Below are 54,763 nucleotides of genomic sequence, written 5' to 3' on the forward strand. Positions count from 1 at the left end.
GCTACCAGTTCTCCGACTACTGGCGGCTCGGCCTGCCGCTGGAGCTCCTGATCATCGCCGTCGGCGTGCCGACGATCCTGTTCTTCTGGCCGCTGTAAGGGCTCAGAACCTGTCGCGCAGCGCGTACCAGTTGAGCGCGAGGAACAGCAGCGGCGCGCGAAAACGCCGGCCGCCGGGGAAGGGCGGCACCTTCAGCTCCTCGAACAGCTTCAGCCTGTCGCGGTTGCCGGCGACCGTCTCGGCATAGAGCCGGCCGACGAAGTTCGACAGCATGACGCCGTGGCCGGAATAACCGCCGGCCGAGATGACGTTCGGCATCACCTCGCGCACGAAAGGCGTGCGCGGCAGCGTGATGCCGACATAGCCGCCCCAGGCATGGGTGATCTCGACGTCCTTCAGGGCCGGATAGATCTCGGTGATCTGCCGGCGGATGTGGATGTTGATGTCCCGCGGGTCGCCCGGCGCATAGATCTCGCGGCCGCCGAACAGCAGCCGCCCTTCGCGGTCGCGGCGGAAATAGCGCACGACGAAGCGCGAATCGTCGACCGATTCCAGCCCCGGCAGCACGGGGCTGTCCGTCCCCAGCGGCGGCGTCGCGCCGATGAACGAGCCGATCGGCATCACATGCGCGGCGCTGATGGGCTCCAAGTCGCCGCCATAGGCGTTGACGGCGATGAGCGCCTTGTCGGCATGAATCGTGCCGCGCGGCGTCGTCACCGTGACCTTGCCGTTCGCAGACGAGATGCCGGTCGCCTTGGTGGACTCGAAAAGCCGCGCCCCGGCCGCCGCCGCGACGCGGGCGGTGCCGACAACCAGCTTCAGCGGGTTGACGTGGCCGGTGCCGGTGTCGCGCACGCCGCCGAAGAATCGCGTCGAGCCGACGCGCTCCGCCGTCTCCTGCGCGTCCATGAACGCGATGTGGGGATAGCCGTAGCGCGTGGCCATGATCTCGGCATGGGCGCGATAGTCCTTCACGTAGCGCGCCTTGTGCGCGACCGACATGTGGCCGGGCATGTACTCGATGTCGATGCCGTGCTCCCCGGCGAAGCCGAGAAGGTGCGCCTTGGCGTCTTCGGCCAGGTCGAACAGCGCCCTGGCGCGGGCGAAGCCGAGCCCGGCCTCCATGTCCTCCGGCCAAGCGCGCTGGCCGGTGTTCAACTGGCCGCCATTGCGCCCCGACGCGCCGTCGCCGAAGCGGTGCGCCTCGATCAGCACAACGTCGACGCCGGCCCGCGCCAGATGCGCCGCCGCCGACAGCCCCGTGAACCCGCCGCCGATGACGACGACGTCGGCTTGGGCCTCGCCGTCGAGCGCCGGATAGTGCGGTCGCTCGCCAAGCGACGCCTCGTACCAGGATAAGCCGGGGGAGATGGGGTTCATGAGCGAATAGCGAATAGTTGGTAGCGAATAGGGAACAGCGAATAGCGAATAGTGAGTAGTGAGTAGTGAGTAGTGAGTAGTGAAGGACGCGGATAGCGAGGTGAAATTGCTTTTTCCCTATTCGCTATTCCCTACTCGCTATTCGCTCTCCTACACATTGAGAAGCAGATACTCCCGCTCCCACGGACTGATCACCTCCATGAAGGTCTCGAACTCGGCCTTCTTGATGGCGGCGTAGGTGGAGGCGAAGGAGGTGCCGAGCAGCTCGCACAGCGACTCGTCGCTCTCGAACAGCTCGACCGCCTCCAGCAGGCCGCGCGGCAGGTCGATGTCGTCCTCGTTGGCCGTGGTGCCGACCGGCGCGTCCGGCTCGATCGCGTTCGTCATGCCGATCAGCCCGCAGGCGAGCGAGGCGGCGAGCGCCAGATACGGGTTGGCGTCCGAGGAGGGGATACGGTTCTCCACCCGCCGCGCCGCCGGGTCCGAGCGCGGCACCCTGAAAGCGGTGGTGCGGTTGTCGTAACCCCATTTGGTGTTGACCGGGGCCGACGCCGCCTGCGTCAGCCGCCGGTAGGAATTGACGTAGGGCGCGAACATGACGAGCGCGTTGGGGATGTGGCGCTGCATGCCGCCGATGAAATGGCGGAAGGCCGGCGTCTCGCCGCCCTCGGCGTCGGTGAAGACGTTCTTGCCGGTCTTCCTGTCGAGGATCGACTGGTGGATGTGCATGGCCGAGCCGGGCTGGCCCTGGATGGGCTTGGCCATGAAGGTGGCGTAGGTGTCGTGCTTCAGCGCCGCCTCGCGGATGGTGCGCTTGAACATGAACACCTGATCGGCGAGCTCGACCGGATCGCCGTGGCGCAGATTGATCTCGAGCTGGCCCGCGCCCTCCTCGTGGATCAGCGTGTCGATCTCCAGTCCCTGCGCCTCGGAGAAATGGTAGATGTCGTCGATCAGCTCGTCGAACTCGTTGATGCCGGCGATGGAATAGCCCTGCCCGCCGCCGATGGCGCGCCCCGAGCGGCCGACCGGCGGGGTCAGCGGATAGTCGGGGTCGGGGTTCTTGTTGACGAGGTAGAACTCGATCTCCGGCGCGACCACGGGTCTGAGGCCGCGTTTGGCATAGGCATCCATGACGCGGCGCAGCACGTTGCGCGGCGTGAACTCGACCGTGCGGCCGTCTTGATGGACGAGATCGCAGATCACCTGCGCCGTCGGGTCGCTTTCCCACGGCACGATGGAGAGCGTCGACAGGTCCGGCTCCAGCTTGAGGTCGCCGTCGTCCTCCGGGTAGACGAAGCCGTGGCCGTCCTCCGGGTAGTCGCCGGAGATGGTGGCCATGAACACCGCCGAGGGTAGCGCCAGCGAGGTGTCGGAGGTGAACTTCTTCGACGGCATCATCTTGCCGCGCGCCACGCCCGCCTGGTCGGGCGTGATGCATTCGATGTCCTCGATGCCGCGCCATTCGAGCCAGGCGCCCGCCTCTTTCCAGTTCTTCACGCCGCGGAATTTCTTGACGAATTCGGGCACGCGCGCACGCGTTCCGCGGCCGTTAGCGCGGATTTCCTTCTTCTGCACGGGAGGCATCAATCACCGGAAAGATCGTTCAGGATGGTCGAGTATAGCCGCCTCCCCCGGACGTTGGGAAGGGCCGGCCGCGCGGCCTATTCCTCGAAGCGGTTGGCGTCGTCGCGGTCGTGCTCGTACCGTCTTTTGAGCGGGAAGGGCGGCAGCCAGGATTCGCGGCGGACGGTCCACAGCTCGTAGGTCGGCGTCAACTGATCGGGGGCGTCGAGGGAGCCGAGATTCACCTCGACCTCGTCGCCGCTGCGCCCGAAGATGGAGGAGCCGCAGCGCGGGCAGAAGTGCCGCCCGGCATAGTCGCGCGTCTCGCCGGAGATCGTCACCGCGTCCTGCGGGAATATCGCCGAAGCGTGGAAAAGAGCGCCGTGATGCTTGCGGCAGTCGAGGCAGTGGCAAAGGCCGACCCGGTAGGGTCGTCCCGACGCCACGATCCGCACGTCGCCGCACAGGCATCCGCCGGTGAATCGCTCCATGCCCGTGTCTCCTTCGACGCCTTGCGGCCACCGATACGAAAAAGGGGCGGTCTCGCGACCGCCCCTTGTCTTGCCGTTCATCCGGCCCGCGCGGGCCGCGCCTGTCCGTTACTCGCGGTTGCCGAGGAACTGGAGCAGGAACATGAACATGTTGATGAAGTCGAGATAGAGGCGCAGCGCGCCCATGATCGCCTTGCGGCCGGCGACCAGCGCGCCGTCGCCCTCATAGTACATTTCCTTGATCTGCTGGGTGTCGTAGGCGGTCAGGCCCGCGAACACCAGCACGCCGATCGCCGAGATGGCGAACTGCAGCGCCGACGACTGCATGAAGATGTTGACCAGCATCGCCAGGATGAGGCCCCACACGCCCATGATCAGGAACGAGCCCATGCCCGACAGGTCGCGCTTGGTGGTGTAGCCGAACAGCGACAGCGCCAGGAACGCGGTGGCGGTGATGAAGAACGTCTGGACGATCGAGCCGCTGGTGTAGACCAGGAAGATCGACGACAGCGAGATGCCCATCACGGCGGCGAAGGCCCAGAACGTGGTCTGCGCGGCCGAAAGGCTCATCTTCTCGACGCGGAACGACAGGAAGAACACCATCGCCAGCGGCGCGAGCATCACGACCCAGCGCAGCGGCGAGCCGTAGAGCGCGGCGCCGAGCGAGGTCAGCATCTTGCCGTTGCCGAGCGTGGCGACGGCGGCGGAGGGGTCGTTGGTGGTGGCGAGCATCACCGTGCCGAGCGCGGCGAAGCCGGTGATCGCAAGACCGAGCGCCATCAGGTTGTAGACCTTGATCATGTAGGCGCGCAGGCCCTCATCGATCGCGGCGTCGGCATGCACGCCGGCGGGCGCGACGCGAGCCTGATAGTTGCGAAGGTCAGCCATGGAAAATCCTCTTATCTGCTCATGTCCCGTCGGGTGTCAGGCATGCGCACCTTGCGCAGACCCAGGCGCCGCTGGCGGGACTCCAGCATGCCTATCGGCAAATATGATGGTTCTTGTGCCCCGCGACAAGGGCCGTTGCAGGTTGAAATGCACTGTGATGGTGCCGCCGCCATCACTTTTTCTTCAAGGACGTTCTTAAAGACCGCCCCGTTTGCCGCTCAAAGATTGCGCAGCACCGGTGCCGCCTTGTGGCCGAGAACCCGCCATGTGCCGACGAGGCCGAAGCCGACGGTCAGCACCAGCGCCAGCAGCAGCGTCGACAGCGCCACCTCCGGCAGGAAGCTCGAGGGCAGGGTCATGATGCGCGCCACCACGAACCACGCCGCGATGCCGCCGGCGATGAGCGCGAAGATCGCCGTCGCCAGCCCGATCAGCGCGTATTCGAGCGAGAACGCCTTGATCAGCGTGCGCCGCGTCGCGCCGAGCGTCTTCAGCACCACCGCGTCGTGGATTCGGGCGCGGTTTCCGGCGGCGAGCGCCCCAGACAGCACCAGCACCGAGGCGACGAGCGCGATGGCCGCCGCCGCCCGGATGGCGACGGCGAGCTGGGCGACGATGCCGTTGATGATGTCGAGCGCGTCCTTGACGCGCACGCTGGTCACCGAGGGGAAGGCGCGGGTGATGGCGTTGAGCACCTGGGCCTCCTCGGCCGGCGTCGCCCCGGGGTCGGACAGCGTCGCCAGCCACGAATGCGGCGCGCCGGCGAAGGTGTTGGGCGAGAACACCATGACGAAATTGATGGCGAGCGATTCCCACTGCACCTCGCGGAAGCTGGATATCCGCGCGGTGATGTTGCGGCCGAGCACGTTGACCGTCACCGTGTCGCCGAGCTTCAGGCCGAGCTCGCGCCCTTCCTGCGCCGCGAAGGAGACGAGCGGCTCGCCGTCATAGCCGTCCGGCCACCATTCCCCCTGCGACAGGGTCGAGTTCTCCGGCACGTTGCGGGCATAGGTGATGCCGCGGTCGCCGCGCAGCACCCATGCGCCTTCGGGCGGCACGTCGAGCTCGCGCACGTCGGTGCCGTTCAGCGCCATGACGCGGCCGCGCAGCATCGGCACGCGCACCAGCTTGCCGTCCGGCGCCTCGGCCTCGACCAGATCGGCGAAGGCGTCGACCTCGCCGCTCTGGATGTCGACGAAGAAGAAGTTCGGCGCGTGCGCCGGCAGGCTGCCGGCGATCTGTCGCCTGAGGTTGCCGTCGATCAGCGCCAGCGTGACGACGAGGGTGAGGCCGAGCCCGAGCGACAGCACGACCGAGGGCGTCAGCGCCCCGGGGCGGTGGATGTTGCCGATGGCGAGGCGAAGCGCCGCCCCGCGCATGCGCGGGGCCCTGCGCGCCAGCCATTGCACGAGGACGCCGACGAGCCGCAGCACCACGAAGGCGGCGACCGCGGCGGTGACGAAGATCACCGCGATGCGCCGGTCGCCGGCGGTGAAGACGGCAAGCGCCGCGAGCACGGCGGCGATGGCCAGCACGGCGACGACATAGACCGGGCGCGGCAGGCCGCGCTGGTCGAAGCCCATCTCGCGGAAGAGGGCGGTCGCCGGCACGTCGCGCGCCCGGCCCAGCGGCAGCAGCGCGAAGGCGAGCGTGACGAGGATGCCGAACAGGGCGGCGAAGCCGAGCGCACCCCAATGGACGCCGCCCTCCATCGGCACCGGGAACACGGCGGCGAGGAACCCGGCCGCCACCGGCGGCATCAGCGCGGCGAGGACGAGGCCGATGGCGATGCCGATCCCCGCCACCATCAGGATCTGCACCAGATAGACGAGGAACACGAACCGGCCCGACGCGCCGAGGCTCTTGAAGGTGGCGATGACGCCGCGCTTGGCTTCCAGATAGGCGCGCACGGCGTTGGCGACGCCGACCCCGCCGACGACCAGCGCGGTCAGCCCGACCAGCGTCAGGAATTGCGAGAAGCGCTCGACATTCGACGACAGCGAGGGTGCTGCCCCGGTGCGGCCGCGCACGCTCCAGCCGGCCTCGGGGAACTCGGCGGTCGCCCTTTCGCGGACGGCCTGGATGTCGGCCTCGCTGGTGCCTGCCGGCATGCGGATCTTGTAGGCGTGCTCGACGAGGCTGCCGGGCTGGATCAGGCCGGATGCCTCCAGCGCATCGAGCGAGATCAGGAGGCGCGGCGCGAGGCCGAACCCGTCCGAGATCGCGTCCGGCTCGCTGACGATCCTGGCGCGCAGCTCGTAGTCGGCGTCGCCGAGGCGGATCGTGTCGCCGATCTCGAGGCCGAGCCGCGAGAACAGCATATCGGCCGCCGCCGCGCCGTGGATGCCGCCGCGCGCGGCGAAGATGTCGGCGAGCGGCAGGTTCGGTTCCGTGACGAGCTCGCCATAGAGCGGATAGAGCCCGTCGACGGCTTTCGCCTCGACCAGCGTCTGGTCCGAGCCGTCCGGCAGCCGCGCCATCGAGCGCAGATTGGCGCTGTGGGCCACCTCGCCAAGCTCATGCAGGAACGCCATTTCCCGCTGGTCGGCCTCGCGGTGGACGAGCTGGAAGCGCATGTCGCCGCCGAGGAGGTCCCGCCCCTGCGTCTCGATGCCGGTCGAGATGGCGCGGGCGAGCGAGTTGACCCCGCCGATGGCGGCGACGCCGAGCGCGATGCAGGCGATGAAGATCAGGAAGCCGGAGAGCCCGCCGCGCATCTCGCGCGCCGAGAAGCGGAAGGCGAGCCGCAAGGTGCGGCCGAAGCCGGCGGCGCCGGTGGCTGTCGCGCTGGTCATGGATCCCCCCTCCGCTCAGGCGCTGGCCGCGGCGAGCGCCGGCGGCTGCTCGATGCGGCCGGAGCGCATGGCGACCTGCCGCGTGCAGCGCGCGGCGAGCGCCGGATCGTGGGTGACGAGGACCAGCGTCATGCCGCGCTCCGCCGCCTTGGCGAACAGCATGTCGGCGATCTGCCGCCCCGTCGCCTGGTCGAGATTGCCGGTCGGCTCGTCGGCGATCAGCAGGGCTGGCTCGGGCGCAAGGGCACGGGCGATGGCGACGCGCTGCTGCTCGCCGCCGGAAAGCTCGCCCGGATAGTGCGTCAGCCGCTCGCCGAGGCCGACGGCTTCAAGCTCGCGCTGCGCCACCCCGAAAGGGTCGGCATGGCCGGCCAGCTCCAGCGGCACGGCGACGTTCTCCAGCGCCGTCATGTTGGGGATCAGGTGGAACGACTGGAAGACGATGCCGACGTTCCTGCCGCGAAAGGCGGCGACGTCGTCCTCGGAGCGGCCGTCGATGCGCGTGCCGGCGATCCAGACCTCGCCCTCGTCCACCCGCTCCAGCCCGGCCAGCACCATCAGGAGCGTCGACTTGCCCGAGCCGGACGGGCCGACGATGCCCGTCGCCTCACCGCGCGCCACCTCGAGGCTCACCCCCTTCAGAACATGCACCGAGGACGCTCCCTCGCCCAGTGTCAGGGAAACGTCCTTCATCCGGATTGCGGCTTCTGTCACGGGCGGTTCTTCCTATATGTGTTCGAGGGCGTCGGTGGGATATGGGTTGGATATGGTCGCTTTCAAACGCTTTTGTCAGCTTTTTTCGGGTGCGGCGCTTTGCCTTGCCGCCATGACGGCATGGGCCGCGGCCGAGCCGGTGAAGATCGTCGGATTCGGCGACAGCCTGATGGCCGGATACCAGCTTGCCCCCGGCGAGTCCTTCCCCGAGAAGCTCGAAGCGGCGCTTAAGGCGCGCCGTCACGATGTTTTGATCGCCAATGCCGGGGTCTCGGGCGACACGTCGAGCGGCGGGCTTTCGCGCCTCGACTGGTCGGTGCCGGACGAAACCGAGCTGGTGATCCTCGAGCTCGGCGCCAACGACATGCTGCGCGGCATCCGCCCGGACGTGACCGAGAAGAACCTCGTCGCGATGATCGAGCGGCTGAACGAGCGCGGCATCGGCATCGTGCTGGCGGGCATGCTGGCCGCGCCCAATCTCGGCGCCGGCTATGCCGAGGCGTTCGACCCGATCTATCCGCGCCTCGCCGAGACCTACGGCCTGCCGTTCTATCCGTTCTTCCTCGACGGCGTCGCCGCCGAGCGCGGCCTCTTGCTCGAGGACGGCATGCACCCGAACGCCGAGGGCGTCGACAGGATGGTCGAGGGCTTTCTGCCCGTCATCGAGCCGGTGATCGAGAAGGTTCTTTCCGCCCGCGCCGGCGCGCCGAACGACGGGTGAGGGCGGGTCGAGGAAAACAACTTGCCCCGGCGGGCGAAGAATGGTCCGCTGGACCCGAGCAGTCGATTCGAGGAGGCACCCCCATGCCGCGACTTTTCACCGCCCTCGAAATTCCGCGCGATGCCGCCCTTTCGCTCTCGCTCCTGCGCGGCGGTCTTCCCGGAGCGCGCTGGATCGATGTCGAGAACTATCATCTGACCCTGCGCTTCATCGGCGACGTGGAGGGCCATGTCGCCGACGAGATCGCCAACGCGCTCGACCGGGTGCGCCGGCCGTCCTTCACGCTCACGCTCTCGGGCGTCGGCGCGTTCGGCTCGAAGAAGCCGCATTCGATCTATGCCGGCGTCGCGCCGTCGCCCGACCTCGTCGCCTTGCAGGCCGAGATCGAGCGCATCTGCCAGCGGCTCGGCCTGCCGGCCGAAACGCGCAAGTTCGTGCCGCATGTCACGCTGGCGCGGCTGCGCAACGCCTCCGACGGCGATGTCGCGCTCTATCTCTCCGGCCGCGGCAACTTCTCGACCCTGCCGTTCCGCGTCGGCCGCTTCGTGCTGATGTCGTCGCGCGAATCGGTCGGGGGCGGGCCTTACGTCGTCGAGGAGGCGTGGCCGCTCCTTTCCGCCGATGCGCGGGAGGAGGAACCACACGCCCTGCCACAGAGGATGCTGCGGCCATGAAACCGGAGCGCCTTGACGCCGAAGCGGCGAAGGCCGCGCTTGCCGCTCTCGACGGCTGGGCGCTGGAGGAGGGCGGCGGCGCGATCCTCAAGAGCTTCGTCTTCGCCGATTTCTCCGCCGCCTTCGGCTTCATGGCCCGCGCCGCGCTCGCCGCCGAGAAGCTCGACCATCATCCCGAATGGTCGAACGTCTACAACCGCGTCGAGGTGCGGCTGACCACCCATTCGGCGCGCGGGCTGACCGCGCTCGACCTCGACCTCGCGCGGACGATGGATCGCCTCGCCGGCGGGTAAGATCACACCGGCGCTGCCCCGCCGAGGATGAAGCGCTCGATCTCGCCGAACAGCACCGGCCAGGCCTTCTCCTGCGGCAGCACCACATGGTTGCGGCCTTCGAGCAGCAGGAACTCGGCGTCCGGTATCCGCGCGGCGAGCGCGCGGCCCTCTTCCAGCGGCTGCACGCCGTCGTCGCGGGCGTGGATCACCAGCGTCGGCGTCGCGATCTCCCCGATGCGCCCGCTCACGTCGAAACGGTCGATGGCGGCGCGCAGCGCGGCCGCGTTCTCCGGCGAGGTCGTCAGACGCTGGAGATCGACCAGCGAGTCGATCTGCTCGCGGCTGCCTTCGGGGATGAACATCGTGGCGAAGGCGTCGATGAACGGGCTGCCGGGCCGCCCCCAGCCGTGGCGGATCAGCGTCAGGATCGCCTCGCCCTCGACCCGCTCGCGCTCGGAGAGGCGCAGCAGCCGGCCCTTCTCGAAGCCGCCATGCAGGACGAGGTGGCTGACCCGGTCGGGATGGCGATGGGCGTAGGCGACGGCGATCGGCGCGCCCTGCGACGTGCCGTAGAGCGCGAAGCGGCCGAGCCCGGCGGCATCGACCACCGCCTCCAGATCCTCGACGAAGCGGTCGAGCGAGAGATCGGCGATGTCCCAGTCTGAAAGGCCATTGCCGCGCTGGTCGTAGCGCACCAGCCGGAAGCGCCGTTCGAGCCGCTCGAGCAGCGGCCGCCAGATCGGGCTCTGCCGATCGTGCTCCAGATGGGTCAGCCAGTGGCCGGCCTTGACCAGCGGGTAGCCCGTTCCGCCCGTGGCGTAGGCGATGCGCGTGCCGTCGGCGGAGCGGCACAGTGCCACCCGCTGGCGCCCGCCGCTGGCCGGCGGGTGGGCGGCCGCTTCGGTCTCCTCGACCGCGCCGACGAAACGGAAGCCGCGCCGCCGGATCGTCCTGATCCATCTTTGCGCCGTGCCGTCGTCGCCGATCGCGGCGCGCGCCGCGCTGATGCGGGCGCTGGTCGCTGAATCGGAGACGATGCGGCCGTTCCACACCGCTTGGATCAGCTCATCGACGGAAATCACCCGTTCGCGCTCGCGCAGCAGGAAGACGAGAAGGTCGAACACCTGCGGCTCGACGAGGCACGGCCGCCCCGCGCTCGTGAGCTCGCGGGTTTCCGGCACCAGCGCATAGTCGCCGAAAAGATAGCGCATCGCCCTTTCTACCACGGCACCGGGGACGCCGGAACGCGGTTGCGGGCCCGGAGGGCAAAAGACAGGAAGAAGGCAGGCAAACGGCAAGGTGGCGCTCAAGCGGCAGCGCGGGGCCGGCGCTAGGGTCCGCTCTCGAAGCAGGGAGAGCCGCCATGACCGCAGCTGAGGACACCCCGATCCGCCGCCGCGCCGACGGGTCGATCGACGCCGGGTTCTATCTCGCCCGCGGCAGGACCTGCCGGGCCGTCGCCGTCACCGGGCGGACGGCGAAGCTCCTGCGGAGTCTGGCGCGGCTGGTCGCGATCCCGCGGCGGAAACCGGACGCGGCGCGCTGACGAAACCCCCTATCTTGCAATCGGGCATCCGCCCGCCCATCTTTTTGCCATGGAGCCCATCTTTTCCGTGGAGCCCATCTTTTCCGTGGAGCGCAGCGCGATGAACCACAGCAAGATCGACGATGTCCTGAAGCCGGCCGGCCAGCGCGAGGACGCACGCCGCGAGGCGGACGTGCGCGCGCGGTTCTGGCGTACGATGAGGCGCGCCGCGCGGCAGGTGCCGTTCATCGAGGACGTCGTCGCCGGCTACTACACCGCGCTCGACCGGCGGACGCCGCTCAGGGCGCGCGGCACGCTGCTCGCGGCGCTGGCCTATTTCGTCATGCCGGCCGACATGATCCCCGATTTCATCGTCGGCCTCGGCTTCACGGACGACGTCGCCGTGCTGACGGCGGCGCTCGCCGCGATCCGCGGCAACATCAGGCCCGCCCATCGCGAGATGGCCCGCGAGGCGCTGGAAGACGCCGAGCTTTAGGACGACAATCCCTTGCATGGAGCCCCGCGCCGCCGCTTCTGGCGGCGCTTGCGCTTTTCAGGTCAAACTCTCGCCGCTTTTGCCCTTTTCATGACGGGGGAAGGGATGTGGCTGCCATCGCACGGGCATGTAAGGACACGGGCGAGGGCAGGGGTTGCGAAGCGGCGGGGTCTTTCTTCGGTGAGGTTCACCCTTTCGTAACCCTGATTAATTCAAAATGAAGCGAATGGGATCCGGATGTCCGTCCCTCACCCGAACACGACCACGCACAGGGATAACGCTAAGACGATGCGCGGAATCATATCGACCATCTCCTGCCTCGCGCTGCTCGCGGCCGCCACGCCGGTTCTCGCCCAGGGGGCGACGAAAATCGGCCAGCATAACGCCTGGGGCACCTATTCGTATCAGGCCAACAACGGCAAGGTCTGCTATGTGCTGACCATCCCGACCGACAAGCAGCCGGCGAGCCTCAACCATGGCGACATCTTCTTCTTCGTCAGCCAGAAGCCGGGCCAGAACGTCTCCTACGAGCCGCAGTTCATCGCCTCCTACGACTTCCAGTCGAATTCGAAGGTCCAGGTGACGGTGGGCGACCGTTCGTTCTCGATGTTCACCCGCGGCAAGTCGGCCTGGATGGAGAACGCCGCCGAGGAGCCGCAGCTCATCGCTGCCATGCGCGCCGGCTCCGACATGAAGGTGCAGGCCACTTCCGGCCGCGGCAACCCGACCAACTACACCTTCTCGCTGCGCGGCATCACCGCGGCGCTGAACTCGATCCAGACCTGCCAGTAGGGCAGGGCGGGCCGAAAACAACGAATCGCGACGGGGCCGTGACGGAGCGGCCCCGTTCTGCTATCAGCGCGGCCTGACACTGGCGCGCGGCCGCGGCCGCCACTATCTTTGCCCGACCATGACGCTTTCGCTCGACCTGACCTCGCCTTCGACTCGCCCCGCCCCCAATGCCTCGGGTTTGGCAGCTTCCGCGCGCGCGGCCGAAAAGCCGTCGCTGATCGGCATGAGCCGCGAGGAGATGGCCGAGGCGCTTGGCGCGGCCGGCGTGCCGGAGCGCCAGCGCCGGATGCGTGTCCAGCAGCTCTGGCACTGGCTCTATGTGCGCGGCGTCAGCGACTTCTCGCAGATGTTCAACATCTCGAAGGATCTGCGCGCCGCGCTCGACTGCCATTTCACCATCGCCCGGCCGGAAGTGGTCGAGGAGCAGATCTCGCAGGACGGCACCCGCAAATGGCTGTTCCGCTTTCCGCCGCGCGGCGCCGGCCGCCCGGTCGAGATCGAGACCGTCTACATCCCCGAGGAAGGGCGCGGCACGCTGTGCATCTCCAGCCAGGTCGGCTGCACGCTCACCTGCTCGTTCTGCCACACCGGCACCCAGAAGCTGGTGCGCAACCTGACGGCCGAGGAGATCCTCGCCCAGCTGCTGACCGCGCGCGACCGTCTCGGCGATTTCCCGGATACGGACACGCCCGACGGCGCCATTGTCCCGGCCGAGGGGCGCAAGGTGTCGAACATCGTCATGATGGGCATGGGCGAGCCGCTCTACAATTTCGAGAACGTCAAGAAGGCGCTGCTCATCGCCTCCGACGGCGACGGGCTGTCCCTGTCGAAGCGCCGCATCACGCTCTCGACCTCCGGCGTGACTCCCGAGATCGCCCGCACCGGCGAGGAGATCGGCGTCATGCTGGCGATCTCGCTGCATGCCGTGCGCGACGACCTGCGCGACATGCTGGTGCCGATCAACAAAAAGTATCCGCTGAAGGCGCTGATGGATGCCTGCCGGCGCTATCCGGGCCTCTCCAACGCGCGGCGCATCACCTTCGAGTATGTGATGCTCAAGGACGTCAATGACAGCCTCGACGACGCCAAGGAGCTGGTGCGGCTGCTCCGGGGCATTCCGGCCAAGATCAACCTGATCCCGTTCAACCCCTGGCCGGGCACCAACTACCAGTGCTCGGACTGGGAGACGATCGAGAAGTTCGCCGACTACATCAACAATGCCGGCTACGCCTCGCCGATCCGCACCCCGCGCGGCCGCGACATCCTCGCCGCCTGCGGCCAGTTGAAGTCGGAATCGGAACGCATGCGCAAGACCGACCGGCTGGCGCTGGAAGCGATGATGATCGCCGGGCACGGCGAGGCGTGAGCGGCCAGCGCATCGCCACCATCCTTATCGTCGGCTTCGGTTATCTGGTCGCCGTCTGCGCCGCGGTCGTCGTCACCGTCGCGCTGATCTTCTCGCCCTCCGCCCTGCCGGATGACGGCGCGAACGGCTCGCTTTTCCCTCTTCTGGGCGATCTGCCCTTCATCCTGGCGGTCGGCTTCTTCTGGACGGTCTCCTGCGCCCTGCCGGGATTCATCGTCGCGATCCTGCTGGGAGAGAGCGAGCGATGGGAGCATTGGTGGGCCTATGCCGTCGCCGGCCTCGCCAACGCCGTGCCGTCGCTGGCGATCTTCGGCCTCTTCGTCGGTTCGCCCTTCGAGATGCCGTCGATGGTGATGGCGTCGTTTCCCGGCGGCTTCGCCGGCGGCGCGGCCTACTGGCTTTCGGCCGGCCGGCTGGTGGCGCGCCGGCGCGCGGTCGCTTCCACGGACGTCGCCTGACCCGGCTCCCTGTTTTGACGCAATTCCAGGAAAAGCGCTTCACACTTTTCCTGGAATTGCTCTATTTCGCCGATGCGGTCAGGATCCGGAAGGCGAAGGCCGAGAACACGCCGGCGAACAGGTAGTCGGTCAGGCGCATCAGGCGCGGGGCGCGCTTCAGCATCGACGAGAACGAATCCGCCGCCAGCACCATCGGCACCGTCACCGGCAACGACAGCGGGATGAAGAGCAGGCCGAGGAACAGCAGCTTCTGCGGCGCGTAGGGGTCACTCGCGGTGACGAACTGCGGCAGGAAGGTCATGAAGAACAGCACGATCTTCGGGTTGAGCAGGTTGATCATCAGCCCGAGCGCCCAGTTGCGGAAGAACGGGCGCTGCTTTTCCGGCCTCGCCTCCGGCGAGAAGGCCGAGCCGTGGCGGATCGCCTGGAAGGCGAGGAAGATCAGGTAGCCGGCGCCGGCCACCTTGAGCACGAAGAACGCCTGCGGCGAGGCGACGATCAGCGCCGAAAGGCCGAGCGAGACCAAGAGCGTGTGGATCATGATGCCAGTCATCGCGCCGGTCATGCAGGCAAGGCCCGCGGCCCTGCCCTGGCTCAGCGCCCGCCCGACGAACAGCGTCATGTCGGGGCCGGGAGTGATGGCGATGACGAACACCGCCACCGCGAACTGGAGGATGACGGAGAAGTCGGGCACGAAGTTCGCGAGTGTCATGACGATGCCGCCGTGGGTGGGAACCGAGGTTCTATACTCCATCGCCGGTGCGCGCGCGAGGGGGAGGGCGGCATGGCCGCCTCGTTTCAATCAAGGGCGGCGCAGCCTTTCGCCAGCCGGATCGCCTGCGCGCCCTCTATTCCTGCGCGGCGGTCTCCTCGCCGGCTTCCGCCTCCGGCTCCTCCGGCAGCTCGCCCTTGAGCGCGTAGGCGTTGCCGTCCCAGCGCCAGACGAGGCCGGGGCCCTGCGCGCGCGCCGGCAGGGTCACGATGTCGGGCCAGCCGTCCGTCACCGCCTTCGGGTCGGTGTGGAGATGGACGTTCTCGGTGTCGTAGACGGCGCGCCAGTTGTCGCCGTCGGGCGCGAAGCCGGTGATGTTGCAGCCCGATGCGCCGTAATACCACGACGAGCCGCACAGCCGGGTGAACAGCACCCGCCGGCCGCCGTCGAACTCGGCCATGGCCGCGACGAGCGTCGGCTCGGAGGCGGTCGAGAGCCGGAAGCCGGCGATGTCGTCCTTCCTGAGCTCCCGCGCCAGCGCCATGTAGGAGGAGAAGGGCGTGAACGTCACCGGCGTATAGGCCGACATGTCGCGCAGCGAGCAGCGCTCCTGCGCCGCCGTGATGGCGATGCGCGAGCCGCGCAGGGCGAAGGCGGCGTCGCCGACCGCCTCGTCGAGTGCGCCGGCGAAGTCGAGCCGCATGCGGATGCCGTCCTTCAGCGGTTCGATGGCCGCGCGCGGCAGCGCCAGCGTCAGCCCGCCGTCGGCGGCGGCAGCCACCTCCACCTCGAAGGCGCGCCTGTCGACCTCGATGACGGCGCCGCCCGCGGCCGGACGGGTTCCCTCGGAGAGCGCGAGGTCGAGCCGCCAGCGCTGGGCCTCGCAGGAGAGCGTCGCCCCCGTCACCTTCGTCTCGCCCTGCGCGGCGGGCAGGCTCGCCCGCGCCTCGGTCTCGTGCGCCGCCCATCGGTCGGCGCCCTGCGCGGCGGCCTGCGGGGTTGCGAACGGGAGGAGGGCTGCAAGGGCCGCTGAGAGCCGCAGCACGTTTCTGCCGGAAGGTGTCGCCAAGCGTCGTCCCCTTGGACATGTCGGTTCTGAATCGGTGCAGCGATCCTACCGCCCGCAAGCGGATCGGCAAGGCCGGCCGGCTTCACAAACCGGCGAGCGCGTTGCGCGCGGGCACACTCCCTTGTCCGGCGCGGCATTCCTGCTAAAAGGGCCGCCGATCCTTATGGGCCGCGCATGGCCCGGCAAGAAGCGGGGAAACCATGGCCAAGTGGAAAGACGTCAAGAAGGTGGTGCTTGCCTATTCGGGCGGGCTCGACACCTCGATCATCCTGAAGTGGCTCCAGACCGAGCTCGGCGCGGAGGTGGTGACCTTCACCGCCGATCTCGGCCAGGGCGGCGAGCTCGAGCCGGCGCGCCAGAAGGCCGAGATGCTCGGCATCAAGGAAATCTACATCGAGGACGTGCGCGAGGAGTTCGTCCGCGACTTCGTCTTCCCGATGTTCCGCGCCAACGCGCAATATGAGGGCATCTACCTGCTCGGCACCTCGATCGCCCGGCCGCTGATCTCCAAGCGCCTCGTCGAGATCGCCGCCGAGACCGGGGCCGACGCCGTCGCCCACGGCGCCACCGGCAAGGGCAACGACCAGGTCCGCTTCGAATTGTCGGCCTATGCGCTCAACCCCGATATCAAGGTGATCGCGCCGTGGCGCGACTGGGAGTTCAAGTCGCGCACCGACCTGCTCGACTTCGCCGAGAAGCACCAGATTCCCGTCGCCAAGGACAAGAAGGGCGAGGCCCCGTTCTCGGTCGACGCCAACCTCCTGCACTCGTCCTCCGAGGGCAAGGTGCTGGAGGATCCGTGGCAGGAGCCGCCGGAATATGTCCACATGCGCACCATCTCGCCGATGGAGGCGCCCGACGAGCCGACCGAGATCACGGTTCGCTTCAGGAAGGGCGACGCGGTCGCCATCGACGGCAAGGAGATGTCCCCGGCGACGCTGCTCGCCGCGCTCAACGATCTCGGCCGCGACAACGGCATCGGCCGCATCGATCTCGTCGAGAACCGCTTCGTCGGCATGAAATCGCGCGGGGTATATGAAACCCCCGGCGGCACGATCCTGCTCGCCGCGCACCGCGCCATCGAATCGATCACGCTCGACCGCGGCGCCGCGCATTTGAAGGACGAGCTGATGCCGCGCTATGCCGAGCTGATCTACAACGGCTTCTGGTTCTCGCCCGAGCGCGAGATGCTCCAGGCGCTGATCGACAAGAGCCAGGAGGAGGTCGAGGGCGAGGTGCGGCTGAAGCTCTACAAGGGCAACGTCATCGTCACCGGCCGCCGCTCGCCGAAGTCGCTCTATTCCGACGCGCTCGTCACCTTCGAGGACGACCGCGGCGCCTACGACCAGAAGGACGCCGAAGGCTTCATCCGCCTCAATGCGCTCAGGCTGCGCACGCTGGCCTCGCGCAAGCGCAACGCCTGATACAGCTTTCTTCTCCCCGTGAACGGGGAGAAGATGCCGGCAGGCAGATGAGGGGCAGCGCAAGCCTTTGCGAGGTGAGCGCCGCCCCTCATCCGGCCCTTCGGGCCACCTTCTCCCCGTGAACGGGGAGAAGGAATGCGGTCGTCGCGCCTACTTGTCGATCGCCTCTGCCATGATGGCGATGGCCTGCTGGTAAACCTTGGCCGCGTTCCAGCCGGCGATGGCGCCCATGTTGCCGCGGTAGCCCGCGCCCGGCTTCCAGCCGTGGCCGCGCAGGAAATTGGCGGTGGAGGCCAGCGCGATTTCGCGGTTGCGCAGGTCGCGGTTGCCGACGCCGTAGCGGATGACGTTCCCGGGCAGGAACTGGGTGTGCCCGATCTCGCCATGCATCGCGCCGACCGAGTTCGCCGACAGCGCGCCGCTGTCGATCAGCTTCAGCGCGGCGAGCGCATGCGGCCGGAAGAAGTCCGGGCGGCGGCAGTCATAGGCGAGCGTGACGATGGCCGAGACCGTGTTCTGCTTGCCCATATAGGAGCCGAACCCGGTTTCCATGCCCCATATGGCGAGGAGCACGCCCGCCGGCACGCCGTACTGGCGCTCGATCCTGTCGAACAGCGCCGCGTTCGACTTCTTTAGCGATCGGCCCTTGGAGATGATGGTCGACGCGCCGCGGCGCTGCATGAAGCTCTCCACCGAGCCGCTGAACGCCTTCTTGACGCCGCGGTCGGCCTTGATGGTCGCCGTGGCGTAGCGCGCGCCGGCAAGCGCCGAAAGTCCGCCCCGCTTGACGCCTGCGGCCTTCGCCTCCTCAGTGAAAGCGGCCTTCCAGGCCTCGAAGCCGCCGCCGTCATTGCCGCATTTCGCGGCGTGGGCCGCACCGCCCGAAGCAACGAGCGCCGCTAGCGCCACCGCGAGAAACCCGCCCCTGAAACCTGCTGCCATTCCTGTCTCCTCGTTCGCCCGAGTCGTTCCGCCGGCGAAATTGTGCCAAGAGCGGGCGCGCTTGTCATCCGCCTGACGAAAGGTTGATCCGATTTCGTCGCTTCACGGATAGCCCGTTTGCCTTGCCGTTGCGTTACCGCCATACCCCTTCGGCGACGAAAATGTCGATCTCGTGATCGCCGCCCATGCCGCTTGCCGGAACATTTTCCGCTCATTGCCCGTTCGGATGCCTGACGAAACCGTTCGGGAGAAGACCGATGACGATGAAGCTCGTAATGACGGCCGCGGCCTGCGCCATGCTGGCGGTGCCGGGAGCGACTCTCGCCCAGCAGGCGGTGATCGCCAATGCCGATCTCAACGTGCGCACCGGTCCCGGCGACGATTATCCGATCGTCGACAGGATAGCCCTGGACAGCGAGCTGCTGCTGCTCGGCTGCATGGAGGCCAGCGAATGGTGCCAGGTCAGCTACGGCGACCGCGAGGGCTGGGTGTCGTCCGATTATCTCCTCGCCGCGGCCGAGGAGGCGGACATACCGGTGGTGATCTACGAAGGCCCCGCCAACGGCACGATGGTGGGCAGCATATCCGGCGATTACGCGCCGACCCCGCAGGTGCGGGCCTATATCGAGGACAACCGCTACGAGCCGGTCTATCTGGAAGGCGAGTTCGGGGTCGGGACGAGCCTGCCCGAGACCGTCGAGGTCTACAAGATCCCCGATTACGAGTACCGCTACGTCTACATCAACGACCGGCCGGTGCTGGTCGAGCCGCAGACCCGGCGCATCGTCTACATCGTCCGCTAGGGCAATTCCAGGAAAAGTGTGAAGCACTTTTCCGTCCGGAATTGCAGAAAGAGTTGCGTTTCCCGCGCGACGATGGAGAGCTGCCGGCCCGCGCGGCCGGCAGCCGTCGTGCTTGACTCCGGGCGTTTTTTCCTGTCTAGAGCGGGCCGAGAATTCAGCGACGAGTGTCAACTCCGAGCCGCCGACCGGGGCGCGTCTTAACGATGAAGACGACGATCCCGGAGGTCAACACCCGGCAGCGCGATGCGCCCCCGGGTGCTTTTCGGTTTTGGGGTTTTGCATCCGGGCGCTGAGCCATTACCTCTCTGACGGGTCCAATGCGTCAGGGAACGGGAAAAGCGGATGTTTGAATCACTTCAGGAGCGTCCAAGAGGCGTGGAGGGCCGCAGGCCCGATAGGGACATGAAAAAAACCGAGGCGTGCTCGCGCCGCGGAGGCAAGCATGTTTGAGTCGCTTCAGGAACGCCTCGGCTCCATCCTCAATGGCCTGACCGGCCGCGGCGCGCTGTCGGAGGCCGATGTCTCGGCGGCGCTGCGCGAGGTGCGGCGCGCGTTGATCGAGGCCGACGTCGCGCTCGAGGTCGTCCGCTCCTTCGTCGACAAGGTGCGCGAGAAGGCCGTCGGCGCCGAGGTGCTGAAGTCGATCAAGCCCGGCCAGATGGTGGTCAAGATCGTCCATGACGAGCTCGTCGCCATGCTCGGCGCCGAGGGCGAGACCATCGACCTCAACGCGCCGGCCCCGGTCGTCGTCATGATGGTCGGCCTCCAGGGCTCGGGCAAGACCACCACCTCCGCCAAGATCGCCAAGCGGCTGACCGAGCGCCAGGGCAAGAAGGTCCTGATGGCCTCGCTCGACACGCGCCGGCCCGCCGCGCAGGAGCAGTTGCGCCAGCTCGGCGAGCAGACCGGCGTCGCCACGCTGCCCATCGTCGCCGGCCAGACGCCCGTCGAGATCGCGCGCCGCGCCGTGCAGGCCGGCAAGCTCGGCGGCCATGACGTCGTCATCCTCGACACCGCCGGCCGCACCCATATCGACGAGCCGCTGATGGCCGAGATGGCCGAGATCAAGGCCGCCTCGAATCCGCACGAGATCCTGCTCGTCGCCGATTCGCTGACCGGCCAGGACGCGGTCAACCTCGCGCGCAACTTCAACGAGCGCGTCGGCGTCACCGGCCTCGTGCTGACCCGCATGGACGGCGACGGGCGCGGCGGCGCGGCCCTTTCCATGCGCGCCGTCACCGGCCGGCCGGTCAAGCTGATCGGCACCGGCGAGAAGATGGACGCGCTGGAGGAGTTCCATCCCAAGCGCATCGCCGACCGCATCCTCGGCATGGGCGACATCGTCTCGCTCGTCGAGAAGGCCGCCGAAACCCTCGACGCGGAAAAGGCCGCGGCGATGGCGAAGAAGATGCAGTCGGGCAAGTTCGACCTGAACGACCTCGCCGACCAGCTTCGCCAGATGCAGAAGATGGGCGGCATGGGCGGCATCATGGGAATGATGCCCGGCATGGGCAAGATGAAGGACCAGCTCGCCGCCGCCGGCCTCGACGACAAGATGTTCGGCCGCCAGATCGCCATCATCCAGTCGATGACCAGGGCCGAGCGCGCCAATCCCGATCTTCTGAAGCATTCGCGCAAGAAGCGCATCGCCGCCGGCTCGGGCACCGACGCGGCGCAGATCAACAAGCTGCTCAAGATGCATCGCCAGATGGCCGACATGATGAAGGCCATGGGCGGCAAGGGCAAGGGCGGCGGCATGATGCGCGCGGCCATGGGCGGGCTGGCGTCGAAGATGGGCCTCGGCGGTGGGGGCATGGGCGGCATGCCCGATCTGTCGCGGATGGACCCCAGGCAGCTCGAGGCGCTGAGGAAGCAGGCCGAGGCCGCCGGCTTGGGCGGCGGCATGCCGCAGATGCCGAAGGGGCTTCCCGGTGGCATGCCGGGGCTGGGCGGCTTGCCTGGCATGCCCGGCGCACCGAAGCTGCCGGGCCTGCCCGGTTTCCCGAAGAAGAAGTGAGGGAGCGAAGATGACCAGCGAAAACGATGACGTCCGGCGCGCGCGCGTGCTTCTCGGCGACCTGCGCGCCTCGATCGACAATATCGACGCCGCCATCATCTACATGCTGGCCGAGCGGTTCCGCTGCACCGAGACGGTCAGCCGCCTCAAGGCCGAGCACAACCTGCCGCCGGCGGACCTGACGCGAGAGGCGGAGCAGATCGCGCGCCTGCGCCGGCTGGCCGAGGACGCGCGCTTCAATCCCGATTTCACCGAAAAATATCTCGGCTTCATCATCCCCCACGTCATCCGCCATCACGAGGCGGTGTCGGCCGGGGCGACGGACGCCGATCTCGTCACCCGCCGGTCCTGACCGGACGGCGGAAAACCCGACAAACCCGAAAACACCGAACGCTATAGTCCGACAGGAGAAAATCGAATGGCCCTGAAAATCCGCCTTGCCCGCGCCGGCTCCAAGAAGCGCCCCTACTACCACATCGTCGTCGCCGACGTGCGCAGCCCGCGCGACGGCCGCTTCATCGAGCAGCTCGGCGCGTGGAACCCGATGCTGCCCAAGGACGGCGAGCGCGTGAAGATCAATGAGGAGCGCGTCAAGCACTGGCTGTCGAACGGCGCGCTGCCGACCGACCGCGTCGCCCGCTTCCTCGCCGATGCCGGGCTGGTGACGCGCGAGGCGCGCTCGAACCCGACCAAGGCCGTTCCGGGCAAGAAGGCTCAGGAGCGCATCGCCGCCGCCAAGCAGGCCGAGGAAGCCGCCGCCGCCAAGGCCGCCGAAGCGGCTGCCGCCGCCGAGGCTCCGGCCGAAGCCCCCGCCGAGGCCGCGGCCGAGGAATAGACCGGACCGGGCACGACCCGTCCGTGAAAAAGGCCCGGCGCTCGATGGAGCGCCGGGCCTTCGTGCTTGTGGATATGCGTGCCGTGCTGGCGAGCCGGCCGGCCGTCTCAGGCCTCCGCCAGGCGCGCGCGGATGGCCGCGCGCCATTCCCGAAGAAGCATCCGGTCTTCCTTGGAGAACGCCGCCCGGCTTTTCAGCGCCTCGAACGTGTCGTCCGGGTGGCAGCGTTCATATTCCGTGCGCAACAGGTCGTCTTCCCGTTCCGCCATGTCCCCTTCCTCCGCCGATTTCGCCGCTCGCCGGAGGCGCGCCCTGCGGCGGCGCCTTCGGCGTGTCGGTTCCGCGCGGCTTACTGCTCGAGCTGCGCGAACAGGTCGGCGAAGACCTGCTTGGCCTTGCCCGGCTGCTTGACGGCCTTGGCCGCCTCGGCGTTGACCGGCTCGCCGGCCACCACCAGCATCACCATGCCCATCGCGTAGTGCGGCGTGCACTTGATGCCGTAGACGCCTTCCTTCTCGACGGTGAAGGTGACTTCCTGGTTGATCTTGCCCTTGAACTCCTCGACGCCCTCGGGGAACATGCCCTTGATCGCCTGGGCGTCATGGCCCTTGTCGACGACGAGGAACTTGACCGTGTCGCCCACCTCGACGTTGAGGAAGTCCGGCTCGAAGACCATCGCGCCCTTCTCGCCCTTGTTCAGCATCTTCACTTCGTGCTCCGCCGCACTCGCGGCGCCAGCCATGGCAACGACCGCAGCCGCGGCCAGCATCATCAGTTTCTTCATGGTCTTTCCTTCCGGTCCTGTGGACGGCCTTTGCCGTTGGGGTGAAGATAATCGCCGCAGCGCATCTAGGATTTGCGCTGGCGCAAACAAAGGCTAGAACGGGACGTGTGGCGTTGCGCCGCATGGGGAGCGGCGCCGGGACCCGCGCTGCGCGGGCCTTGATCTGGAGGGAAACGAGCGTGCCGACGCTGGACCGATCCGTGATAGCCGGCCTGCCGCCCTTCGAGGGACTTCAGCCGGACGATCTCGACCATATCCTCGAGCAGGCCCGCTCCTCGCGCTATCCGCGCGACGCCGCCATTTTCGAGCAGGACGAGCCGGCCGAGCACTTCTTCCTGCTGCTCGACGGCCATGTGCGCGTGGTGCGCATCACGCCGGAGGGCGAGCAGATCATCTCGCGCTACGTCAATGCCGGCGAGATGTTCGGCCTTGCCGTCGCCATGGGCCGCAACGCCTATCCGGCGAGGGCGGTCGCGGCCGTCGACTGCGTGGTGGTGGCCTGGCCCAACAGCGCCTTCGCCGGGCTCGCGCGCCGGTTCCCCAGCTTCGGCGCCAGCACCTACCGCACCATCGGCCGGTGGCTGCAGGATACCCATACCCGCATGCTGGAGCTGGTCACGGCGCAGGTCGAGCAGCGCGTCGCCCATGCGCTGCTGCGCCTTGCCCATCAGGCCGGGCGCAAGACGCCGGAGGGGATCGAGATCGACTTCCCCATCACCCGGCAGGACATCGCCGAGATGACCGCGACCACGCTGCACACGGTCAGCCGGCTGATGAGCGGCTGGGAGGAGAAGGGCATCGTCGTCAGCGGCCGCCAGAAGGTGGTGATCGCCGATCCGCACGGGCTGATGCTGATCGCCGAGCAGCGTCCGCGCCACTGAGACGGCGGGGGCCGCCCGCTGCTCTAGCTGTTGCGGTAGAGCAGCCAGTTCTTGCCGAAATTGCCGTCCTTGAGGGTCGAGAATCGGGTGGTGCGATTGCGCCCGGCGGTCTTGGACGCGTAGAGGGCGCGGTCGGCCTTGGCGTAGAGGTAGTCCGGGCTTTGCGCCTGCGTCGCCATGCACAGGCCGAGCGAGACGGTGATCGGCCCGTAATTGGTGCCCTTGGCGGTGTTGACGAACGGCGCGTCGAGGATCGTTTGACGCACCTCCTCGGCGACGCGGCAGGTGGCGTCCTCGCCGTGGCCTTCGAGGATGATGGCGAACTCCTCGCCGCCGGTGCGGGCGACGAACGCCTCGGCCTTGACGGTGCTGCGGATGAGGTTGGCGACGATCTGGAGGATGCGGTCGCCGACCGGGTGACCGAAGCGGTCGTTGATCGTCTTGAAGCGGTCGATGTCGGCGAGGATCAGCGCGCTGAACACGATGTTGCGGTTGCTGTCGTAGATCGTGCCCAGCGCCCGGTCGAAGGCCCGGCGGTTGGAGATCTGCGTCAGCGCGTCGGTGTCGGCGAGGCGCTTGTATTCCTCGAGCTGCATCTTCACCGATTGCAGCTCGTTCGACTTGTTGCCGATCGACGAGACGATCTCCCGCTGGCTGGCCAGCGAGGTCCGGGTCGCGGTGGCGGTGACGGAGATGATCTTCTCGAGGAACTCGCGCGACAGCGGCTGCGGCGCGGCGAGCCCGCTCGACGTCTCGCCCAGTATCTTGCCGTAGGTCTCCATCGACGTGCGCTCCTTGCGGAGCAGGGCGATGATCTCGCTGAGCTTGGTGACGATCTTGGAATGGGCTTCCTCGACGGCGGCCTCGTCGCCGCGTCCGAGGACGCGCGCGGCCACCTCGTCGAGCTGCTTCTGCGTCGGCCGGGCGCCGAGCTCGGAGAGCGCGTCGACGAGATCGCGCCGGCCCCCGGTCACCGCCTCGTAGAACAGCTCGTAATTGCGCGGCAAGCCGGCGACGCCGAGCTGGCGCATGGTCAGCACAACGGTCGCGGCGGCATCCGGCCTGTTGACCGGATGGTCGGGGCGTTCCACCTGTGTCGTCTCTTCAGCCGTGCTCACGCCAGCCACCCCCGTTCGCGCAAGACGAAACGCCCGGCGCCGGATACGCGACCCCGGCGGGAAATCGTCCTGCATGCGCCCTTCGCACGGCCTGCCTGAGCCGCCATGCATCCGGTTAAACTAACCTTGCGTCAATTAAACCCAGGTTAACCGCGTTTCCCCACCCGGGATTTGATAGAAAATTCCGGTGCGATTGGGAATGGCGGCATGCGCGGATGGACACTGCGTCGCACCCTTCGATCGCTTCTTGCACCGCCGGGGGGGGGGTGACGATGGGGTCACAATCGCGTGAGGCCATCCGTTTTGCGCCCGCCGCGCGTTAAACCTTGCCTGTTCCATGATCTCACGAGGATTCGCCATGTTCCGATCCGCATCCCTTCTCGGGGCGACCCTGCCCATGCTGCTTCTCGGCACGGCCTGCGCCCAGCCCGTGGACGGAGACCTGTCGAGCGAGGCGGGGACGATCCGCGTCGAGACGGTGGTCGGCGACCTCTCCCATCCCTGGGCCATCGCCGTCCTGCCAGACGGCGGCATGCTGGTGACGGAACGGGAGGGGCGGTTGCGCCACGTTTCCGCCGGGGGCGCGCTGTCGGCGCCGCTGTCCGGCGTGCCGGCGGTCGAGACCGCCGGTCAGGGCGGCCTGCTCGACGTGGCGCTCGATCCCGATTTCGCCGCGAACCGGCTGGTCTACCTGTCGTTCTCCGAAGGCGGCGACGGCGGCAACAGCACGGCGGTCGCGCGCGGCCGGCTCAGCGACGACCTGTCCGGGCTCGATGCGGTCGAAGTCATCTTCAGCCAGAGCCCCAAGGTCGACAGCAGCGGCCATTTCGGCTCGCGCCTCGTCTTCGGCCGCGACGGCAACCTGTTCGTGACCCTTGGCGACCGCCAGTCCGGCGCGTTCCGCGGCGAGGCGCAGAACCTCGGCTCGCATATCGGCAAGATCGTCCGCATCCGTCCCGACGGCTCCGTGCCGGATGACAATCCCTTCGTCGGCCGTGCCGGCGCGCTGCCGGAAATCTGGGCCTGGGGCATCCGCAATTCGCAGGCGGCCGCCCTCCACCCCGAGACCGGCCTGCTGTGGGAGATCGAGCACGGCCCGCGCGGCGGCGACGAGCTGAACGTGATCCGGCCGGGCGAGAACTACGGCTGGCCGTTGGTGACGCTCGGCGTCGAATATTCCGGGCTCACCATCGGCGACGGGCTGAAGACGGCGCCGGATATGGTCGACGCCATCTACAGCTGGACGCCGGTGATCGCGCCGTCGGGGATGCTGTTCTATTCCGGCGAGGCGTTCCCCGACTGGCAGGGCGACCTCTTCGTCGGCGGCCTCGCCTCCACCGCGCTGGTCCGGCTCGAGCTCGACGGCGAGCGGGTGGTGCACGAGGAGCGGCTTCTCGAGCCGCTGAAGCAGCGCATCCGCGACGTCGCCGAGGGACCGGACGGCGCGCTCTACGTCGCGACCGACGAGGCCGAGGGGCGCATCCTGCGCATCGTTCCCGCAAGATAAGCGGAGGGATCGGGCAGCCGCCTCAATGCACGGTGGCGGCGTCGTGCCTCGGCTCCAGCCGGCCGTCGCGCATGACCAGCGGGCCGGGCTTGCCGAAGAGATAGCCTTGCCCGACCTGGCACCCGGCCGCCTTGAGCAGCGTCGCCTGGCTTTCCGTCTCCACGCCTTCGGCGATGGTGCGCACGCCGAGCGCCCGCGACAGGCCGACAATGGTCGAGACCACCGCGCCGGAATTGTTGTCGCTTTCGAGCCGGCGCACGAAGGACTGGTCGATCTTCAGCTTCTTGAAAGGGAAGTCGACCAGATAGGACAGGTTCGAATAACCGGTCCCGAAATCGTCGACCGCGACCGAGATATCCATCTGCGACAGCGCGTCGAGAATGGCGGCCGCATGCGCGCGGTCCTGCATCATCGCGGTTTCCGTGACCTCGAGCTCCAGCCGCTTCGGGTCGATGCCGGTGCTGGCGATCACCCCGCTCACCATCGACAGGAAGTCGCGCGTCATGAATTGCACCGGCGAGATGTTGACCGCGACGAAGCAGTCCTGCGGCAGGAAGCGGGCGTCCTCGCATGCCTTGCGCAGCACCCATTCGCCGATCGGCACGATCATGCCGGTCTCCTCGGCCACCGGCACGAACTCGCCGGGCGGGACCATGCCGCGCTCGGGGTGCCGCCAGCGCACCAGCGCCTCGTAGCCGACGGTCCGGCCGGTCGAGAGATCGAATTGCGGCTGGTAGTGGAGCTCGAAATCGCCGCGCCGGAAGGCGACGTGCAGCTCGGATTCGATCCATTGGCGATAGTCGGCGACGCGGCCCATCTGCTCGTGGAACGCCGACCAGTTGCCGATCCCGCCGCCGCGCGCGTGCTGGAGCGCGAGGTTGGCCCGCCGCAGCAGCGTCACCGGCTCGGTGCCGTCCTTGGGGATGGCGACGAGCCCGACCGACATGTTGACCGATTGCAGGTGTGAGGGAAGCTGGTAGGGCTGCGTCAGCCTCTCGTATATGCGGCCGATGAACGCGTCCATCGAACCGAGGTCGGGCCGGTCGGGGATCAGCACCGCGAACTCGCCGGCGCTGATGCGGCCGATCTCGGCCTCGCGCGGCAAGATCTCCTTCAGCCGCTCGGCGAAGGCGTGCACGAGCCGGTCGCCGTCGCTGTAGCCGATCGTGTCGTTGATGTGCTTGAAGCGGTCGATGTCGATGTCGAGCAGGAAGACGGGCCTGCCGGTGCCGATCGCCGCTGCCGCCGCCTCGGCGATCCTGCCGACCATGGCGGCGCGCGTGGACAGGCCGGTGAGCTTGTCGAACTGCGTCTCCCGGTAGACCCACGAGGCGGATTCGTCGACGCCGGCGAAGAAGGACATGGCGGCGAAGGACGCCGCCAGCGCGCACAGCGCGGCGATCATGCCGGCCACGATGTTGGCCGGAATGCCGTCGATGCCGCCGACGCCGGATCGGACCGCCCACAGGGCGAGCGCGAAGCTGCCCAGTCCAGAGGCGGCAATGGTCGTCAGCCGGAAAACCCGGCTCCGCGTCGGAGACCTGTTGCTGTCGCCAGAGTGCCTATCGCTCATGCCCGGCCCCTCATCCGGGTAAAGAAATACAGAAGAAAACTTAATAAGCGTTTCTTTCCTTATTGCGATTTCCGGGGGCGGGCCGGGCGGTTGCTCTGCCTGTCTCAGCCCTCGTCGGTGCGCTTCAGCTCGTCCAGCGTCGGCATCGAGACGATGTGGTAACCGGAATCGACATAGTGGATCTCGCCGGTGACGCCGGAGGATAGGTCAGACAGGAGGTAGAGCGCCGAGCGCCCGACCTCGTCGGCCGTCACCGTGCGCCTGAGCGGCGAGTTGCGCTGCTGGAACGAATACATCAGCCGCGCGTCGGCGATGCCCGCGCCGGCCAGCGTGCGCACGGGGCCGGCGGAAAGGCCGTTCACCCTGATGCCGCGCGGGCCGTAATCGTTGGCGAGGTAGCGCACGCTCGCCTCCAGCCCGGCCTTGGCGACGCCCATCACGTTGTAGTTGGGCATGATGCGCACCGAGCCGGCATAGGTCAGCGTCACCATCGAGCCGCCTTCGCCCATCAGCCCGGCCGCGGCTCGCGCGACCTCGGTGAAGGAGAAGCACGAGATGACCATGGTGCGGATGAAGTTCTCGCGGCTGGTGTCGGCGTAGAGCCCCTTCAATTCGTTGCGGTCGGAGAAGCCGATGGCGTGGACGAGGAAATCCATCCCGCCCCATTCGCTCTTCAGCGTCTCGAAGGCGGCGTCCACGGTCGCGGCGTCCTCGACGTCGCAGGGCAGCACCAGCTTCGCGCCGACCTGGTCGGCCAGCGGCTTGACCCGGCGGCCGAACGCCTCGCCCTGATAGGTGAAGGCGAGTTCCGCCCCCTGCTCGGCGAGCTGCTTCGCGATGCCCCATGCAATGGAATGGTCGTTGGCGACGCCCATGACGAGGCCGCGCTTGCCCTTCATCAACCCGTCCATCGGCGTCGTCCTCAGCCCTGGTAGCGCTGGAACACCAGCGTCGCGTTGGTGCCGCCGAAGCCGAAGGAGTTGGAAAGCACCGTGTCGATCTTGGCGTTGTCGATGCGCTTGCGCACCACCGGCATGCCCTCGAATTCCGGGTCGAAATTCTCGATATGGGCGCTTTCGCCGATGAAGCCGCCCTTCATCATCAGGATCGAGTAGATCGATTCCTGCACGCCCGCCGCGCCCAGCGAATGGCCGGTCAGCGACTTGGTCGAGGAGATGTTGGGCAGCTTGTCGCCGAACACCTCGCGGATCGCGCCCATTTCCTTGGAGTCGCCCACCGGGGTCGAGGTGCCGTGGGTGTTGATGTAGTCGACGTCGCCCTTCACGGTCGACAGCGCCTGGCGCATGCAGCGGATCGCGCCCTCGCCGGAGGGGGCGACCATGTCGTAGCCGTCGGAGGTCGCGCCGTAGCCGGCCACCTCGGCATAGATCGTCGCGCCGCGCGCCTTCGCGTGCTCCAGCTCCTCCAGCACCAGCACGCCGGCGCCGCCGGCGATGACGAAGCCGTCGCGGTCGACGTCATAGGCGCGCGAGGCGACGGCCGGGCGGTCGTTGAACTTCGACGACATCGCGCCCATCGCGTCGAACAGGTTCGACATGGTCCAGTCGAGGTCCTCGTGGCCGCCGGCGAAGATGATGTCCTGCTTGCCCCACTGGATCAGCTCGTAGGCGTTGCCGATGCAGTGCGCCGAGGTCGAACAGGCCGAGGAGATCGAATAGTTGACGCCGTGGATCTTGAACCAGGTGGCGAGCGTCGCCGAGGCGGTGGACGACATCGCCTTCGGCACGGCGAACGGGCCGATGCGCTTGGGGCTGTTGTTCTTCTCGGTGATCTCGGCCGCTTCGACGATGGTCTTCGTCGACGGACCGCCCGAGCCCATGATGATGCCGGTGCGCTCGTTGGTGATGTCGCCTTCCTCGAGGCCGGCCGATGCGATCGCCTGCTGCATGGCGACGTGGTTCCACGCGCCGCCCTTGTGCAGGAAGCGCATGGCGCGGCGGTCGACCAGCTCGCTCGGGTCGAGCGTCGGCGCGCCCCAGACCTGGCAGCGGAAGCCGTGCTCGGCGAAATCCGGCGAGAAGGTGATGCCCGACTTTGCCTCGTAGAGCGATGCCCGCACCTCGTCGGCGTCGTTGCCGATCGAGGAGACGATGCCCAGCCCGGTGACCACTACCCGTCTCATATGCGCTCCCTTATCTTTTCTCGATGACGCGGCTCAGGCCGCGCTCTGCTTCGACAGGCCGACGCGCAGGTCGGACGCCGTGTAGATCTGCTCGCCATCGGCCTTGAGCCAGCCGTCGGCGGTGCCGAGCACGAGGCGGCCGCGCATGACGCGCTTGAAGTCGACGCCGTATTCGACCTTTTTCACCGAGGGCGTGACCATGCCCTTGAACTTTACCTCGCCGGTGGAGAGCGCCATGCCCTTACCCGGCTCGCCGAGCCAGCCGAGGAAGAAGCCCGTCATCTGCCACAGCGCGTCGAGACCGAGGCAGCCCGGCATGATCGGGTTGCCGATGAAGTGGCACGGGAAGAACCAGAGGTCCGGCTTGATGTCGAGTTCGGCGCGGATATAGCCCTTGTCGAACTCGCCGCCGGTCTCGCTGATCGCGGTGATGCGGTCGAACATCAGCATCGGCGGGGCCGGGAGCTGGGCGTTGCCCGGGCCGAACAGCTCGCCGCGCCCGCAGGCCAGAAGTTCCTCGTAATCGTAGCTCGACTTTCTCTCGAACATGCCTTTTCCGTTCCCCTGCGGCGCACCGCTACCCGACAATCGTTTGGCCGCAAGGGCCGCTCCTCGTCGTTTCCCCTATCACAGTCCGTTTCCCGCTGGAAACAGCCACGGCGCATATTGCATGCGTCCGTCCGGCGCATCGGCCCGCTATTGATCGCATATTCGCCAGAGAATATATGTTGAAAAGGTGGGCCCGGCGAAATTCCGTGTTTGCGCCCGAAAACGAGTGTCGAAACGGCAAGTGTCGAAACGGTAAGGGAAGCGCGGCGACCTGATGGAACTTGGGCTTAGGCAGGACGACGACCTGGAAATTCGCGTGCGCGAGGCGGGCCTGCGCCCGACGCGGCAGCGAATCGCGCTCGCCGAGCTGCTGTTCGCCAAGGGCGACCGGCACCTCTCGGCCGAGGAGCTGCACGAGGAGGCGCTCAATGCGGGCGTCACTGTTTCGCTCGCCACCGTCTACAACACGCTCCACCAGTTCACCGAGGTCGGCCTCCTGCGCATCCTCGCGCTCGAGGGCTCGCGCACCTATTTCGACACCAACACCTCGGACCATCACCATTTCTTCATCGAGGGCGAGAACCGCGTCGTCGACATCGAGGCCGCGCCGGTCAGCGTCCACAACCTGCCCGAGCCGCCCGAGGGGATGGAGATCGTCAACGTCGACATCATCGTCAGGCTGCGGCCGAAGGTCGTGCGCAAGGGCTGACCTGCGTTCCATTTCCGTTTCGAAGAATCCTGCGGATGAGCCGCGCGGCCTCAAGCGGCTGCGCCCCTGCCGGGCTCGTCCGCCGCGTCGCGGTCTCCTTCCGCCCACACCACCGCCTTGTAGTCGAAGCCGTAGACCAGCGTCGGCTTGACGATCTGGAAATAGGGCGACAGGTCGAAGTCGCGCGGCGTGTAGAGCGAGTGATGGCGGATATGCATGATCTCGGCGCGCGAGAAACGCGACTGCGCCGAGGCGCGGCCGGGCGCGCGGGTGATCTCGGGCAGGATCGGATAGCCGATCCGGCCATAGGCCTCCGCGATCAGCGACGAGCAGATCGCCCGCGTCGGGTCGCCCGAGCCGAAGGCGATCATGCGCCGGCGCCAGCGCACCGGCACCGGCGGCGTCGGCAGGAAGTAGCGCACCATGTCGACGATGTTCTTCATGTCGTATTTAAGCCCGAGCTTACCGAGCATGAACTCGACCACATGGCGGCGGTCGTCGGGCGTCAGGCCGGAGGCGCGGCAGATGCGGGTGTTGTAGGTGCGGTACTTGGACAGCGGCACCGCCACGCAACCCTCGCCGAGATTGACCTCGATGAGGCGCGGCCGCTCGCCGCCCTCGTCCGGCTCCGGCAGCGCGTCGCCGACATAAAGCGCCGCATGCGACCATGTCGACTGCGTCAGGTACTTGATCGCGGCCGAGATCTTCTGGTTGCCCTCGACCAGCAGGATGTCGCCCGGCTGGAGCGTGCGGTGCAGCGTTTCCGGGTCGGAGGGCGTGTAGGGCTCGTAGCCGGAGGATTCGCTTCGCAGGCGGCGCGCGATCATATGGCCGATGCGGTCGAGAAGCGTATCCGTCTGTTCGGTCATGGCGGTCTGTGATCGGCAAGCGTTGCGGGCGGTGGGCGGCAGGGCCGGCGCACGCTACCAAGCCCGGCGCGGAATGGCAAAAGGGATCGGCACGGCCGGCTTCGCGATAGACGCTTCGATCCTCATCGAAGCATCGGGCTTCCGATTCGGACATGCTGCCCGCGCCGCCGGGGTGGCGGATGGAGAACGACAGGCATGCGGCAACCGCCGGACATCGCAAGCTCGGCACGTGCTCAGCGCCAGAACGGCTTGCGCCGTTCCGCCTCGGCCTGCGTCCGCGTCAGGCCGATGTCGGCGAGCAGCCGGTCGTCGAGATGGCCGAGGGCGCGCCGCTGCCTGCGGCGGGCGCACCAGCGGCATAGCACGCGCGCGCCGGCCGCGATCGCCCGCCAGTGCCGGGCAAGGCGATGCGATGACATGCGCGGGGCGGGAAGGGCGGTCCGCATGGCGGGGTCTCCTGTTCCGGTCGTCCTGTTCCGTCGCGTGAAGACTAGCCATTGCCTGTCGATTATGCTTCGATTGCCATCGAATGATGCCTGATGGAGGGATGCGATGAAGGAAGGCCCGGACCTGTCGCGTATCGCGGCGCTGGTGGGCGACCCCGCGCGCGCCAACATGCTGTCGGCCCTGCTGGGCGGCGGCGCGCTGACGGCGAGCGAGCTGGCGCTGGAGGCCGGCGTCGGCCTGCCCACGGCCAGCTCGCATCTGGCGAAGCTGTCGCAGGGCGGCCTGGTGCGCGTGGCGAGCGAGGGCCGCCACCGCTATTTCGGGCTCGCCGGCCCGGAGGTGGCGGCGATGCTGGAGGCGATCGCCGGCGTGGCCGCGGCGTACGGCCCCCGCCGGACGCGGCCCGGTCCCCGCGACCGGGCGATGCGCGAGGCGCGCGTGTGCTACGACCATCTCGCCGGCGAGAAGGGTGTGGCGTTGTTCGATCATCTGGTGCGGCGCGATCTCGTCCGCCTCGACGGCGACGCCGTGGCGCTCACCCCGCAGGGGCGGGGCTGGTTCGAGGAGCTCGGCGTCGATTTCGCCGCCCTCGGCCGCTCGCGGAGGCCGCTGTGCCGCGCCTGCCTCGACTGGAGCGTGCGGCGCTCGCATCTGGCCGGCAGCCTCGGCGCGGCGGCGCTCGACATCGTCATCCGGCGCGGCTGGGCGCGGCGCGACGGCGGCGGCCGCGCGCTGGCCTTCACACCGCCGGGGCAGCGCGCCTTTTCGCGGCTGCTTGGAGAGTAGCCCTTACTGCTCCAGCACCAGCATGCCGTCCTCGACCGAATAGCGCTTCAGCCGCGACAGGAAGCTCATGCCGACGAGCGTGCCGGAAAGCGCCTGGTCGTCGAGGACCACCGCCTGCACGTCGTCGAGCTCGATCCGGCCGAGCGCGATCCGCTCGATAACGACGGGCGCGAAGCGGGCGCGGCCGTTCGCGGTCTCGGCCGAGCCGGTGAAGTCGGCCTCCGCGACGCTGAGGCCGATGCGTCGCGCCGTCGTCCGGTTGATGGCGATATGGGTCGCGCCGGTGTCGATCATCGCCGGAACCCTGCGTCCGTTGAGCCGGAACTCGGCGCTGAAATGGCCGCCGGCCGTGGCGGCGAGCTGCATCTTGCGCCCGCCCTGATGCGAGGTCGGCGCGGCGGTCGCGGGCTGCGCCTGCCCGGTCTCGGGGCGGGCGGCGGTCTCGCGCGAGGCAGGCTCCGTATCGCCGGCCGTCGGCGCCAGCTGCCGCTCCAGCATGGCCGGGACGGCGGAGAAGGCGGCGGCGAGGATGCCGGCCAGGATGAGAATGCGCAGCATGCGGCGTCCCCGGAGCGGTGTCGCGGGCAAGCCTCTGCCCAAATGCTCAGCGCCGGATTAATGCGCCACGGCTCGCGCGCCGCACGGTTAAGAAACGGTTTCCGCTGCGAGGGACATGCCTCAAAATCCGGCGGCGATCTCCGCCATCGGCCGGCGCGGCGCCGGCAGCCCCTCCATGCGCGATCCGGCCAGCCGCGCCAGCGCGGCCGGGTTCTCGATGCGAACCTCGCTGGGCGACAGATGGCAGATGATGCAGCGCCGCTTCAGTTCGCTGAACGAGCGGCTCGCCGTCTCCTGCGTGATGCCGAGATGGTCGGCGATCTCGCGCCGCGTCAGCGGCAGGTAGACCTCGTCGCCGTCCGGGTCGCAGATTTCCGCCAGCCGCTGGATCAGGCTGGCCACCCGCTCCAGCGCCGTCTTGCGGCCGAGCATGGCGGTGTGGCCCTGCACCCGGCGCAGCGAGGCGCGCAGCCGCCGCGACAGGTCGCGCTCCAGCGCCGGCGATTCGTCGACGCGCGCCATGTCGTAGCTGGTGATGGTGGCGAAGGTCAGCGTCTCGGCGGTGCAGCCGTGGATGGCGTCGCTTTCCCAGGCGCAGAGCTCGCCCGGCCCGACGAGATCGACGATGTGCCGGCGACCGTCGCAGAAGATGTGCGACAACATGACCAGCCCCTCGTCGACGACATAGACGCGGCTGGCGCGGTCATGCTCGCGGAAAACCAGCTCGCGCGGCGAGTGGAGCCTCGTGACGCACCCGCAATCGCCGCCCCGACCCGCGGTCCTGACGGGAAAAGTCTTTTGCAGTACGCCCATGCCCGGTCCTTCGCGCTCGATCCGATCTCCTCGTTGAAGACAATGCGCAAGGACGCGGGACGATACCTTGCGCCAGATCAAGTGGGGCCACGGGGCGCATGCGAAAGGCACGCCTGACATAAGACTCGGCATAAAAAAATGCGGGGGAAGCAATGCTTCCCCCGCAAGCCCCCGCGGTCACGGCCGTCTTTCCGGATGGCCGCGTCCCCTTGTGCGATGCCCCTTGTGCGATAACGGCCTAGTTGGCCGCCGGCACGATCAGCTCCGGCCGCGGCGTCGTCGACGAGTTGGGCGGCAGGATCGGATAGGTGACGTCGGGCTGCTCGCCGGTCAGCGTGTGCAGGAAGGCGACGATGGCCTCGACTTCCGTTCCCTCGAGCTCGGCGCCGAGCTGCGCGGTGGCCATGACGCCGACCGCCTGCGTGAGATCCCACACCTTGCCGCTGTGGAAGTAGGGCGCGGTGAGCGCCACGTTGCGCAGCGACGGCGCGCGGAAGACATATTCGTCGGTCGCCGTCTCGGTGACCGCGAAGCGGCCCTTGTCGTCGCGCGGCAGGATGTCGGCGCCCGGCTGCTCGACCACGCCGAAGGCGTAGTATTCGCCGCCGCCGACATTGACGCCGTTGTGGCAGGAGGCGCAGCCGCTGTCCATGAACAGCCTGAGACCCTGCTTCTCGGTCTCGTTCAGCACCGCGTTGTTGCCTTCGAGATACTGGTCGAAGCGCGCGCCGGGGGTGATCAGCGTCGCTTCGAACACCTCGATCGCCTTGGCGACGTTGTCGAACGTCACCGGATCGGCCTCGCCGGGGAAGGCGAGAGCGAAGCGCTGCTGGTACTGCGGCAGGCTGTTCAGCACGGACAGAACCCGGTCGGGCGTCGCGTTCATCTCGACCGCCGCCTGGATCGGTCCCTTGGCCTGCTCGGCGAGGTCCGCGGCGCGGCCGTCCCAGAACTGGGCGATGTTGAAGAAGGCGTTGAACACGGTCGGCGCGTTGCGCGGGCCGGTCTGCCAGCCGTGGCCGACCGAGACTTCCAGCCCGTCGACGCCGCCGATGCCGAGATTGTGGCAGGTGTTGCAGCTGAACAGGTGGCTGGACGACAGGCGCGGCTCGAAGAACAGCATCTTTCCGAGCTCGACCTTCTCGCGGGTGATCGGGTTGCCTTCCGGCGCCGGCTGCACCGTCGGGATCGGCTCGAACAGGAGCTGGGCGTCGGCGCGCAGTTCCTCGTCGTTGATCGGGGTGGCGTCCTGCGCGAGGGCGGGTGTCGCAAGCAGCAGGGCGACGGCGCTGACCGCGTATGCTAGCTTCGATTTCATGGTTCTCTCCATCGTGGCTGTGCAAACTGGATGAATCATAGCCGAGGGGGAAAAGTGTGCATTGCGATAGATCATGGCTCGGCGAAAATCGCTCCGGCGACTTGCACTATCTTCATTGGAGCACCGGAATCCGAGCTACGGGCGAGGTTCGAGGATTTCGCGCAAAGGTTTCGTGCGTGTTGTACGGTTGCGTTTGATCCAGATCATCGAAGAAATACGGTATTGATTTAAGCGGCGGGGTCATCTACTCGCGCTCATTGGGGCGCTACATGAAAATGCGTTCGTCAGCGGAGACCTCTCATGGTGGGAGCCGACCAGGAGCTTGACCCGATAAAGATAAGCCTGGCCGCGCGCCTGTTGGTCGAGGAGTATGGAGAGGAGGCTTTCGCCCGCGCGGCCGCGCTCGAAAGCGGATCGGCGGCGCCCCATTTCGCGAAGGCCGTCCTCAAGGAAGTGAAAAGGCTGCTGAAGCGTTGAGGGTCGCCGGGTATCGGCTTGACGCAACGTCAATCACCCCATCATAATGAATCTGAACGAAATATGGTTCATGGGTAGGGAATAGGGCATGGGGCCTTCCTCCGGTTCGTCAGGAATGCCGGATGTGTCCGATTGGGACCGTATCGCGTACATCCAGGAAGTGCTCGCGGAGTTGCGCGCGGTCAGCAAATGCATCGAAGGCAACGACGTGCTGACCTATTTCATCGAGATGGCGATGATGCAGGCTGCCGACAGGGCACGTGAAATCGGGCCGCGAAAGTAGGCCGGTCGCGGCCGCGGGCGTTGCTGCGTCGCGCTTGTGAAGCCACCCGCCCCCTGCTAAAGCGCGCGCCATGACCAGAACCCCGCTTTCCCATATCCGCAACTTCTCCATCGTCGCCCATATCGACCACGGGAAGTCGACGCTCGCCGACCGGCTCATCCAGGCGACCGGTTCGCTGGAGGAGCGCGAGATGAAGGACCAGGTGCTCGACGCGATGGACATCGAGCGCGAGCGCGGCATCACCATCAAGGCCAACACCGTCCGCCTCGAATACGACGCCGGGAACGGCGAGCACTATGTGCTCAACCTGATCGACACGCCCGGCCATGTCGACTTCGCCTACGAGGTGTCGCGCTCGCTTCGCGCCTGCGAGGGCTCGCTGCTGGTGGTGGACGCCAGCCAGGGCGTCGAGGCGCAGACGCTGGCCAACGTCTACCAGGCCATCGACGCCGACCACGAGATCGTCGTCGTGCTCAACAAGATCGACCTGCCGGCCGCCGAGCCGGAGCGCATCAAGGAGCAGGTCGAGGAGGTGATCGGCCTCGACGCCTCCGAGGCGGTGATGATCTCGGCCAAGACCGGGCTCGGCATCGGCGAGGTGCTGGAGGCCATCGTCAACAAGCTGCCGGCGCCCAAGCACGGCGATGCCGACGCGCCGCTCAAGGCCATGCTGGTCGATTCGTGGTACGACGCCTATCTCGGCGTCATCGTCCTGGTGCGCATCGTCGACGGTGTGCTGAAGAAGGGCCAGCAGATCCGCATGATCGGCACCGGCGCCAAATACCACGTCGACCGCGTCGGCGTGCTGACGCCCAAGATGGTGATGGTGGACGATCTCGGGCCGGGCGAGCTCGGATTCATCACCGCCTCGATCAAGGAAGTGGCCGACACCCGCGTCGGCGACACCATCACCGACGAGCGCCGCCCGACGGACGCGCCGCTGCCGGGCTTCAAGCCGGCGCAGCCGGTGGTGTTCTGCGGCCTGTTCCCCGTCGACGCCGCCGATTTCGAGGATCTGCGCGCGGCGATGGGCAAGCTCCGGCTCAACGACGCCTCGTTTTCGTTCGAGATGGAGACCTCGGCCGCGCTCGGCTTCGGCTTCCGCTGCGGCTTCCTCGGCCTGCTTCATCTCGAGATCATACAGGAGCGGCTGGAGCGCGAGTTCGACCTCGACCTGATCGCGACCGCGCCGTCCGTGGTCTACCGGCTCAATATGACTGATGGAAAGCAGATCGAGCTGCACAATCCGGCCGACATGCCCGACGTGGTCCGCATCGACACCATCGAGGAGCCGTGGATCAGGGCGACGATCCTGACGCCGGACGACTATCTCGGCGCGATCCTCAAGCTGTGCCAGGAGCGACGCGGCGTGCAGGTCGATCTCTCCTATGTCGGCAAGCGCGCCATGGCGACCTACGACCTGCCGCTGAACGAGGTGGTGTTCGATTTCTACGACCGGCTGAAGTCGATCTCCAAGGGTTACGCCTCGTTCGACTACCAGCTGACCGACTATCGCGAGGGCGATCTCGTCAAGATGTCGATCCTCGTCAACGAGGAGCCGGTCGACGCGCTCTCCATGCTCGTCCACCGCTCGGCGGCGGAAAAGCGCGGCCGCGCCATGTGCGAGAAGCTGAAGGACCTGATCCCCAAGCACATGTTCAAGATCCCGATCCAGGCGGCGATCGGCGGCAAGGTCATCGCCCGCGAGACCATCTCGGCCCTGCGCAAGGACGTGACCGCCAAGTGCTACGGCGGCGACGTCACCCGCAAGCGCAAGCTTCTGGAGAAGCAGAAGGAAGGCAAGAAGCGCATGCGGCAGTTCGGCAAGGTCGAGATTCCGCAGGCGGCCTTCATCGAGGCGCTGAAGATGGGGGATGGCTGAGCGTCTTGTCCAATTTGGACAAATTACCTATTGTCTGCGGATGAAGATTTTCTCCGCCTCCGACGCCAAGAACCGCTTCGGCCAGTTGCTCGACATGGCGCAGGCCGAGCCCGTGCGCGTGCAGCGGCAGGGGCGCGACGTTGCCGTCGTCCTGTCGCCTGAGGAGTTTCGCCGCATGGCGGAGGCGGCGCGCGGGCGGGTCAACCCCGCCGTCGAGCGGCTGCACGCCGAAAGCGCGACGCGCTGGGCGAGCGTCTACGAGGCGCTGGCGAAGTAAGTGGACTATCTCGCGCTCGATGACGTGCTCTATATCCACGCCGAGCAGTTGCGCCTGTTCGGCGGGGCGCACGGCGTGCGCGATCACGGCCTGATCGAATCCGCGCTGCTGCGCCCGCAGACCGGTTACTATGCCGACCTGATCGAGCAGGCGGCGGCGCTGTGGGAGAGCCTCGCCATGAACCACGGCTTCGTCGACGGCAACAAGCGCGTGGCGTTCGCCTCGATGGACATCTTCCTCAGGCTGAACGGCGCGCGGCTGGAAGCCGTGCCGGCCGAGGTCGTCGCCTTCATCTACCGGCATCTCGAGGCTGGCACCTTCCGCAAGCCGGTTCTCGACGAATGGCTGCGCCGACATGTGATAATGGGAAAATAGCCGATGCGCGCGCTCATCCAACGGGTTTCCTCCGCCTCCGTCACCGTCGACGGGAACGTCACCGGCGAGATTGGCCCCGGCCTGCTGGTTCTCGTCTGCGCCATGCAGGGCGACACGGAAAAGCAATCGCAATGGCTGGCGCAGAAGGTCACCAAGCTGCGCATCTTCCGCGACGAGGAGGGGCGCATGAACAGATCCGTCCTCGACGTCGGTGGCGCGGCGCTCGTCGTCAGCCAGTTCACGCTCGCCGCCGAGACCAGGGGCAACCGCCCCGGCTTCTCCACCGCCGCCGCGCCCGACGACGGCAAGCGCCTCTACGAGCATTTCTCGGCGCAAGTCGCCGCGCAGGGCGTCGCAGTCGCCAACGGCGTCTTCGGCGCCGACATGAAGGTCGCGCTCGTCAATGACGGGCCGGTGACGATCTGGCTCGACACGGAAGCCTGATCTTCCGCTGATGCTGCCGCAATCGGCGGCAGCACACGCATCGATCGCGGCAAACTGCCCGCGGCATGGGCATTTTTCCTGAAATCGCGCCCCGCCGCTTCGTTTGCCGGCGATTTTTCTTGATTTTGCGGCTTCCGCTCCCTGTTATGAAGGTGAGAGGGAGGTGCCGCTTGGTCGCTTTCGACGAGATGCGCCCGCACGGGAACGGGCCGAGACAACCCTATGCCGGCTATGACGCCTGGCTCGGCACGCAGGACCCGGCGCGCCTTTCGGAAAAGATGCAGGACGCCGAGCGCGTCTTTCGCCGCACCGGCATCACCTTCGCCGTCTATGGCGAGGCCGAGGCGGCCGAACGGCTGATCCCGTTCGACATCGTGCCGCGCATCATCTCCGGCGCCGAGTGGCGCAGGCTGACGCAAGGGATCGAGCAGCGCGTGCAGGCGCTGAACGCCTTCCTCGACGACATCTACCACCGGCAGGAGATCCTGCGCGCCGGCCGCATCCCCAAGCAGCTGATCGCCGCCAACGAGGCGTTCCTGCCGGAGATGATCGGCGTGCGCCCGCCGGCCGGCGTCTATACCCACATCATCGGCGTCGACATCGTCCGCACCGCCGAGAACGAGTTCTTCGTGCTGGAGGACAATGCGCGCACGCCCTCGGGCGTCTCCTACATGCTGGAGAACCGCGAGACGATGATGCAGCTCTTTCCCGAGCTGTTCCAGACGATCAAGGTCCGGCCGGTCGAGAACTATCCGCAATTGCTGCGCCAGTCGCTGGCGGCGGTGGCGCCGCGCAGCGCCGGAGCCGCGCCGACCATCGCGGTGCTGACGCCGGGTAGCTACAACTCCGCCTATTTCGAGCACGCCTTCCTCGCCGACCAGATGGGCGTCGAGCTGGTGGAGGGGCAGGATTTGCGCGTCGTCGACGGCCATGTCGCGATGCGCACCACGCAAGGCTTCAAGCGCATCGACGTGCTCTACCGGCGGGTCGACGACGCCTTCCTCGATCCGCTGACCTTCAACCCCGATTCCGCGCTCGGCGTGCCGGGCATCATGGACGTCTACCGCGTCGGCAACGTCACGCTCGCCAACGCGCCGGGAACCGGCATCGCCGACGACAAGGCGATCTATTCCTACATGCCCGAGATCGTCGAGTTCTATACCGGCCGCAAGGCGATCCTCGGCAACATCCCGACCTGGCGCTGCTCGGAGCCGGACAGCCTGAAATACGTGCTCGAGCATCTCGACGAGCTGGTGGTGAAGGAAGTCCACGGCTCGGGCGGCTACGGCATGCTCGTCGGTCCGGCGGCCTCGAAGAAAGAGCGCGAGGCGTTCGCCGCCAAGCTGAAGGCGAGACCCTCCAACTACATCGCCCAGCCGACGCTGGCGCTCTCCACCTGCCCGATCCTGACGGAAAAGGGGCTCGCGCCCCGCCACGTCGACCTGCGCCCCTTCGTCCTCGTCTCCGACCGCATCCGCATCGTCCCCGGCGGCCTGACGCGCGTGGCGCTGAAGGAGGGCTCGCTGGTGGTGAACTCGTCGCAGGGCGGGGGCACGAAGGATACGTGGGTGCTGGATGACTGAGAGTGAGTAGAGAGTAGGGAATAGTGAGTAGTGGGGGAGAGAGTGGAAGGGGGCGTCAATTCCTACAGGGATTTGCAGATCTGGAGAGCTGCGATGGATCTGGCGGTCGATTGCTACGATGTGACGAAGGCATTTCCCGCCAGCGAAACCTATGGAATGACCTCGCAGATGCGGCGGTCGTCGTCGTCCGTGGCCGCGAACATCGCCGAAGGTTACGGAAGGGAGCACACCAGTTCGTTTATCCAGTTCCTCCGCATCGCCCAGGGTTCCCTCAAGGAGCTCGAGACGCATGCGATCCTCTGCGAACGGGTAGGATTGATGTTCGAGGCCGATGCCAGCCGCCTGCTCGATCGGTCGAGCAATCTCGGCAAGATGCTGCGCGCGATGATCCGCAGCCTCCAGCGAAAGCATCAACAATGATCCTCCTTCACTACTCACTACTCACTATTCCCCACTCCCTCAGCGGCAGGAGCCGCTGATGCTCCTCGGCCGCACCGCCAACGGTCTCTATTGGATGAGCCGCTATATCGAGCGGGCCGAGAACATGGCGCGCATCGTCGATGCCGGGCTGCGGCTGGCGCTGACGCGCACCGATTCGTCGGCCGACGAATGGACTTCCGTCGTCGTCAGCGCCGGCGCCAAGGACGCCTTCGCGGCAAGGCATTCCGACTATTCGGCCGACACGGTTTCCGACTTCCTGCTGCGCGACACCTCGAATCCGTCGAGCGTGCTTTCCTCCATCGAGACGGCGCGGGCGAACGCGCGCATGGTGCGCACGGCGCTGACGCGCGAGACGTGGGAGAGCATCAACGAGGCGTGGATGTCGTTCCGCCGCATGCTGGCCGGCCCCATCGACCAGCGCGAGCTTCCCGCCATCCTCGACCGGATCAAGCGCGAGACGGCGCAGATACGCGGCGCGTTCTACGGCACCATGCTGCGCAACGAGATCTTCGACTTCGCCCAGCTCGGCTCCTATGTCGAGCGCGCCGACAACACCGCCCGCATCCTCGACGTCAAGTATTACGTGCTGTTGCCGTCGGTGTCGTGGGTCGGCTCCTCGCTCGACAACTACCAGTGGGAATCGATCCTGCGCTCGGTCTCGGCGCACCGCTCCTATCGCTGGGTCTACGAGGCCGACTACCGGCCGGCGCATATCGCCGATTTCCTGATCCTCAACCGGCGCATGCCGCGCTCGCTCGCCTTCTGCTACCGGATGATCGGCGAGAGCCTGAACTTCCTCGCCGACGAATATGGCGAGCGCCATGCCTGCCACGGCACGCTGGAGCTCATCGCCTCGCGGCTGAAGCCCGGCACCATCGACGCCATCTTCGACGGCGGGCTGCACGAGTTCCTCGGCGAGTTCATCCGCTGCAACAACAGGCTCGGCAACGAGGTGGCGCAGGATTACCGGTTCTTCTGATGCGGCTGAAGGTTTCCCACAAGACGCTCTATTCCTACGACGCGCCGGTGCCCTACGCGCTCCAGCGCCTGCGGCTGACGCCGCGCAGCGAGCACAACCAGACGGTACTGTCCTGGTCGCTCGACATCGAGGGCGCGAAGGAGGAGGTGCGCTTCACCGACCATTTCGGCAACGACACGCGCCTGCTCAGCGTCGCGGGCGAACCGCACGCCATCGCGATCTCGGCGCATGGCGAGGTCGACGTCCGTGACACGTCCGGCGTCACCGGCGCGCATTCGGGATTCGCGCCGCTGTGGCTGTTCGAGAGCGGCACGGCGCTGACGGCGGCCGGCCCGCGGGTGAAGGAAATCGCGCACGCGGCGTCCGGCGGCACCGATCTCGACCGGCTGCACGCGCTCTCGCACGCGATCAGGGACCGCGTCGCCTACCGCGTCGGCGCGACCGACGCGGGCACCAGCGCCGAGGACGCGGTGGCGGCGGGCGAGGGCGTCTGCCAGGACCATTCACATATCTTTCTCGCCGCGGCGCGGCTGCTCGGCTTTCCCGCCCGCTATGTCAGCGGCTATCTCCTGATAGACGGCACCAGCGAGCAGGTGGCCACCCATGCGTGGGCCGAGGCGCATGTCGCCGGGCTCGGCTGGGTCGGCTTCGACGTCTCCAACGGCATCTCGCCCGACGGACGCTACGTGCGGCTGGCGACAGGCCGCGACTATCGCGACGCCATGCCGGTTTCCGGCATCCGGCAGGGCGCGGCGCAGGAACGGCTTGAAGTCCACATCACAGTCGAGCAGTAGTAGTCGGCGTCCAAAAAAGCATGGCGACTGATTCATGACCTATTGCGTCGGCCTCAAGATCGATCGCGGCCTCGTCTTCATGTCCGACACCCGCACCAATGCGGGCGTGGATTCGATCTCGACCTTCCGCAAGATGCATATCTGGGAGGAGCCGGGCGAGCGCGTCCTGGTGATGCTGTCGGCGGGCAACCTCGCCACCACGCAGGCGGTGGTCAGCCTGCTCGACGAGCGCTCCAAGGCGCCGGCCGACCGCGCGCCCTCGATCCTCCAGACGCCGTCGATGTACCAGACGGCGCGCCTCGTCGGCGACACGGTCAAGGAGGTGATCTCCTCCTCGGCCCCGGCCGGCCAGAAGGCCGATTCCTTCGGCGCCTCTTTCATCCTCGGCGGGCAGATCAAGGGCACGGAGCCGCGCCTCTTCCTGATCTACCCGGAAGGCAATTTCATCGAGACCTGCGAGGACACGCCCTTCTTCCAGATCGGCGAGACGAAATACGGCAAGCCGATCCTCGTGCGCGCCTACGAGCCGTCGATGAGCTTCGCCGAGACGGCGAAGCTTCTGATGGTGTCGTTCGATTCCACCATCCGCTCGAACCTGTCGGTCGGGCTGCCGCTCGACATGCTGTTCTACGAGCGCGACACATGGCGCGTCGGCTACCGCAAGCGCATCGGCCAGGACGACCCCTACTACCGTGAGATATCCGACGGCTGGTCGCACGCGCTGAAGGCCGCGTTCCAGAGCCTGCCCGATTTTCAGGAATAGGTTCTCAGCCCGTACGCCGCAGCGCCGCGCGCATCATCGCCCGCACGCGCTCCTCGGCCTCGCGCGCCATCCGCTTGCGGTCCGTGCCGGGGCCGAACGCGACCGGCTCGCCGAAATGGATTTCGACGTCGATGCCGCCCTCGCGCATCAAGCGCGCCAGATGCGGGACCAGCGTCTGGTCGCCGATCCATGCCGCGCGCATGCGCTCGCGCCGGCTCATCGGCATGCCGTGCAGCCGCGTGTAGACGATGGCCACCGGCTGGATCGCCGCGCCGCGTTCCTCGCCCATCGCCATCTGCGCCGCCGCGAACAGGGTGGACTTGAACGGCAGCACCGAATTGCCGTCCGAGGTCGTGCCCTCGGGAAACAGCACCATCGGCTCGCCTCGCGCCAGCCGCGCCGCGATCTCGCCCGCCTGCTCGCCGGCGCGGCGCGGCCGTGCGCGGTCGATGAAGACGGTGCGCTGGAGCTTGGCCAGCCGGCCGAACAGCGGCCAGCCGGCGACTTCCGCCTTGGCGATGAAATGAACGTCCGCCGCCGCGCCGAGCGCCATGATGTCGGTCCACGAGACATGGTTGGCGGCGATCAGCAGCGGCCGCGCTTCGGCCGGACTGCCATGGACATGGACGCGCAGGCCGAGCAGGCGCGTCACCATGCGGTGCCACAGGCGCGGCACGCGGCGCTCGTCCAGGAACGGCGCGCGCAGGGCCAGCGCCTGCCACGCCATCAGCGGCGGTGTGGCGGCGGCGAAGGCGAGGAGCCCCAGCGCCAGCCGCGCATTGCCCGTGACGGTCCTTGCCCGCTTCGCCATCGTCCGTTCCGTTCGCGCAGGCCTGTTTTCCCGACCCTGCTCTAGCGCAGCGGGCGTTCTGACGAACGCTGCTTCCGCTGCTCCAGCTTCTTTTCCTGGCCGCATTTATGCGACGTCAGACGATTCCGTCTGACTGCAAAATGCTCTAGCGCAGGTCGCGGCGCATGACGAGCGCGGCGGTCTTCGCCGCGCCGGGCTTGTCGTAATAGGCGGGGCGGCGGGCGACTTCCTCGAAGCCGAGCCGGCGGTAGAGCACGATGGCCGGCAGGTTGGTCTCGTCGACCTCGAGGAACAGCGCCTCGGCGCGCTCGCCGTGGAGGTGCCGCAGCACCGCCTCCATCAGCTCGCGGCCGATCCCGTGCCGGCGCCATGCCCGTGCCACGGCGATGGTGAGGATCTCGCCCTCGCCGGCAGCGAGCCGGGCGAGCACGAAGCCGGCCGGCGCTTCCGCCCGGTGGCCGACCCGCCACGCGCCGAAGCCGAACACCGCCTGCTGCGACAGAAGCGTCTCGAACTCGCCGCCCGACCACGGGCGGACGAAATCCTCGCGGTGGATGGCGGGAAGGAGCCTCGCATCGTTCTCGCTCAACCGCTCTACCGCGAACTCGGTGGCGCGCGAGAGGAAGGGTATCTTCACGGCAACGCCTTTCGCGGCAGGGCGAAGCCCTCCTGCGGCTTGGCGTCGGCCTCGCGCAGGTAAAGCGGCTTCGGCTTCGCGGGCGGCGCGCCCGCCGCCAGCTTCTCCGCGCCGCACCGTGCATAAATGGCGATGTCCGCCGTCTTTCCCGCAGCGAGCAAGATATCTCTCCTGTCGCGGATCAGCGTGTCCGCCGCCGCCAGTGCAAGCGCGGCGGGGCCGAAAGTCAATTCGCCGGCGGCGGAAAATGCGGCGACATAGGCTTGTCCGCGTCCGGCCTCGATCCGCGCCAGAGCGGGGCGGCCGGGGCTCTCCTCCCGCGCCTGCCGCGCCAGCGCCTCCAGCGTGGTGACGCCGACGGCCGGAACGCCGAGCGCCAGCGCCAGCCCGCGCGCGGCGGCGACGCCGACGCGCACCCCGGTGAACGAGCCCGGCCCGACCGCGACGACGATCGCGCCGAGATCGGCATAGGTCGAACCGGCCTTCGCCAGCGCCTCGTCGATCACCGCCATCAGGCGCTCGGCGTGGCCCTTGCCCAGCTCGAGGGTGCAGCGTCCGCGCTCGCCCGCCTCCGTGTCCCACACGCAGGCGGCGCACAGATCGGCAGCGGTGTCGATCGCCAGCAGGCGCACGTTTTTGCCAGCCTCCGTCAGCCCGCCCGGTCGCGCGCCTTCAGCTCCAGCCGGCGGGCGTGCAGCACCGGTTCGGTGTAGCCGGAGGGCTGCTCGCGGCCCTTGAAGACGAGGTCGAGCGCGGCCTGGAAGGCGACGGATTTTTCGAAGTCGGGAGCCATCGGCCGGTAGAGCGGATCGCCCGCGTTCTGCCGGTCGACCACCGCCGCCATCTCCTTCATCACCTCCATCACCTCGTCCTTCGTGACGACGCCGTGATGCAGCCAGTTGGCGAGGTGCTGCGAGGAGATGCGCAGCGTCGCGCGGTCCTCCATCAGGCCGACATCGTTGATGTCCGGCACCTTGGAGCAGCCGACGCCTTGGTCGATCCAGCGCACGACATAGCCGAGGATGCCCTGCGCGTTGTTGCGGATTTCCTGGCGCTTGTCCGCGTCCGGCCAGTTCGGCCGCGTTGCCACCGGCACCGAGAGGATGTCGGCGAGCTTCGCCCGCGGCCGGTTCTTGAATCCCTCCTGCACGGCATGGACGTCGACGCGGTGGTAATGCGTGGCGTGCAGCGTCGCCGCCGTCGGCGAGGGTACCCAGGCGGTGTTCGCGCCGGCCTTGGGATGGGCGATCTTCTGCTCCAGCATCGCCGCCATCAGGTCGGGCATCGCCCACATGCCCTTGCCGATCTGGGCGCGGCCGGCGAGGCCGCATTCGAGGCCGATGTCGACGTTCCACTGCTCGTATGCGGAAATCCACGCCGCCTGCTTCATGTCGCCCTTGCGGATCATCGGGCCGGCTTCCATCGAGGTGTGGATCTCGTCGCCGGTGCGGTCGAGGAAGCCGGTGTTGATGAACACCACCCGGTTCTTCGCCGCGCGGATCGCTTCCTTGAGGTTGACCGTGGTGCGGCGCTCCTCGTCCATGATGCCCATCTTGATCGTCGCCGGCGCCATGCCGAGCACGGCCTCGACGCGGCCGAACAGCTCGGCGGCGAAGGCGACCTCGTCCGGTCCGTGCATCTTGGGCTTGACCACATACATCGAGCCGGCGCGGGAATTGGCGCGCCTTCCGTTTTTGCCGATGTCGTGCAGCGCGATCAGCGCCGTCACCGCCGCGTCCATGATCCCCTCGGGGATTTCCGTGCCGTCCTTGAGCAGGATCGCCGGGTTGGTCATCAGGTGGCCGACATTGCGCACCAGCATCAGCGAGCGGCCGGGAAGCGTCAGCTTCGAGCCATCAGCGGCCGTGTAGTCGCGGTCGGGGCTGAGCGTGCGGGTGAAGGTCTTGCCGTCCTTGTCGATCCGCTCCTCGAGGTCGCCCTTCATCAGGCCGAGCCAGTTGCGGTAGGCCGCGACCTTGTCCTCGGCGTCGACGGCCGCGATCGAATCCTCGAGGTCCTGGATGGTCGACAACGCCGATTCAAGGATCACGTCGGCGATGCCGGCCTTGTCGGTCCTGCCGATGGGGTGGTCGCGGTCGATGACGATCTCGACGTGGAGGCCGTTCTTTTTCAGGAGCACCGACGAGGGAGCCGAGGGTTCGCCGCGATAACCGGCGAGCTGCGCCCCGTCGAGCGGCCCGGTGATCTCGCCGTTCTCCAGCGTGACCGCGAGCCGGCCCATGGCGACGTCGAAGCCGGTGACGTCCGCCCAGCTCGCCCGGTCGAGCGGCACGCTGTCGTCGAGGAAGGCCTTCGCCCAGGCGATGACCCTGTCGCCCCGCGCCGGGTTGTAGCCCTTGCCCTTCTCCGCGCCGCCGTCCTCCGGGATGGCGTCGGTGCCGTAGAGCGCGTCGTAGAGCGAGCCCCAGCGCGCATTGGCGGCGTTGAGCGCATAGCGCGCGTTCATCACCGGCACGACGAGCTGCGGGCCCGCGACATGGGCGATCTCGCCGTCGACCTCGCCGGTGGTGACGGAGAAGGCCGGGCCTTCCGGCAAGAGGTAGCCGATCTCCCGCAGGAACGCCTCGTAGACGCCAAGGTCGGACGGCGCGCCGTTCCGGCGGTGCCAGTCGTTGATCTTTTCCTGCAACTCGTCGCGGCGGGCGAGCAGCGCCTTGTTCTTCGGCGCGAGGTCGTGGGCGATGGTCGAAAGCCCGCTCCAGAAGGCGGCCTTGTCCACGCCCGTGCCCGGCAGGGCTTCGTCGTTGACGAAGTCGTACAGCGCGCGCGCGACCTGAAGACCGTCGATCTCAACCCTCTGCGTCATTCCTCGCTCCTTCACGTCAATGGCCACCGACACCGGATGTCGACATGCCTTCACCATGCGGGGGCGCCAAGGTCAATCCGCCGAATGGCTGAAACTGTTCAACGCGGCCGCCGGCAATCCGCTTCCGGGGCGGCGGACGTCCGGATAGATCCGGGCTGCCGCTCCGACTGCAGAATGCTCTAGCGGGCGATCCGCGGCCGGCCGCTGGCGCTCGCGGTGACGATGGCCTCGACGAAGGCGCGCTCGCCGTCGATGTCGGCCGCGCGGATGTCGCGCGCAACGGCGACCTCCACCGTGTCGGCTCCGGCCTCGGCCGCGCGCGTCGCCGCCGCCGCGCGCGCCAGCCGCTCCGCCTCGTCGAGCGCCGCCTCCTCGCTGGCGAAATCGGCGATGCCGTCGGCCGAGGCGAGGCGGTAGAGGCCCGGCTGCGGCTGGGACACCTGCACTTCAGCCGTCACCCGCACCTGCCCGACCACCGCGCCGAGCGCGTTGGCGACGTCGGTGTCCTGCGGCACCACGCACGCGTTGCCGACGAGGCCGGACAGTGCCGCGTAGTGCAGCGGCGCCGACGCGCCGAGGCCGATCACCGGCCGGTCGAGGCCGATGGAAAGCCGTGCGATGCCGCCCGCGCCGTCGAGCGCGCGCTGGACCAGCCGGTGGGCGACGGTCGGCGCGCCCTCCATCCCGTCCTCGACCAGCGCCGTTTCCAGGATCGCCTCGGCCGAGCGCCGGGTGACGGCGTCGAGGACGCGGGCGCTGATCTCCTCGGCGTCGGGCGCGATCGGGTTGCCGGCCCCATCGCGCCGGCGGCCGAACAGCGTGGCGCCGAGCCGTGCGGCCTCCGCGTTCCAGTTGGTCTGGCGTCCCAGCGCATGGGCGGCGTCCGAGGGCGTGAAGCCGCTGATATGGACGAGGCCGCGCGCCACCAGCCGGTCGAGCGTCACCCCTTGCACGGTCGAGGCGAGCAGTCGGTCAAGCGGCTGCGGCGCGCCGTCGATGGCGGCGTAGAGCCTTTCCTCTGCCGCCGACAGGCCGGCCGCCAGCCGCTCGGGAACGCCGGTGCGCAGGGCGAAGCGGCCGTCGAGCCGGCCGGGGCTGCGTGCCGTCGCCTGCCGTTCGAGCGCCTCGATCACGGTCGCGCCATGGATATGTGCCGCGAGCGACAGCGGCACCAGCCGGCGCGGGCCGAGGACGAGGCGCGGCGCAAGGCCCCCGTCCTCCAGCCGGATCTCGGAATCGCCGCCGAGGCCGAAGGTGCGCATGGCGACCGCCTCGACCATGGTGCGATATGTGCCGACCGTCGCGCCTTCCGGGTCGAGGCGCGGCCGCCCTCCTTCCAGCACGGCGACGTCGGTGGTCGTGCCGCCGATGTCGGAGACGACGGCGCTTTCCAGCCCGGTCAGGTGGCGCGCGCCGACGAGGCTCGCCGCCGGGCCGGACAGGATGGTCTCGATCGGCCGCAGGCGCGCGAAGGCGGCCGAGACCAGCGCGCCGTCGCCGCGCACCACCATCAGCGGGGCGGCGATGCCGCGCCCGGCGAGGAAGCCTTCTGTCGCCGCCACCAGCCGGTCGATCATCGCGATCAGCCGGGCGTTGAGCAGCGTGGTCAGCGCCCGGCGCGGCCCGCCGAGCTTTGCGGACAATTCGTGGCTCATCGTCACCGGCAGGCCGGTCCGATGGCGGATCAGTTCCGCCGCCGCCAGTTCGTGCCCGGGGTTGCGCACCGCGAAATAGGCGCAGACGGCGAAGCCGGACACCGTTGGCCCAAGGCCGGGCAGGGCGTCCTCCAGCGCGGCAAGGTCGAGCCGCGCCGGATTGCCGTGAACGTCGTGGCCGCCGGGCAGGAAGATCACGGGGTCGGTGCCGAGCGCCGCGCGCAGGCGGTCGCGCTCGAGGTCGGCGTCGGAAAAGCCGATCATGACGAGGCAGACGCGCCCGCCCTGTCCCTCGACCAGCGCGTTGGTGGCGAGCGTCGTCGACATCGACACCAGTGCAATGGAGGACGGCGCGGCCGCCGCCTTCTCCAGCACCGCGCCCGCCGCGCCGGCGATGCCGACCGCGAGGTCGTGGCGCGTGGTCAGCGCCTTGGCCTTGGCGACGATCTCGCCACTAGGCCCGCGATCCGGCGCCCACAGCACCGCGTCGGTGTAGGTGCCGCCGGTGTCGATGCCGAGGAAAAGGCCGGGATTTTCTGGTTCACGCCGCGTCATGACAGCGGCTTTAGCCCATCGGGCGGGCATAAGCATCTGTCATTTGTCATGGAAAGGCGCTAGAGGAACGGCCAGAGGACAAAGATGGAACTGAACGACACGATCGCCCGCGACGAGCCCGCCGCCGCGCCCGCTTCTTCCGCCCAGCCGAAGAAGGTCTTCGTCAAGACCTATGGCTGCCAGATGAACGTCTACGATTCGCAGCGCATGGCCGATGCGCTGGCGGCGGATGGCTATACACCGACCGACGCGATCGAGGACGCCGACCTTGTCCTGCTCAACACCTGCCACATCCGCGAGAAGGCGGCCGAGAAGGTCTATTCCGAGCTCGGCCGCATCCGCAAGCTGAAGGCCGAGCGCGGCGAGCGCGGCCGCGAGACCATCGTCGGCGTCGCCGGCTGCGTGGCGCAGGCGGAAGGCGACGAGATCATCCGCCGCGCGCCCGTGGTCGATCTGGTGATCGGGCCGCAGACCTATCACCGCCTGCCGCAAGCGGTGAGGAAGGCGCGTGCCGGCGAGAAGGTGGTCGAGACCGACTACGCCATCGAGGACAAGTTCGAGCGCCTGCCGGCGCTGCGCAGGGCCGAGGTGCGCAGTCGCGGCGTCACCGCGTTCCTGACCGTGCAGGAAGGCTGCGACAAGTTCTGCACCTTCTGCGTCGTGCCCTATACGCGCGGCTCGGAGACCTCGCGCCCGGTGGCGCAGATTCTCGCCGAGGCGCAGCGGCTGGCCGAGGCCGGCGTGCGCGAGGTGACGCTGCTCGGCCAGAACGTCAACGCCTGGCATGGCGAGGGCCCGGACGGCTCCGAATGGGGCCTCGGGCGGCTGCTTTTCCGGCTGGCCGAGGTGCCCGGCATCGCCCGCCTGCGCTACACGACCAGCCACCCGCGCGACATGGACGACGCGCTGATCGCCGCCCATCGCGATCTTCCCGCGCTGATGCCCTATCTCCATCTGCCCGTGCAGGCTGGGTCCGACCGCATCCTGAAAGCCATGAACCGCCGCCATACGGCCGACGATTACCTCAGGCTGATCGGGCGCATCCGCGCGGCCAACCCCGACATCGCCATGTCGGGCGACTTCATCGTCGGCTTCCCCGGCGAGACCGACGCGGATTTCGACGCGACCATGCGCCTCGTGCGCGAGGTCGGGTACGCGCAGGCCTTCTCGTTCAAATATTCGCCGCGCCCGGGAACGCCTGGGGCCGAAATGCCGTTGCATGTCGCGGAGCATGTGAAGGACGAGAGGTTGCAGGCGTTGCAGGCATTGCTCGGCGAGCAGCAGGCCGCGTTCCTGAAAAGCCGCGTCGGCCTGGCCATGGACGTGCTGATCGAGAAGCCCGGCCGCCAGCCCGGCCAGATCGTCGGCCGCTCGCCTTGGCTCCAGCCGGTAATCGTTGATGAAAAGGCCGGGGAAATCGGCGACATTGTCAGGGTGCGAATCACGAAGACCGGCCATGCCAGCCTCTTTTCCGAGCCGGTTTGAGGGAGGGCGACCGTCCTGAGAAGGAGAGACGCTTGAGCGCCGAAACGGACCTGAAGGCCGCCCCTTCCGGGGCATCGGACATGGCGCACATCGTCCTGACCTTCGACAACAACAAGCACGCAAGCGCGCTGTACGGCCAGTTCGACGAGAATCTGGCGCGCATCGAGAAGAAGCTCGGCGTCGACATCCGCCCCAAGGGCAACCAGCTGTCGATCAAGGGCGACCCGACGGCAGCCGAGCAGGCACGCCGCGCGCTCGACCATCTCTACGACCTGCTCCAGAAGGGTCACGATCTGTCGCAGTCCGAGGTCGACGGGGCGATCCGCATGGCGGTGGCGGCCGACGACCAGCTGACCCTGCCGACGCTGGAGCGCAAGGGCAAGGTCGCGGCGGCGCAGATCTCGACGCGCAAGCGCACCATCTACGCCCGCTCCGCCAATCAGGACGCCTACATGCGCGCGCTGGAGCGGGCCGAGCTCGTCTTCGGCACCGGCCCGGCCGGCACCGGCAAGACCTATCTCGCCGTCGCCCACGCGGCGATGCTGCTCGAACGCGGCATGGTCGAGCGCATCGTCCTGTCGCGCCCGGCGGTCGAGGCCGGCGAGCGGCTCGGCTTCCTGCCCGGCGACATGAAGGAGAAGGTCGACCCGTATCTTCGCCCGCTCTACGACGCGCTCTACGACATGATCCCGGCCGACAAGGTCGAACGCGCCATCGCGGCCGAGGTGATCGAGATCGCGCCGCTCGCCTTCATGCGCGGGCGCACGCTGCGCAACGCCGCCATCATCCTCGACGAGGCGCAGAACACCACGCCGATGCAGATGAAGATGTTCCTGACCCGCCTCGGCGAGGGCGGGCGCATGATCGTCACCGGCGACCCCTCGCAGATCGACCTGCCGCCCGGCACCCGCTCCGGCCTCGTCGAGGCGTTGCAGGTGCTCGACGGCGTGCCGGGCATCGTCACCGTGCGCTTCGGCGACGCCGACGTGGTACGCCACCCGCTGGTGGCCGAGATCGTCAAGGCCTACGACCGCCATTCGGTCAGCGTCCCGCCGCGCCGCCGGGACGACGCCTCCTGATGCAGATCGACGTCGCGGTCGAGGCCGGCGCGTGGCCCGGCGAGGAGGCGCTGCTCGCCCTCGCCCGGCGGGCGGTCGACGCGGTCTTCGCCGAGACCGGGCAGGCCGCGCCGGAAGAGGCCGAATTGTCGCTGCTCTTCACCGACGACGCGCATATAAGGGTGCTCAACCGCGACTGGCGGGCTAAGGACAAGCCGACCAACGTCCTCTCCTTCCCGGCCTTCGAGGTCGCGCCGGGCGATCCCGTGCCGCCGATGCTGGGCGACGTCGCGCTCGCCTTCGAGACGGTCCGGTCCGAGGCGGAACTGGAAGACAAGCCCTTCGATCACCATCTTATGCATCTCATCGTGCACGGGGTGCTGCATCTCCTCGGCCACGACCATGAGGAGGACGGGGAGGCGGAGGCCATGGAGGCCCTGGAGCGCGCCATATTGGCGAGGCTTGCCATTCCCGATCCTTACGGGTAACAGAAAAACGGTCCAACGACCTGGAAACGATGAACGAGAACGCACAGACAGCCGCGCTTGCCGAGCAGGGCGGCGAACAGGGCGCCAGTCAGCCAGCTGGCCAATCGGGCGAACCCCAAAGTACGACCGCCGGACGATCCGGCGCCCGTCCGACATTTTTCGAGCGGCTCAAGGCGCGGCTGAAGCCGCGCAACGGCTCGTCCCTGCGCGAGGATCTGGCCGACGCCCTGTCGGACCAGACGGCGGACACGCCGGAATTCTCGGCCGGCGAGCGCGCCATGCTCAACAACATCCTGCGCCTGCGCGAGCTGCGCGTCGAGGACGTGATGGTGCCGCGCGCCGACATCGAGGCCGTCGACCTATCGACCCCGCTCGGCGATCTCCTGACGCTGTTCGAGGAGAGCGGCCGCTCGCGCATGCCGGTCTATCACGAGACGCTCGACGATCCGCGCGGCATGGTCCACATCCGCGACATCGTCGGCTACATCACCCGCGCCGCCAAGCAGAAGCGCGGCCGCGGCGCGAAGAAGCCGGCGCCGGGCGCCGGCCCGCTCGACCTCGCCAACGTCGATCTCGGCAGGGAGGTCGGCGACCTCGGCGTGGTGCGGCCGATCCTGTTCGTGCCGCCGTCGATGCTGGCCTCCGACCTGATGGCGCGCATGCAGGCCGAGCGCCTGCAGATCGCGCTGGTGATCGACGAATATGGCGGCACCGACGGCCTCGTCTCGCTCGAGGACATCGTCGAGATGGTCGTCGGCGACATCGAGGACGAGCACGACGACGACGAGGCGCTCATAACCCGCACGGGCGAGGGCGTGTTCGTGGTCGACGCCAAGGCCGAGATCGATGACGTCGCCGAGGCCATCGGCGAGGGGTTCGCCGCCGGCGAGCATGCCGAGGACGTCGACACGATCGGCGGCATGATCTTCAACACGCTCGGCCGCGTGCCGG

The 54,763-nt window shown here is 68.0% G+C and carries 60 protein-coding genes (2 of these 60 only partly in view); 33 read left to right on the plus strand and 27 right to left on the minus strand.

Annotated features, from left to right (window positions below):
* Positions 1–98: the end of an SLC13 family permease gene (locus M9945_RS04625; RefSeq protein ID WP_367943598.1), read on the plus strand. The gene continues 1,672 nt to the left of window position 1, outside the view; the window shows 98 of its 1,770 coding nt (coding positions 1,673–1,770); its start codon lies off the left edge, out of view; the stop codon is at positions 96–98.
* A gap of 4 nt (positions 99–102) precedes the next feature.
* On the opposite strand, the gene M9945_RS04630 is transcribed toward M9945_RS04625, so the two are convergent.
* From M9945_RS04630 to M9945_RS04655, 6 genes are all read right to left on the minus strand, one after another.
* Positions 103–1,380: an NAD(P)/FAD-dependent oxidoreductase gene (locus M9945_RS04630; protein WP_367943599.1), complete on the minus strand. Its 1,278-nt coding sequence runs from the start codon at positions 1,378–1,380 to the stop codon at positions 103–105.
* A 150-nt stretch (positions 1,381–1,530) separates the two neighbouring features.
* Positions 1,531–2,967 (minus strand): glutamine synthetase family protein, encoded by a 1,437-nt coding sequence (locus M9945_RS04635; RefSeq protein WP_367944762.1) that lies wholly within the window; start codon positions 2,965–2,967, stop codon positions 1,531–1,533.
* 77 nt (positions 2,968–3,044) lie between these two features.
* On the minus strand, positions 3,045–3,437 hold the full coding sequence (locus tag M9945_RS04640; RefSeq protein WP_367943600.1) for a GFA family protein: 393 nt from the start codon (positions 3,435–3,437) through the stop codon (positions 3,045–3,047).
* A gap of 108 nt (positions 3,438–3,545) precedes the next feature.
* Entirely contained in the window at positions 3,546–4,325 is a 780-nt protein-coding gene (locus M9945_RS04645) for a Bax inhibitor-1/YccA family protein (RefSeq protein ID WP_367929280.1), read from the minus strand.
* A gap of 218 nt (positions 4,326–4,543) precedes the next feature.
* Complete coding sequence (locus M9945_RS04650) at positions 4,544–7,120, minus strand: ABC transporter permease (protein ID WP_367943601.1); 2,577 nt, start codon at positions 7,118–7,120, stop codon at positions 4,544–4,546.
* A gap of 15 nt (positions 7,121–7,135) precedes the next feature.
* Complete coding sequence (locus M9945_RS04655) at positions 7,136–7,834, minus strand: ABC transporter ATP-binding protein (protein WP_367943602.1); 699 nt, start codon at positions 7,832–7,834, stop codon at positions 7,136–7,138.
* A 112-nt stretch (positions 7,835–7,946) separates the two neighbouring features.
* Here M9945_RS04655 and M9945_RS04660 point away from each other — a divergent pair, with 112 nt between their 5' ends.
* The 3 genes from M9945_RS04660 (at position 7,947) to M9945_RS04670 (ending at position 9,522) form a co-directional block, all read left to right on the plus strand.
* On the plus strand, positions 7,947–8,555 hold the full coding sequence (locus M9945_RS04660) for an arylesterase (RefSeq protein ID WP_367943603.1): 609 nt from the start codon (positions 7,947–7,949) through the stop codon (positions 8,553–8,555).
* 83 nt (positions 8,556–8,638) lie between these two features.
* Positions 8,639–9,229, plus strand: coding sequence for an RNA 2',3'-cyclic phosphodiesterase (gene thpR / locus M9945_RS04665; protein WP_367943604.1), 591 nt, complete (start codon positions 8,639–8,641; stop codon positions 9,227–9,229).
* Positions 9,226–9,522 (plus strand): 4a-hydroxytetrahydrobiopterin dehydratase, encoded by a 297-nt coding sequence (locus M9945_RS04670; protein WP_367943605.1) that lies wholly within the window; start codon positions 9,226–9,228, stop codon positions 9,520–9,522. Before thpR ends, M9945_RS04670 begins: the two co-directional genes overlap by 4 nt.
* Positions 9,523–9,524: 2 nt before the next feature.
* Here the strand turns inward: M9945_RS04670 and M9945_RS04675 are convergent, their stop codons facing one another.
* Positions 9,525–10,715 carry an alpha/beta fold hydrolase gene (locus M9945_RS04675; RefSeq protein ID WP_367943606.1) on the minus strand — a complete coding sequence of 397 codons (1,191 nt, stop codon included), beginning with the start codon at positions 10,713–10,715 and terminating at the stop codon, positions 9,525–9,527.
* Positions 10,716–10,867: 152 nt separating this feature from the next.
* Here M9945_RS04675 and M9945_RS04680 point away from each other — a divergent pair, with 152 nt between their 5' ends.
* From M9945_RS04680 to M9945_RS04700, 5 genes are all read left to right on the plus strand, one after another.
* Positions 10,868–11,050: a hypothetical protein gene (locus tag M9945_RS04680; protein ID WP_367943607.1), complete on the plus strand. Its 183-nt coding sequence runs from the start codon at positions 10,868–10,870 to the stop codon at positions 11,048–11,050.
* A 100-nt stretch (positions 11,051–11,150) separates the two neighbouring features.
* Positions 11,151–11,525, plus strand: coding sequence for a YkvA family protein (locus M9945_RS04685; protein WP_367943608.1), 375 nt, complete (start codon positions 11,151–11,153; stop codon positions 11,523–11,525).
* A 288-nt stretch (positions 11,526–11,813) separates the two neighbouring features.
* Positions 11,814–12,317: an invasion associated locus B family protein gene (locus M9945_RS04690; protein WP_367943609.1), complete on the plus strand. Its 504-nt coding sequence runs from the start codon at positions 11,814–11,816 to the stop codon at positions 12,315–12,317.
* 118 nt (positions 12,318–12,435) lie between these two features.
* Positions 12,436–13,683: a 23S rRNA (adenine(2503)-C(2))-methyltransferase RlmN gene (rlmN, locus tag M9945_RS04695; RefSeq protein ID WP_367943610.1), complete on the plus strand. Its 1,248-nt coding sequence runs from the start codon at positions 12,436–12,438 to the stop codon at positions 13,681–13,683.
* Positions 13,680–14,141, plus strand: a complete 462-nt coding sequence (locus tag M9945_RS04700; RefSeq protein ID WP_367943611.1) for a hypothetical protein — start codon at positions 13,680–13,682, stop codon at positions 14,139–14,141. The genes rlmN and M9945_RS04700 overlap by 4 nt, the downstream gene beginning before the upstream one ends.
* A 61-nt stretch (positions 14,142–14,202) precedes the next feature.
* Here M9945_RS04700 and M9945_RS04705 read toward each other — a convergent pair whose 3' ends face one another.
* Positions 14,203–14,853, minus strand: a complete 651-nt coding sequence (locus M9945_RS04705) for a LysE family translocator (protein WP_367929268.1) — start codon at positions 14,851–14,853, stop codon at positions 14,203–14,205.
* A 136-nt stretch (positions 14,854–14,989) separates the two neighbouring features.
* The gene (locus tag M9945_RS04710; protein ID WP_367943612.1) at positions 14,990–15,922 is read right to left on the minus strand and encodes a hypothetical protein; all 933 of its coding nucleotides are present in this window, start codon (positions 15,920–15,922) and stop codon (positions 14,990–14,992) included.
* Between the two features lie 200 nt (positions 15,923–16,122).
* On the opposite strand from M9945_RS04710, the gene M9945_RS04715 reads away from it, so the two are divergent.
* On the plus strand, positions 16,123–17,346 hold the full coding sequence (locus tag M9945_RS04715; RefSeq protein ID WP_367943613.1) for an argininosuccinate synthase: 1,224 nt from the start codon (positions 16,123–16,125) through the stop codon (positions 17,344–17,346).
* 150 nt (positions 17,347–17,496) lie between these two features.
* Here the strand turns inward: M9945_RS04715 and M9945_RS04720 are convergent, their stop codons facing one another.
* Positions 17,497–18,288 (minus strand): lytic transglycosylase domain-containing protein, encoded by a 792-nt coding sequence (locus M9945_RS04720; protein WP_367943614.1) that lies wholly within the window; start codon positions 18,286–18,288, stop codon positions 17,497–17,499.
* 257 nt (positions 18,289–18,545) lie between these two features.
* Between M9945_RS04720 and M9945_RS04725 the strand changes: the two genes are divergently transcribed.
* The 4 genes from M9945_RS04725 to rpsP all read left to right on the plus strand — a co-directional run bounded on the left by M9945_RS04725 (position 18,546) and on the right by rpsP (position 21,943).
* Positions 18,546–19,091, plus strand: a complete 546-nt coding sequence (locus M9945_RS04725) for a DUF1236 domain-containing protein (RefSeq protein WP_367943615.1) — start codon at positions 18,546–18,548, stop codon at positions 19,089–19,091.
* Positions 19,092–19,533: 442 nt separating this feature from the next.
* The gene (ffh, locus tag M9945_RS04730; protein WP_367943616.1) at positions 19,534–21,108 is read left to right on the plus strand and encodes a signal recognition particle protein; all 1,575 of its coding nucleotides are present in this window, start codon (positions 19,534–19,536) and stop codon (positions 21,106–21,108) included.
* A gap of 10 nt (positions 21,109–21,118) precedes the next feature.
* Positions 21,119–21,460, plus strand: a complete 342-nt coding sequence (locus tag M9945_RS04735; protein WP_367929262.1) for a chorismate mutase — start codon at positions 21,119–21,121, stop codon at positions 21,458–21,460.
* Between the two features lie 66 nt (positions 21,461–21,526).
* A complete protein-coding gene (rpsP, locus tag M9945_RS04740) occupies positions 21,527–21,943 on the plus strand; it encodes a 30S ribosomal protein S16 (RefSeq protein WP_367943617.1) in 417 nt (138 codons plus the stop codon).
* 107 nt (positions 21,944–22,050) lie between these two features.
* On the opposite strand, the gene M9945_RS04745 is transcribed toward rpsP, so the two are convergent.
* Positions 22,051–22,212, minus strand: a complete 162-nt coding sequence (locus M9945_RS04745) for a hypothetical protein (protein WP_367929260.1) — start codon at positions 22,210–22,212, stop codon at positions 22,051–22,053.
* A gap of 80 nt (positions 22,213–22,292) precedes the next feature.
* Positions 22,293–22,727 carry a pseudoazurin gene (locus tag M9945_RS04750; protein ID WP_367943618.1) on the minus strand — a complete coding sequence of 145 codons (435 nt, stop codon included), beginning with the start codon at positions 22,725–22,727 and terminating at the stop codon, positions 22,293–22,295.
* Positions 22,728–22,906: 179 nt separating this feature from the next.
* Between M9945_RS04750 and M9945_RS04755 the strand changes: the two genes are divergently transcribed.
* The gene (locus tag M9945_RS04755; RefSeq protein WP_367943619.1) at positions 22,907–23,608 is read left to right on the plus strand and encodes a Crp/Fnr family transcriptional regulator; all 702 of its coding nucleotides are present in this window, start codon (positions 22,907–22,909) and stop codon (positions 23,606–23,608) included.
* A gap of 23 nt (positions 23,609–23,631) precedes the next feature.
* Here the strand turns inward: M9945_RS04755 and M9945_RS04760 are convergent, their stop codons facing one another.
* Positions 23,632–24,726, minus strand: coding sequence for a GGDEF domain-containing protein (locus M9945_RS04760; RefSeq protein WP_367943620.1), 1,095 nt, complete (start codon positions 24,724–24,726; stop codon positions 23,632–23,634).
* 358 nt (positions 24,727–25,084) lie between these two features.
* On the opposite strand from M9945_RS04760, the gene M9945_RS04765 reads away from it, so the two are divergent.
* A complete protein-coding gene (locus tag M9945_RS04765; RefSeq protein WP_367943621.1) occupies positions 25,085–26,233 on the plus strand; it encodes a PQQ-dependent sugar dehydrogenase in 1,149 nt (382 codons plus the stop codon).
* Positions 26,234–26,255: 22 nt separating this feature from the next.
* Here M9945_RS04765 and M9945_RS04770 read toward each other — a convergent pair whose 3' ends face one another.
* From M9945_RS04770 to fabA, 4 genes are all read right to left on the minus strand, one after another.
* Positions 26,256–27,806, minus strand: coding sequence for a putative bifunctional diguanylate cyclase/phosphodiesterase (locus M9945_RS04770; RefSeq protein WP_367943622.1), 1,551 nt, complete (start codon positions 27,804–27,806; stop codon positions 26,256–26,258).
* Positions 27,807–27,910: 104 nt separating this feature from the next.
* Positions 27,911–28,717 (minus strand): enoyl-ACP reductase FabI, encoded by an 807-nt coding sequence (gene fabI / locus M9945_RS04775; RefSeq protein WP_367943623.1) that lies wholly within the window; start codon positions 28,715–28,717, stop codon positions 27,911–27,913.
* A gap of 11 nt (positions 28,718–28,728) precedes the next feature.
* The gene (gene fabB, locus M9945_RS04780; RefSeq protein WP_367943624.1) at positions 28,729–29,949 is read right to left on the minus strand and encodes a beta-ketoacyl-ACP synthase I; all 1,221 of its coding nucleotides are present in this window, start codon (positions 29,947–29,949) and stop codon (positions 28,729–28,731) included.
* Between the two features lie 33 nt (positions 29,950–29,982).
* On the minus strand, positions 29,983–30,498 hold the full coding sequence (gene fabA / locus M9945_RS04785; protein ID WP_367929252.1) for a 3-hydroxyacyl-[acyl-carrier-protein] dehydratase FabA: 516 nt from the start codon (positions 30,496–30,498) through the stop codon (positions 29,983–29,985).
* Between the two features lie 274 nt (positions 30,499–30,772).
* Here fabA and irrA point away from each other — a divergent pair, with 274 nt between their 5' ends.
* A complete protein-coding gene (gene irrA / locus M9945_RS04790) occupies positions 30,773–31,207 on the plus strand; it encodes an iron response transcriptional regulator IrrA (RefSeq protein ID WP_367943625.1) in 435 nt (144 codons plus the stop codon).
* Positions 31,208–31,257: 50 nt separating this feature from the next.
* Here irrA and M9945_RS04795 read toward each other — a convergent pair whose 3' ends face one another.
* Complete coding sequence (locus M9945_RS04795) at positions 31,258–32,076, minus strand: YiiX/YebB-like N1pC/P60 family cysteine hydrolase (protein WP_367943626.1); 819 nt, start codon at positions 32,074–32,076, stop codon at positions 31,258–31,260.
* A gap of 233 nt (positions 32,077–32,309) precedes the next feature.
* Entirely contained in the window at positions 32,310–32,522 is a 213-nt protein-coding gene (locus M9945_RS04800; RefSeq protein ID WP_367929249.1) for a DUF1127 domain-containing protein, read from the minus strand.
* A gap of 106 nt (positions 32,523–32,628) precedes the next feature.
* Between M9945_RS04800 and M9945_RS04805 the strand changes: the two genes are divergently transcribed.
* Complete coding sequence (locus M9945_RS04805) at positions 32,629–33,309, plus strand: ArsR/SmtB family transcription factor (protein WP_367943627.1); 681 nt, start codon at positions 32,629–32,631, stop codon at positions 33,307–33,309.
* Between the two features lie 3 nt (positions 33,310–33,312).
* Here the strand turns inward: M9945_RS04805 and M9945_RS04810 are convergent, their stop codons facing one another.
* From M9945_RS04810 to M9945_RS04820, 3 genes are all read right to left on the minus strand, one after another.
* Entirely contained in the window at positions 33,313–33,867 is a 555-nt protein-coding gene (locus M9945_RS04810; RefSeq protein ID WP_367943628.1) for a TIGR02281 family clan AA aspartic protease, read from the minus strand.
* A 120-nt stretch (positions 33,868–33,987) separates the two neighbouring features.
* The gene (locus M9945_RS04815) at positions 33,988–34,680 is read right to left on the minus strand and encodes a Crp/Fnr family transcriptional regulator (RefSeq protein WP_367943629.1); all 693 of its coding nucleotides are present in this window, start codon (positions 34,678–34,680) and stop codon (positions 33,988–33,990) included.
* Between the two features lie 238 nt (positions 34,681–34,918).
* The gene (locus M9945_RS04820; protein WP_367929245.1) at positions 34,919–35,998 is read right to left on the minus strand and encodes a cytochrome-c peroxidase; all 1,080 of its coding nucleotides are present in this window, start codon (positions 35,996–35,998) and stop codon (positions 34,919–34,921) included.
* 300 nt (positions 35,999–36,298) lie between these two features.
* On the opposite strand from M9945_RS04820, the gene M9945_RS04825 reads away from it, so the two are divergent.
* The 11 genes from M9945_RS04825 to M9945_RS04875 all read left to right on the plus strand — a co-directional run bounded on the left by M9945_RS04825 (position 36,299) and on the right by M9945_RS04875 (position 44,296).
* Positions 36,299–36,475 (plus strand): hypothetical protein, encoded by a 177-nt coding sequence (locus M9945_RS04825; protein ID WP_367943630.1) that lies wholly within the window; start codon positions 36,299–36,301, stop codon positions 36,473–36,475.
* Positions 36,476–36,563: 88 nt separating this feature from the next.
* Entirely contained in the window at positions 36,564–36,758 is a 195-nt protein-coding gene (locus M9945_RS04830; RefSeq protein ID WP_367943631.1) for a hypothetical protein, read from the plus strand.
* Between the two features lie 70 nt (positions 36,759–36,828).
* Positions 36,829–38,640, plus strand: coding sequence for a translation elongation factor 4 (gene lepA / locus M9945_RS04835; protein ID WP_367943632.1), 1,812 nt, complete (start codon positions 36,829–36,831; stop codon positions 38,638–38,640).
* 40 nt (positions 38,641–38,680) lie between these two features.
* Complete coding sequence (locus M9945_RS04840; protein ID WP_367929241.1) at positions 38,681–38,917, plus strand: type II toxin-antitoxin system Phd/YefM family antitoxin; 237 nt, start codon at positions 38,681–38,683, stop codon at positions 38,915–38,917.
* On the plus strand, positions 38,918–39,292 hold the full coding sequence (locus M9945_RS04845) for a type II toxin-antitoxin system death-on-curing family toxin (protein WP_367943633.1): 375 nt from the start codon (positions 38,918–38,920) through the stop codon (positions 39,290–39,292).
* 3 nt (positions 39,293–39,295) lie between these two features.
* Positions 39,296–39,736, plus strand: coding sequence for a D-aminoacyl-tRNA deacylase (gene dtd, locus M9945_RS04850; RefSeq protein WP_367943634.1), 441 nt, complete (start codon positions 39,296–39,298; stop codon positions 39,734–39,736).
* 170 nt (positions 39,737–39,906) lie between these two features.
* A complete protein-coding gene (locus M9945_RS04855) occupies positions 39,907–41,319 on the plus strand; it encodes a circularly permuted type 2 ATP-grasp protein (protein WP_367943635.1) in 1,413 nt (470 codons plus the stop codon).
* A gap of 42 nt (positions 41,320–41,361) precedes the next feature.
* The gene (locus tag M9945_RS04860; RefSeq protein ID WP_367943636.1) at positions 41,362–41,739 is read left to right on the plus strand and encodes a four helix bundle protein; all 378 of its coding nucleotides are present in this window, start codon (positions 41,362–41,364) and stop codon (positions 41,737–41,739) included.
* Between the two features lie 58 nt (positions 41,740–41,797).
* Positions 41,798–42,739 (plus strand): alpha-E domain-containing protein, encoded by a 942-nt coding sequence (locus M9945_RS04865; protein WP_367929237.1) that lies wholly within the window; start codon positions 41,798–41,800, stop codon positions 42,737–42,739.
* Entirely contained in the window at positions 42,739–43,533 is a 795-nt protein-coding gene (locus M9945_RS04870; RefSeq protein WP_367943637.1) for a transglutaminase domain-containing protein, read from the plus strand. Before M9945_RS04865 ends, M9945_RS04870 begins: the two co-directional genes overlap by 1 nt.
* A 34-nt stretch (positions 43,534–43,567) precedes the next feature.
* Positions 43,568–44,296, plus strand: coding sequence for a peptidase (locus M9945_RS04875; RefSeq protein WP_367929235.1), 729 nt, complete (start codon positions 43,568–43,570; stop codon positions 44,294–44,296).
* 4 nt (positions 44,297–44,300) lie between these two features.
* On the opposite strand, the gene M9945_RS04880 is transcribed toward M9945_RS04875, so the two are convergent.
* The 5 genes from M9945_RS04880 to M9945_RS04900 all read right to left on the minus strand — a co-directional run bounded on the left by M9945_RS04880 (position 44,301) and on the right by M9945_RS04900 (position 50,781).
* Complete coding sequence (locus M9945_RS04880) at positions 44,301–45,107, minus strand: lysophospholipid acyltransferase family protein (protein WP_367943638.1); 807 nt, start codon at positions 45,105–45,107, stop codon at positions 44,301–44,303.
* Between the two features lie 145 nt (positions 45,108–45,252).
* Positions 45,253–45,744: a GNAT family N-acetyltransferase gene (locus M9945_RS04885; RefSeq protein WP_367943639.1), complete on the minus strand. Its 492-nt coding sequence runs from the start codon at positions 45,742–45,744 to the stop codon at positions 45,253–45,255.
* Positions 45,741–46,376 carry a tRNA (adenosine(37)-N6)-threonylcarbamoyltransferase complex dimerization subunit type 1 TsaB gene (gene tsaB / locus M9945_RS04890; protein ID WP_367943640.1) on the minus strand — a complete coding sequence of 212 codons (636 nt, stop codon included), beginning with the start codon at positions 46,374–46,376 and terminating at the stop codon, positions 45,741–45,743. The genes M9945_RS04885 and tsaB overlap by 4 nt, the downstream gene beginning before the upstream one ends.
* A 17-nt stretch (positions 46,377–46,393) precedes the next feature.
* A complete protein-coding gene (locus M9945_RS04895; protein WP_367943641.1) occupies positions 46,394–48,571 on the minus strand; it encodes a malate synthase G in 2,178 nt (725 codons plus the stop codon).
* Positions 48,572–48,750: 179 nt separating this feature from the next.
* Positions 48,751–50,781, minus strand: coding sequence for a hydantoinase/oxoprolinase N-terminal domain-containing protein (locus tag M9945_RS04900; RefSeq protein WP_367943642.1), 2,031 nt, complete (start codon positions 50,779–50,781; stop codon positions 48,751–48,753).
* Between the two features lie 90 nt (positions 50,782–50,871).
* Here M9945_RS04900 and miaB point away from each other — a divergent pair, with 90 nt between their 5' ends.
* The 4 genes from miaB to M9945_RS04920 form a co-directional block, all read left to right on the plus strand.
* Complete coding sequence (gene miaB / locus M9945_RS04905) at positions 50,872–52,266, plus strand: tRNA (N6-isopentenyl adenosine(37)-C2)-methylthiotransferase MiaB (protein WP_367944763.1); 1,395 nt, start codon at positions 50,872–50,874, stop codon at positions 52,264–52,266.
* Between the two features lie 80 nt (positions 52,267–52,346).
* Positions 52,347–53,345, plus strand: coding sequence for a PhoH family protein (locus M9945_RS04910; protein ID WP_367944764.1), 999 nt, complete (start codon positions 52,347–52,349; stop codon positions 53,343–53,345).
* Positions 53,345–53,812: an rRNA maturation RNase YbeY gene (ybeY, locus tag M9945_RS04915; protein ID WP_367929229.1), complete on the plus strand. Its 468-nt coding sequence runs from the start codon at positions 53,345–53,347 to the stop codon at positions 53,810–53,812. Before M9945_RS04910 ends, ybeY begins: the two co-directional genes overlap by 1 nt.
* Positions 53,813–53,841: 29 nt before the next feature.
* Positions 53,842–54,763: the 5' portion of a hemolysin family protein gene (locus M9945_RS04920; RefSeq protein WP_367943643.1), read on the plus strand. Its footprint extends 179 nt past the window's final position; only the first 922 of its 1,101 coding nucleotides appear in the window; the start codon lies at positions 53,842–53,844; the stop codon falls past the right edge of the window.

Origin of the sequence: Aquamicrobium sp. (genome assembly GCF_023954335.1) — a bacterium.
Taxonomy (GTDB): Bacteria; Pseudomonadota; Alphaproteobacteria; order Rhizobiales; family Rhizobiaceae; genus Aerobium.

Excerpts from the sequence above, each read along its gene's own strand:
- M9945_RS04680 (WP_367943607.1), top strand. The coding sequence starts at position 10,868 with ATGACCGCAGCTGAGGACACCCCGATCCGCCGCCGCGCCGACGGGTCG.
- M9945_RS04825 (WP_367943630.1), top strand. The coding sequence starts at position 36,299 with ATGGTGGGAGCCGACCAGGAGCTTGACCCGATAAAGATAAGCCTGGCC.
- M9945_RS04910 (WP_367944764.1), top strand. The coding sequence starts at position 52,347 with ATGGCGCACATCGTCCTGACCTTCGACAACAACAAGCACGCAAGCGCG.
- rpsP (WP_367943617.1), top strand. The coding sequence starts at position 21,527 with ATGGCCCTGAAAATCCGCCTTGCCCGCGCCGGCTCCAAGAAGCGCCCC.
- M9945_RS04650 (WP_367943601.1), bottom strand. The coding sequence starts at position 7,120 with ATGACCAGCGCGACAGCCACCGGCGCCGCCGGCTTCGGCCGCACCTTG.
- M9945_RS04815 (WP_367943629.1), bottom strand. The coding sequence starts at position 34,680 with ATGGGCGTACTGCAAAAGACTTTTCCCGTCAGGACCGCGGGTCGGGGC.
- rlmN (WP_367943610.1), top strand. The coding sequence starts at position 12,436 with ATGACGCTTTCGCTCGACCTGACCTCGCCTTCGACTCGCCCCGCCCCC.
- M9945_RS04705 (WP_367929268.1), bottom strand. The coding sequence starts at position 14,853 with ATGACACTCGCGAACTTCGTGCCCGACTTCTCCGTCATCCTCCAGTTC.
- M9945_RS04795 (WP_367943626.1), bottom strand. The coding sequence starts at position 32,076 with ATGACCGAACAGACGGATACGCTTCTCGACCGCATCGGCCATATGATC.
- M9945_RS04645 (WP_367929280.1), bottom strand. The coding sequence starts at position 4,325 with ATGGCTGACCTTCGCAACTATCAGGCTCGCGTCGCGCCCGCCGGCGTG.
- M9945_RS04725 (WP_367943615.1), top strand. The coding sequence starts at position 18,546 with ATGACGATGAAGCTCGTAATGACGGCCGCGGCCTGCGCCATGCTGGCG.
- M9945_RS04735 (WP_367929262.1), top strand. The coding sequence starts at position 21,119 with ATGACCAGCGAAAACGATGACGTCCGGCGCGCGCGCGTGCTTCTCGGC.
- M9945_RS04830 (WP_367943631.1), top strand. The coding sequence starts at position 36,564 with ATGGGGCCTTCCTCCGGTTCGTCAGGAATGCCGGATGTGTCCGATTGG.
- M9945_RS04745 (WP_367929260.1), bottom strand. The coding sequence starts at position 22,212 with ATGGCGGAACGGGAAGACGACCTGTTGCGCACGGAATATGAACGCTGC.
- fabA (WP_367929252.1), bottom strand. The coding sequence starts at position 30,498 with ATGTTCGAGAGAAAGTCGAGCTACGATTACGAGGAACTTCTGGCCTGC.
- M9945_RS04880 (WP_367943638.1), bottom strand. The coding sequence starts at position 45,107 with ATGGCGAAGCGGGCAAGGACCGTCACGGGCAATGCGCGGCTGGCGCTG.
- M9945_RS04870 (WP_367943637.1), top strand. The coding sequence starts at position 42,739 with ATGCGGCTGAAGGTTTCCCACAAGACGCTCTATTCCTACGACGCGCCG.
- fabB (WP_367943624.1), bottom strand. The coding sequence starts at position 29,949 with ATGAGACGGGTAGTGGTCACCGGGCTGGGCATCGTCTCCTCGATCGGC.
- fabI (WP_367943623.1), bottom strand. The coding sequence starts at position 28,717 with ATGGACGGGTTGATGAAGGGCAAGCGCGGCCTCGTCATGGGCGTCGCC.
- M9945_RS04670 (WP_367943605.1), top strand. The coding sequence starts at position 9,226 with ATGAAACCGGAGCGCCTTGACGCCGAAGCGGCGAAGGCCGCGCTTGCC.
- M9945_RS04635 (WP_367944762.1), bottom strand. The coding sequence starts at position 2,967 with ATGCCTCCCGTGCAGAAGAAGGAAATCCGCGCTAACGGCCGCGGAACG.
- M9945_RS04810 (WP_367943628.1), bottom strand. The coding sequence starts at position 33,867 with ATGCTGCGCATTCTCATCCTGGCCGGCATCCTCGCCGCCGCCTTCTCC.
- M9945_RS04805 (WP_367943627.1), top strand. The coding sequence starts at position 32,629 with ATGAAGGAAGGCCCGGACCTGTCGCGTATCGCGGCGCTGGTGGGCGAC.
- ybeY (WP_367929229.1), top strand. The coding sequence starts at position 53,345 with ATGCAGATCGACGTCGCGGTCGAGGCCGGCGCGTGGCCCGGCGAGGAG.
- M9945_RS04770 (WP_367943622.1), bottom strand. The coding sequence starts at position 27,806 with ATGAGCGATAGGCACTCTGGCGACAGCAACAGGTCTCCGACGCGGAGC.
- M9945_RS04715 (WP_367943613.1), top strand. The coding sequence starts at position 16,123 with ATGGCCAAGTGGAAAGACGTCAAGAAGGTGGTGCTTGCCTATTCGGGC.
- M9945_RS04865 (WP_367929237.1), top strand. The coding sequence starts at position 41,798 with ATGCTCCTCGGCCGCACCGCCAACGGTCTCTATTGGATGAGCCGCTAT.
- M9945_RS04720 (WP_367943614.1), bottom strand. The coding sequence starts at position 18,288 with ATGGCAGCAGGTTTCAGGGGCGGGTTTCTCGCGGTGGCGCTAGCGGCG.
- M9945_RS04900 (WP_367943642.1), bottom strand. The coding sequence starts at position 50,781 with ATGACGCGGCGTGAACCAGAAAATCCCGGCCTTTTCCTCGGCATCGAC.
- M9945_RS04895 (WP_367943641.1), bottom strand. The coding sequence starts at position 48,571 with ATGACGCAGAGGGTTGAGATCGACGGTCTTCAGGTCGCGCGCGCGCTG.
- M9945_RS04875 (WP_367929235.1), top strand. The coding sequence starts at position 43,568 with ATGACCTATTGCGTCGGCCTCAAGATCGATCGCGGCCTCGTCTTCATG.
- M9945_RS04660 (WP_367943603.1), top strand. The coding sequence starts at position 7,947 with ATGACGGCATGGGCCGCGGCCGAGCCGGTGAAGATCGTCGGATTCGGC.
- dtd (WP_367943634.1), top strand. The coding sequence starts at position 39,296 with ATGCGCGCGCTCATCCAACGGGTTTCCTCCGCCTCCGTCACCGTCGAC.
- M9945_RS04820 (WP_367929245.1), bottom strand. The coding sequence starts at position 35,998 with ATGAAATCGAAGCTAGCATACGCGGTCAGCGCCGTCGCCCTGCTGCTT.
- M9945_RS04675 (WP_367943606.1), bottom strand. The coding sequence starts at position 10,715 with ATGCGCTATCTTTTCGGCGACTATGCGCTGGTGCCGGAAACCCGCGAG.
- M9945_RS04690 (WP_367943609.1), top strand. The coding sequence starts at position 11,814 with ATGCGCGGAATCATATCGACCATCTCCTGCCTCGCGCTGCTCGCGGCC.
- M9945_RS04765 (WP_367943621.1), top strand. The coding sequence starts at position 25,085 with ATGTTCCGATCCGCATCCCTTCTCGGGGCGACCCTGCCCATGCTGCTT.
- thpR (WP_367943604.1), top strand. The coding sequence starts at position 8,639 with ATGCCGCGACTTTTCACCGCCCTCGAAATTCCGCGCGATGCCGCCCTT.
- M9945_RS04800 (WP_367929249.1), bottom strand. The coding sequence starts at position 32,522 with ATGCGGACCGCCCTTCCCGCCCCGCGCATGTCATCGCATCGCCTTGCC.
- irrA (WP_367943625.1), top strand. The coding sequence starts at position 30,773 with ATGGAACTTGGGCTTAGGCAGGACGACGACCTGGAAATTCGCGTGCGC.
- M9945_RS04640 (WP_367943600.1), bottom strand. The coding sequence starts at position 3,437 with ATGGAGCGATTCACCGGCGGATGCCTGTGCGGCGACGTGCGGATCGTG.
- M9945_RS04685 (WP_367943608.1), top strand. The coding sequence starts at position 11,151 with ATGAACCACAGCAAGATCGACGATGTCCTGAAGCCGGCCGGCCAGCGC.
- ffh (WP_367943616.1), top strand. The coding sequence starts at position 19,534 with ATGTTTGAGTCGCTTCAGGAACGCCTCGGCTCCATCCTCAATGGCCTG.
- M9945_RS04840 (WP_367929241.1), top strand. The coding sequence starts at position 38,681 with ATGAAGATTTTCTCCGCCTCCGACGCCAAGAACCGCTTCGGCCAGTTG.
- M9945_RS04750 (WP_367943618.1), bottom strand. The coding sequence starts at position 22,727 with ATGAAGAAACTGATGATGCTGGCCGCGGCTGCGGTCGTTGCCATGGCT.
- lepA (WP_367943632.1), top strand. The coding sequence starts at position 36,829 with ATGACCAGAACCCCGCTTTCCCATATCCGCAACTTCTCCATCGTCGCC.
- M9945_RS04630 (WP_367943599.1), bottom strand. The coding sequence starts at position 1,380 with ATGAACCCCATCTCCCCCGGCTTATCCTGGTACGAGGCGTCGCTTGGC.